General features: G+C 71.1%; 50 protein-coding genes, 3 rRNA genes and 2 pseudogenes (2 of these 55 running past the window's edge). 18 read left to right on the top strand and 37 right to left on the bottom strand.

From position 1 onward, the window contains the following. On the bottom strand, window positions 1–242 hold the 5' end (the start) of the coding sequence (gene hemB, locus M6G08_RS10590) for a porphobilinogen synthase (RefSeq protein WP_272586911.1). It extends 751 nt beyond the left edge of the window; the window shows 242 of its 993 coding nt (coding positions 1–242); the start codon lies at window positions 240–242; its stop codon lies off the left edge, out of view. A 112-nt stretch (window positions 243–354) separates the two neighbouring features. On the opposite strand from hemB, the gene M6G08_RS10585 reads away from it, so the two are divergent. Next, entirely contained in the window at window positions 355–813 is a 459-nt protein-coding gene (locus M6G08_RS10585; protein WP_272586910.1) for a MarR family winged helix-turn-helix transcriptional regulator, read from the top strand. A gap of 196 nt (window positions 814–1,009) precedes the next feature. Further along, a complete protein-coding gene (locus M6G08_RS10580) occupies window positions 1,010–1,426 on the top strand; it encodes a hypothetical protein (RefSeq protein ID WP_272586909.1) in 417 nt (138 codons plus the stop codon). Here M6G08_RS10580 and M6G08_RS10575 read toward each other — a convergent pair. From M6G08_RS10575 to M6G08_RS10560, 4 genes and pseudogenes are all read right to left on the bottom strand, one after another. Next, complete coding sequence (locus tag M6G08_RS10575) at window positions 1,345–2,253, bottom strand: nitroreductase/quinone reductase family protein (RefSeq protein ID WP_272586908.1); 909 nt, start codon at window positions 2,251–2,253, stop codon at window positions 1,345–1,347. The two genes, M6G08_RS10580 and M6G08_RS10575, sit on opposite strands and share 82 nt — an antisense overlap. Before the next feature lie 370 nt (window positions 2,254–2,623). Beyond that, a complete protein-coding gene (locus tag M6G08_RS10570) occupies window positions 2,624–2,857 on the bottom strand; it encodes an SPOR domain-containing protein (protein ID WP_073725572.1) in 234 nt (77 codons plus the stop codon). Between the two features lie 75 nt (window positions 2,858–2,932). Continuing rightward, window positions 2,933–3,094: a hypothetical protein gene (locus M6G08_RS10565; protein WP_272591525.1), complete on the bottom strand. Its 162-nt coding sequence runs from the start codon at window positions 3,092–3,094 to the stop codon at window positions 2,933–2,935. Further along, a pseudogene (locus M6G08_RS10560) lies at window positions 3,068–3,221 on the bottom strand (ATP-binding protein); the annotation flags it as partial. The gene M6G08_RS10565 and the pseudogene M6G08_RS10560, both read right to left, overlap by 27 nt. A gap of 144 nt (window positions 3,222–3,365) precedes the next feature. On the opposite strand from M6G08_RS10560, the pseudogene M6G08_RS10555 reads away from it, so the two are divergent. Both M6G08_RS10555 and M6G08_RS10550 read left to right on the top strand, forming a co-directional pair. Then, a pseudogene (locus M6G08_RS10555) lies at window positions 3,366–3,843 on the top strand (helix-turn-helix domain-containing protein); the annotation flags it as partial. 12 nt (window positions 3,844–3,855) lie between these two features. Then, window positions 3,856–4,035 (top strand): DUF397 domain-containing protein, encoded by a 180-nt coding sequence (locus M6G08_RS10550; protein ID WP_272591305.1) that lies wholly within the window; start codon window positions 3,856–3,858, stop codon window positions 4,033–4,035. 213 nt (window positions 4,036–4,248) lie between these two features. Here the strand turns inward: M6G08_RS10550 and M6G08_RS10545 are convergent, their stop codons facing one another. The 5 genes from M6G08_RS10545 to M6G08_RS10525 all read right to left on the bottom strand — a co-directional run bounded on the left by M6G08_RS10545 (window position 4,249) and on the right by M6G08_RS10525 (window position 10,033). Beyond that, entirely contained in the window at window positions 4,249–5,946 is a 1,698-nt protein-coding gene (locus tag M6G08_RS10545; RefSeq protein ID WP_272586907.1) for a bifunctional uroporphyrinogen-III C-methyltransferase/uroporphyrinogen-III synthase, read from the bottom strand. Beyond that, on the bottom strand, window positions 5,943–6,902 hold the full coding sequence (hemC, locus tag M6G08_RS10540) for a hydroxymethylbilane synthase (protein WP_272586906.1): 960 nt from the start codon (window positions 6,900–6,902) through the stop codon (window positions 5,943–5,945). Before hemC ends, M6G08_RS10545 begins: the two co-directional genes overlap by 4 nt. After that, window positions 6,899–8,632, bottom strand: a complete 1,734-nt coding sequence (locus tag M6G08_RS10535) for a glutamyl-tRNA reductase (RefSeq protein WP_272586905.1) — start codon at window positions 8,630–8,632, stop codon at window positions 6,899–6,901. The genes hemC and M6G08_RS10535 overlap by 4 nt, the downstream gene beginning before the upstream one ends. Beyond that, window positions 8,629–9,399, bottom strand: a complete 771-nt coding sequence (locus M6G08_RS10530) for a redox-sensing transcriptional repressor Rex (protein ID WP_272586904.1) — start codon at window positions 9,397–9,399, stop codon at window positions 8,629–8,631. The genes M6G08_RS10535 and M6G08_RS10530 overlap by 4 nt, the downstream gene beginning before the upstream one ends. A 274-nt stretch (window positions 9,400–9,673) precedes the next feature. Then, complete coding sequence (locus M6G08_RS10525) at window positions 9,674–10,033, bottom strand: glutaredoxin family protein (RefSeq protein WP_272586903.1); 360 nt, start codon at window positions 10,031–10,033, stop codon at window positions 9,674–9,676. A gap of 105 nt (window positions 10,034–10,138) precedes the next feature. Here M6G08_RS10525 and M6G08_RS10520 point away from each other — a divergent pair, with 105 nt between their 5' ends. From M6G08_RS10520 to M6G08_RS10510, 3 genes are all read left to right on the top strand, one after another. After that, the gene (locus M6G08_RS10520; protein WP_272586902.1) at window positions 10,139–11,068 is read left to right on the top strand and encodes an HAD family hydrolase; all 930 of its coding nucleotides are present in this window, start codon (window positions 10,139–10,141) and stop codon (window positions 11,066–11,068) included. 359 nt (window positions 11,069–11,427) lie between these two features. After that, window positions 11,428–12,219: an ECF subfamily RNA polymerase sigma factor, BldN family gene (locus tag M6G08_RS10515; RefSeq protein WP_073725606.1), complete on the top strand. Its 792-nt coding sequence runs from the start codon at window positions 11,428–11,430 to the stop codon at window positions 12,217–12,219. A gap of 244 nt (window positions 12,220–12,463) precedes the next feature. Then, on the top strand, window positions 12,464–13,702 hold the full coding sequence (locus M6G08_RS10510; RefSeq protein ID WP_272586901.1) for a DUF5667 domain-containing protein: 1,239 nt from the start codon (window positions 12,464–12,466) through the stop codon (window positions 13,700–13,702). Between the two features lie 197 nt (window positions 13,703–13,899). Here M6G08_RS10510 and M6G08_RS10505 read toward each other — a convergent pair whose 3' ends face one another. From M6G08_RS10505 to M6G08_RS10455, 11 genes are all read right to left on the bottom strand, one after another. Then, window positions 13,900–14,988 carry a lysophospholipid acyltransferase family protein gene (locus M6G08_RS10505; protein WP_272586900.1) on the bottom strand — a complete coding sequence of 363 codons (1,089 nt, stop codon included), beginning with the start codon at window positions 14,986–14,988 and terminating at the stop codon, window positions 13,900–13,902. A gap of 14 nt (window positions 14,989–15,002) precedes the next feature. Next, window positions 15,003–16,064, bottom strand: coding sequence for an NAD-dependent epimerase/dehydratase family protein (locus M6G08_RS10500; protein WP_272586899.1), 1,062 nt, complete (start codon window positions 16,062–16,064; stop codon window positions 15,003–15,005). A 198-nt stretch (window positions 16,065–16,262) separates the two neighbouring features. Further along, window positions 16,263–16,361: a 30S ribosomal protein bS22 gene (locus tag M6G08_RS10495; RefSeq protein ID WP_003948845.1), complete on the bottom strand. Its 99-nt coding sequence runs from the start codon at window positions 16,359–16,361 to the stop codon at window positions 16,263–16,265. A gap of 108 nt (window positions 16,362–16,469) precedes the next feature. Continuing rightward, window positions 16,470–16,682: a helix-turn-helix domain-containing protein gene (locus tag M6G08_RS10490; RefSeq protein WP_004984898.1), complete on the bottom strand. Its 213-nt coding sequence runs from the start codon at window positions 16,680–16,682 to the stop codon at window positions 16,470–16,472. Between the two features lie 129 nt (window positions 16,683–16,811). Then, the gene (locus tag M6G08_RS10485; RefSeq protein WP_272586898.1) at window positions 16,812–17,627 is read right to left on the bottom strand and encodes a phosphatase; all 816 of its coding nucleotides are present in this window, start codon (window positions 17,625–17,627) and stop codon (window positions 16,812–16,814) included. A gap of 163 nt (window positions 17,628–17,790) precedes the next feature. Continuing rightward, window positions 17,791–18,963 carry an acetoin utilization protein AcuC gene (locus M6G08_RS10480; RefSeq protein ID WP_272586897.1) on the bottom strand — a complete coding sequence of 391 codons (1,173 nt, stop codon included), beginning with the start codon at window positions 18,961–18,963 and terminating at the stop codon, window positions 17,791–17,793. Continuing rightward, the gene (locus tag M6G08_RS10475) at window positions 18,914–20,146 is read right to left on the bottom strand and encodes an MFS transporter (RefSeq protein ID WP_272586896.1); all 1,233 of its coding nucleotides are present in this window, start codon (window positions 20,144–20,146) and stop codon (window positions 18,914–18,916) included. Before M6G08_RS10475 ends, M6G08_RS10480 begins: the two co-directional genes overlap by 50 nt. A gap of 73 nt (window positions 20,147–20,219) precedes the next feature. Continuing rightward, the gene (locus M6G08_RS10470) at window positions 20,220–20,867 is read right to left on the bottom strand and encodes an HAD family hydrolase (protein ID WP_272586895.1); all 648 of its coding nucleotides are present in this window, start codon (window positions 20,865–20,867) and stop codon (window positions 20,220–20,222) included. A gap of 75 nt (window positions 20,868–20,942) precedes the next feature. After that, window positions 20,943–21,059 (bottom strand): 5S ribosomal RNA (gene rrf, locus M6G08_RS10465). An 88-nt stretch (window positions 21,060–21,147) separates the two neighbouring features. After that, window positions 21,148–24,267, bottom strand: a 23S ribosomal RNA gene (locus tag M6G08_RS10460). Window positions 24,268–24,573: 306 nt separating this feature from the next. Continuing rightward, window positions 24,574–26,104 (bottom strand): 16S ribosomal RNA (locus M6G08_RS10455). The 16S, 23S and 5S rRNA genes sit together here, the layout of an rRNA operon. Window positions 26,105–26,936: 832 nt before the next feature. Between M6G08_RS10455 and trpS the strand changes: the two genes are divergently transcribed. Beyond that, window positions 26,937–27,947 (top strand): tryptophan--tRNA ligase, encoded by a 1,011-nt coding sequence (gene trpS / locus M6G08_RS10450; RefSeq protein ID WP_272586894.1) that lies wholly within the window; start codon window positions 26,937–26,939, stop codon window positions 27,945–27,947. Here trpS and M6G08_RS10445 read toward each other — a convergent pair. After that, window positions 27,902–28,885 (bottom strand): GlxA family transcriptional regulator, encoded by a 984-nt coding sequence (locus M6G08_RS10445; protein WP_272586893.1) that lies wholly within the window; start codon window positions 28,883–28,885, stop codon window positions 27,902–27,904. The two genes, trpS and M6G08_RS10445, sit on opposite strands and share 46 nt — an antisense overlap. Before the next feature lie 74 nt (window positions 28,886–28,959). On the opposite strand from M6G08_RS10445, the gene M6G08_RS10440 reads away from it, so the two are divergent. After that, window positions 28,960–29,544: a cysteine hydrolase family protein gene (locus M6G08_RS10440; RefSeq protein ID WP_272586892.1), complete on the top strand. Its 585-nt coding sequence runs from the start codon at window positions 28,960–28,962 to the stop codon at window positions 29,542–29,544. A gap of 258 nt (window positions 29,545–29,802) precedes the next feature. Here the strand turns inward: M6G08_RS10440 and proC are convergent, their stop codons facing one another. The 7 genes from proC to M6G08_RS10405 form a co-directional block, all read right to left on the bottom strand. Continuing rightward, entirely contained in the window at window positions 29,803–30,615 is an 813-nt protein-coding gene (gene proC / locus M6G08_RS10435; RefSeq protein WP_272586891.1) for a pyrroline-5-carboxylate reductase, read from the bottom strand. A 185-nt stretch (window positions 30,616–30,800) separates the two neighbouring features. Next, window positions 30,801–31,592: an ABC transporter permease gene (locus tag M6G08_RS10430; protein ID WP_272586890.1), complete on the bottom strand. Its 792-nt coding sequence runs from the start codon at window positions 31,590–31,592 to the stop codon at window positions 30,801–30,803. Beyond that, window positions 31,589–32,407: an ABC transporter ATP-binding protein gene (locus tag M6G08_RS10425; RefSeq protein ID WP_272586889.1), complete on the bottom strand. Its 819-nt coding sequence runs from the start codon at window positions 32,405–32,407 to the stop codon at window positions 31,589–31,591. The genes M6G08_RS10430 and M6G08_RS10425 overlap by 4 nt, the downstream gene beginning before the upstream one ends. Window positions 32,408–32,439: 32 nt before the next feature. Further along, window positions 32,440–33,246 (bottom strand): class I SAM-dependent methyltransferase, encoded by an 807-nt coding sequence (locus M6G08_RS10420; protein WP_272586888.1) that lies wholly within the window; start codon window positions 33,244–33,246, stop codon window positions 32,440–32,442. Window positions 33,247–34,142: 896 nt separating this feature from the next. Beyond that, on the bottom strand, window positions 34,143–34,646 hold the full coding sequence (locus M6G08_RS10415) for an EamA/RhaT family transporter (protein WP_272586887.1): 504 nt from the start codon (window positions 34,644–34,646) through the stop codon (window positions 34,143–34,145). A 42-nt stretch (window positions 34,647–34,688) separates the two neighbouring features. Beyond that, window positions 34,689–35,354 carry a DUF4232 domain-containing protein gene (locus M6G08_RS10410; RefSeq protein ID WP_272586886.1) on the bottom strand — a complete coding sequence of 222 codons (666 nt, stop codon included), beginning with the start codon at window positions 35,352–35,354 and terminating at the stop codon, window positions 34,689–34,691. A 164-nt stretch (window positions 35,355–35,518) separates the two neighbouring features. Further along, window positions 35,519–35,845, bottom strand: coding sequence for an SH3 domain-containing protein (locus tag M6G08_RS10405; RefSeq protein WP_272586885.1), 327 nt, complete (start codon window positions 35,843–35,845; stop codon window positions 35,519–35,521). 180 nt (window positions 35,846–36,025) lie between these two features. Between M6G08_RS10405 and M6G08_RS10400 the strand changes: the two genes are divergently transcribed. Then, window positions 36,026–38,215 carry a serine/threonine-protein kinase gene (locus M6G08_RS10400; RefSeq protein ID WP_272586884.1) on the top strand — a complete coding sequence of 730 codons (2,190 nt, stop codon included), beginning with the start codon at window positions 36,026–36,028 and terminating at the stop codon, window positions 38,213–38,215. A gap of 17 nt (window positions 38,216–38,232) precedes the next feature. Here the strand turns inward: M6G08_RS10400 and ilvD are convergent, their stop codons facing one another. The 4 genes from ilvD to M6G08_RS10380 all read right to left on the bottom strand — a co-directional run bounded on the left by ilvD (window position 38,233) and on the right by M6G08_RS10380 (window position 42,649). Then, on the bottom strand, window positions 38,233–40,086 hold the full coding sequence (gene ilvD, locus M6G08_RS10395) for a dihydroxy-acid dehydratase (protein ID WP_272586883.1): 1,854 nt from the start codon (window positions 40,084–40,086) through the stop codon (window positions 38,233–38,235). Window positions 40,087–40,207: 121 nt separating this feature from the next. Beyond that, window positions 40,208–40,819 (bottom strand): TetR/AcrR family transcriptional regulator, encoded by a 612-nt coding sequence (locus M6G08_RS10390; protein WP_272586882.1) that lies wholly within the window; start codon window positions 40,817–40,819, stop codon window positions 40,208–40,210. Then, window positions 40,816–41,646 (bottom strand): sugar phosphate isomerase/epimerase family protein, encoded by an 831-nt coding sequence (locus M6G08_RS10385; protein WP_272586881.1) that lies wholly within the window; start codon window positions 41,644–41,646, stop codon window positions 40,816–40,818. Before M6G08_RS10385 ends, M6G08_RS10390 begins: the two co-directional genes overlap by 4 nt. Window positions 41,647–41,716: 70 nt before the next feature. Continuing rightward, a complete protein-coding gene (locus M6G08_RS10380) occupies window positions 41,717–42,649 on the bottom strand; it encodes a Ppx/GppA family phosphatase (RefSeq protein ID WP_272586880.1) in 933 nt (310 codons plus the stop codon). A gap of 71 nt (window positions 42,650–42,720) precedes the next feature. On the opposite strand from M6G08_RS10380, the gene M6G08_RS10375 reads away from it, so the two are divergent. Next, window positions 42,721–43,578 carry a DUF3109 family protein gene (locus tag M6G08_RS10375; RefSeq protein ID WP_383145439.1) on the top strand — a complete coding sequence of 286 codons (858 nt, stop codon included), beginning with the start codon at window positions 42,721–42,723 and terminating at the stop codon, window positions 43,576–43,578. 28 nt (window positions 43,579–43,606) lie between these two features. Here M6G08_RS10375 and M6G08_RS10370 read toward each other — a convergent pair whose 3' ends face one another. Next, window positions 43,607–45,457 carry a BACON domain-containing protein gene (locus M6G08_RS10370; RefSeq protein WP_272586879.1) on the bottom strand — a complete coding sequence of 617 codons (1,851 nt, stop codon included), beginning with the start codon at window positions 45,455–45,457 and terminating at the stop codon, window positions 43,607–43,609. 1,027 nt (window positions 45,458–46,484) lie between these two features. Here M6G08_RS10370 and radA point away from each other — a divergent pair. Further along, a complete protein-coding gene (gene radA / locus M6G08_RS10365) occupies window positions 46,485–47,894 on the top strand; it encodes a DNA repair protein RadA (RefSeq protein WP_272586878.1) in 1,410 nt (469 codons plus the stop codon). A gap of 81 nt (window positions 47,895–47,975) precedes the next feature. Continuing rightward, window positions 47,976–49,100 carry a DNA integrity scanning diadenylate cyclase DisA gene (gene disA / locus M6G08_RS10360; RefSeq protein WP_217248019.1) on the top strand — a complete coding sequence of 375 codons (1,125 nt, stop codon included), beginning with the start codon at window positions 47,976–47,978 and terminating at the stop codon, window positions 49,098–49,100. 31 nt (window positions 49,101–49,131) lie between these two features. Here the strand turns inward: disA and M6G08_RS10355 are convergent, their stop codons facing one another. Further along, window positions 49,132–49,977 carry a hypothetical protein gene (locus tag M6G08_RS10355; protein WP_272586877.1) on the bottom strand — a complete coding sequence of 282 codons (846 nt, stop codon included), beginning with the start codon at window positions 49,975–49,977 and terminating at the stop codon, window positions 49,132–49,134. 174 nt (window positions 49,978–50,151) lie between these two features. Between M6G08_RS10355 and M6G08_RS10350 the strand changes: the two genes are divergently transcribed. Further along, window positions 50,152–50,793 carry a phosphatase PAP2 family protein gene (locus M6G08_RS10350; RefSeq protein ID WP_272586876.1) on the top strand — a complete coding sequence of 214 codons (642 nt, stop codon included), beginning with the start codon at window positions 50,152–50,154 and terminating at the stop codon, window positions 50,791–50,793. 6 nt (window positions 50,794–50,799) lie between these two features. Here the strand turns inward: M6G08_RS10350 and M6G08_RS10345 are convergent, their stop codons facing one another. Together M6G08_RS10345 and M6G08_RS10340 are read right to left on the bottom strand one after the other, a co-directional pair. Continuing rightward, window positions 50,800–51,465, bottom strand: a complete 666-nt coding sequence (locus tag M6G08_RS10345) for a response regulator transcription factor (protein ID WP_272586875.1) — start codon at window positions 51,463–51,465, stop codon at window positions 50,800–50,802. Beyond that, entirely contained in the window at window positions 51,462–53,255 is a 1,794-nt protein-coding gene (locus M6G08_RS10340; RefSeq protein ID WP_272586874.1) for a sensor histidine kinase, read from the bottom strand. The genes M6G08_RS10345 and M6G08_RS10340 overlap by 4 nt, the downstream gene beginning before the upstream one ends. Window positions 53,256–53,682: 427 nt before the next feature. Here M6G08_RS10340 and M6G08_RS10335 point away from each other — a divergent pair, with 427 nt between their 5' ends. The 4 genes from M6G08_RS10335 to cseB all read left to right on the top strand — a co-directional run. Further along, window positions 53,683–54,630, top strand: coding sequence for an iron-sulfur binding domain-containing protein (locus M6G08_RS10335; RefSeq protein WP_272586873.1), 948 nt, complete (start codon window positions 53,683–53,685; stop codon window positions 54,628–54,630). 201 nt (window positions 54,631–54,831) lie between these two features. Further along, window positions 54,832–55,365 (top strand): SigE family RNA polymerase sigma factor, encoded by a 534-nt coding sequence (locus M6G08_RS10330; protein ID WP_043371941.1) that lies wholly within the window; start codon window positions 54,832–54,834, stop codon window positions 55,363–55,365. Further along, complete coding sequence (locus tag M6G08_RS10325) at window positions 55,353–56,018, top strand: hypothetical protein (protein ID WP_272586872.1); 666 nt, start codon at window positions 55,353–55,355, stop codon at window positions 56,016–56,018. Before M6G08_RS10330 ends, M6G08_RS10325 begins: the two co-directional genes overlap by 13 nt. A 120-nt stretch (window positions 56,019–56,138) precedes the next feature. Beyond that, window positions 56,139–56,378, top strand: partial view of a two-component system response regulator CseB gene (gene cseB / locus M6G08_RS10320; RefSeq protein ID WP_272586871.1) — the start only. 465 nt of this gene lie beyond the right edge of the window; 240 of the gene's 705 nt are visible here — the first part of the coding sequence; its start codon is at window positions 56,139–56,141; the stop codon falls past the right edge of the window.

Here is a 56,378-nt window from a genome sequence, read left to right as displayed (position 1 = left end):
ATGATCCCGGAGACCCCGGCCTCGACCGCCTCCGCGGCGGCCTTCTTCAGCGTGTCCCGGGTGTGCTGCACGACCCCGGGCATCGCCGCGATCGGCACCGGCTCGCTCACGCCCTCGCGCACGAAGGCCGGGAGGATGAGGTCGGCGGGGTGCAGCCGGGTCTCGGCGACCATCCGACGCATGACAGGAGTGCTCCGCAGCCGCCTGGGCCGCGTACCGGGAAAGGATCCGTACGTCGACATACCACCTACGCTACGCCCGCCCCACCCGTGCCTTTGCCGACGACGAGTCGGCCCGGGGCGAGGACCCCCGCCCCTTGACCTCAACCAAGCTTCAGTTTCTACGGTCGTCGCCATGGACTACTCGCACAGCGACGCCGAACTGATCCAGCAGCCCGCCGGCTACTGGACCTGGGCCGCCTACAAGGCCGTCGTCACCCGCATCCGTACCGCCCTCGCCGAACTCGGCACGACCCAGCCCCAGTGGTGGGTGCTGGCCCAGGTGGCCCGCGCCCGCTCCCCCAAGACCCGTGCCGAGATCTCCGCCCTGCTGCGCGACTACCTCGACACGGGCCCGGAGTCGATGGAGTCGGAGATCGACGCGACCATCGCCAACGGCTGGACCACGCAGACCCCCGACGGCCACCTGACCCTCACCCCCGCGGGCAGGACGTTCTTCGACAAGGCCGCCGCCCTCCAGGACGACCTGTGGGCGGAACGCCACGCCGGCATCTCCGACGACGAGTACCTGACCACCATGAAGGTGCTCCAGCGCCTCATCCACAACACGGGCGGCAGGGCCTGGCACCACTGAACGGCCGCAGCGGCTCTGTCGGTGGCCTCCTCTACCTTGCACGTATGACGCACTGGATACACCGCGCCCTTCCGCATCACGAGGAGACCAACGTCGTCTTCTTCCGGGGACGTCCCTGGACGCGCTGACCCGTGGTCTCCTCCGTCGGCACCGCAGGCCGCTCGCCTACGGAAAGGGCGCCGACTGGAGCCTGCTGATGCACGACATGCTCAGCTGGGAGGAGTACGACTACGGCCTCGTCGGCTACGGCCCGCTGAGCGCCGGCGGAGCCGAGCTCGCGGTGTTCGTGACCGAACCCTGCATCGCCAAGGGGCACTGCCCGTCCTTCGAGTACTACCGCGACGGGCGTCTGATCACCGCCTTCAGTTTCGACGACCTCTTCGCCCACCCGTGGGGAGAGGAACCCGACCTGCTGTTGCCCGCGCTCACGGCCGCGCGCCTGGTCGGACCGGCGGCGGACCTCGACGGAAGCGACGTCGAGGTCCGGACGACGCGCGCCGTCACGGAATTCTTCGGGCTGCCCGACCTGGCCTACGACGAGATGGCCGCACCCGGGGGGACGGGCGGCCACGGCACGTCGGCCAGCAGCGGGAGCAGCGCCTTCTCCTCGTAGTCGAGGTGGGCGTTCAACTCGGCCGACATCGCCGCCAGTTCCGTACGGAAATGCTCCGGGTCGGTGATGTGGACCTCGGCCAGCAGCGCCGCCAGGTCACCCTGGACGCGTGCGACGGTCCGGTGTTCGTCCGCGAGCCGGTCGAAGACGTCGGTCAGGTGGGGGTGGTGCCGGGCGATCCCCGGGAACAGGTGCCCGTCCTCGCTCACGTGGTGGAACTCCAGCGCCTGGCAGAACGCCAGGCACCGCTGCCTGATCTGCAGTCCGAGCCCCGGCGGCGCGCCGGCCGGTCCCGGCGCCGCGAAGTACGCCTCGGTCTCCGCCCGCACCTGCCGCAACTGCGCCCGCAGCCAGGTGTGCACCTCCAGCAGCTTGCCGGCCAGGGTCCGCACCTCCCCCGGCCCCTGCCACCCCTCGGGCTCGGCCCGCTCCAGCACCACCACCGGCAGCCGCCGCGAGGTTCCCCGCTGATAGTCGCCGTAACCGGGCACGGCCCGCACGACGTGTGCGAACAGCTCGTCGCGCCGCGCTCCCTCGGCGGGTACGGCGAGCGCCTCGAAGTTCGACGTGCCCACCTCCACCCGTACGACGGGGTGGGCGAGCAGGTTGTGGTACCAGCCGGGGTGGCGCGGCCCGCCGAGGTTGGACCCGACCACGAGGAGCGACTCCCCGTGCCGGACGTAGCCGAGCGGCGTGGTCCGTGAGGCTCCCGACCGGGCACCCGTGGTGGTCAGCAGCAGCAGGTCCCCGCCTTCGAAGGGACCACCGACCTTGCCGCCGTTGGCGCGGAACTCGTCGATGACGGACTGGTGGAAAGACGTGGGCATACGATTCCGTGTCTCCATGACGGCGGGCCGCGGCGAGCGGCGCGGTGCCGGAAGGGCGAAGTGAAGAAAAGGGGAGGAGAGAAGAGAGGACGACGACGTGCGGAAGCGCTACGTCGTGTCAGGGCGCGGAGTGGTGACTCAACACGTACCCCTTGAATGCCAGGGCGCTCGCCCGATCGCCGGCCGGCCCACTGCTCTTTGACCGGCGCCACGCGGCACCAGCCTCATTACACGCACCCCGCCGCCGGCTGTCAACGCGGCGCAGTCCGAAAACACGGAATCCGCCCGGCCGCGGACGGGCTGCGGCATGGGGCGGATTCGGCTACGGGCACGGGTACGGGTATGGGTACGGCTGTGCCTACACCTGTGACTACGGCTGGGAGCGACCCTCGATCTTCGCCTGCTCGACCAGCTCGGCGTACGCGTCGGGCTCGTCCAGGTGGTCCTCGCTCAGCAGGAGCATCGACCAGGGCACCGGGCACGGCGGCGCGTGGTCGGGGTCCGGGCACAGGAGGGCGGCGACGCGTGCCTTGATCTTCTCGGCCTCCTCCTGGCTCGCGTACAGGCCCAGCCGCAGCTCGTAGACGCCTCGCTCTTCGGACACGGGCACTCGCTCCTGTTCGGGGAGGGACGGACGGGAGGAAGGGAGAGACGCGTCGCCCCCTCCCTCCGCTCCGTTCTACCAGACGCGCTTCGCGTCGCAGTGGCGCTTGTAGTGCCCCGACGGGACGGGCACGTTGCGCTTGGCGTCCTTGATGGCCTCTTCCTTGGACTTGCCGGAGCCGTCCGCCCTGTCGTACCCGACGACGTTGTTGTCGAATGGCAGCTCCCAGGCGAGCAACTTCTCAGTCGCGAGCAGCCGGGCCAGTCGCGCGCCACGGCGCGTGCGCCGACAGCGGCACCGAGAACTGGCGCAGCGGAAGGTGACGGGTGGAGACTCCCTGATTCGCGTCACCCAGCGTGTTCATACGTGCAAACGCTGTGAAGACGGCTGGCCCGTGCGGTCGATGGCTGTCCGTGGTGCGTCCGGTTCTGTCCGGGCTGCCCGGGGTGACCGGTCGCGAAGGTCGGAGGTTGGTCCGAGGAAGGGCGCGCGGCGGGAGGGCGGCGGCATGAGCGAGTGGGAAGCGGGGCTGGACGACGAAGAGGCCGGGGCGGTGATGCGCACGGTCGTACGGCAACTGAAGCTGTGGCGCGAGTCGGCCGGCCTCACCCAGGCCGAGTTCGGCGCGGCCATCGGATACGGGGAGGAACTGGTCTCCTCGGTGGAGCGGGGGCGGCGGATTCCTCGGCCGGAGTATCTGGACGCGGCGGACGAAGCATTGGACGCGGGCGGGAAGATCCCGGCGCTCAAACAGGACCTGATGGAGGTCCGGTACCCGAAGAAGGTGCGGGACTTGAAGAAGCTGGAGGCGGGTGCTGTCGAGCTGTGCGCGTACCGGCACGACTGTCGGTCACGTCGCGGTGGCGCACATCAGCCGCGTGATCGCGGAGCCGAAAGAGGTGCAGCTCATGGACATCCAGTATGGAATTATCCGGGCACAGGCTCTCTGCCCACGGGAGTCGAAAGCCCTCATCGAGAAAGTGCTTGCTTGGAGAGACATGAAGCCGGAGTGGATAAAGAGCAGTTACAGCACGTCCAGCGGTCCCGACTGCGTCGAGGTAGCCACCCCGGACGAGAGCCACGTCCTCGTCCGCGACTCCAAGAACCCCGCAGGACCCCGCCTCGACCTCACCTCAGACGCCTGGGCGACCTTCCTGCCGTACGCCTCCGGACACTGACGGAACGAACACTGTCGGCCCCCACCCGAGTACATGGGGTGCGGGCCTTACACGATTTCAGTCGACACGCGTGGAGCGGTCCAGGGTGGTTGTCCCAGGCCGCCCTACGGCCGCTACCAGGCCATTCCTATGCCCGGCGGGGAGCATACGCTCCGGACCCCAGAAACGAGCGGGGCGCCCCACAAGGAGCGCCCCGCCTCACCTCACGTCACCTCACGTCGAAGACCGCCGCCGACGCGCCCCCGGCCGCCGCTCGCTCGGCCGGGTCACCGGGTCGCCGGCCTCCACGGCCGCCGCGCGGCGGCGGGCGCCGAAGTCCGCCAGGGCCTCCGCCAGCTTGGTGACGGACGGCTCGGGGGACATGACGTCGACCCGCAGCCCGTGCTCCTCGGCCGTCTTGGCGGTCGCCGGGCCGATGCAGGCGATGACCGTCACGTTGTGCGGCTTGCCCGCGATGCCCACCAGGTTGCGGACCGTGGACGACGAGGTGAAGAGCACCGCGTCGAAGCCGCCGCCCTTGATGGCCTCCCGGGTGGTGGCCGGGGGCGGCGAGGCGCGCACCGTGCGGTAGGCGGTGACGTCGTCGACCTCCCAGCCCAGCTCGATCAGACCGGCGACCAGGGTCTCCGTGGCGATGTCGGCGCGGGGCAGGAAGACGCGGTCGATCGGGTCGAAGACCGGGTCGTACGGCGGCCAGTCCTCCAACAACCCCGCCGCCGACTGCTCGCCGCTCGGCACCAGGTCGGGCTTCACGCCGAAGGCGATGAGCGCCTTCGCGGTCTGCTCGCCGACCGCCGCGACCTTGATGCCCGCGAAGGCACGGGCGTCCAGGCCGTACTCCTCGAACTTCTCCCGGACCGCCTTCACCGCGTTGACCGACGTGAACGCGATCCACTCGTAGCGGCCCGTCACCAGGCCCTTGACCGCCCGCTCCATCTGCTGCGGGGTGCGCGGCGGTTCGACGGCGATGGTCGGGACCTCGCTGGGCACGGCCCCGTAGGACCGCAGCTGGTCGGAGAGCGACGCCGCCTGCTCCTTCGTACGCGGCACGAGCACCTTCCAGCCGAACAGCGGCTTGGACTCGAACCACGACAGCTGGTCGCGCCGGGCGGACGCGGAACGCTCACCGACCACGGCTATCACCGGACGGCCACCGTCCGGCGACGGCAGCACCTTGGCCTGCTTCAGGGTCTGGGCGACCGTGCCGAGCGTGGCGGACCAGGTCCGCTGGCGGGTGGTCGTACCGGCGATCGTCACCGTCAGCGGGGTGTCCGGCTTGCGGCCCGCCGACACCAGCTCACCGGCGGCCGCGGCCACCGAGTCGAGCGTCGTCGAGACCACGACCGTCCCGTCGGAGGCACCCACCTCCGTCCAGCACCGCGCCGTCGCCGTACGGGCGTCCACGAACCGCACGTCGGCGCCCTCGGCGTCGCGCAGCGGCACACCGGCGTACGCGGGCACACCGACGGCGTTCGCGATGCCGGGGACGACCTCGAAGGGCACCCCGGCCGCGGCACACGCCAGCATCTCCTCGGCGGCGTACGCGTCCAGCCCGGGGTCCCCGGTCACCGCACGCACGACCCGCCTGCCGCCCCGCACGGCCTCCATGACAAGATGTGCGGCATCCCGCACAGCGGGGACACCCGAGGTCGTTGACGTGCCGTCAACTACCTTCAACTGGGGCGCGCCTGTGCCCGGATCCGCCGGATCGGCGTCCGTGTGCAGTTCCGACACGCCCTGCCTCGCATGCGTGCGTACGACGTCGAGCACCTCGTGCTCGGCGACGAGGACGTCCGCGTGCGCCAGCGCCTCCACGGCGCGCAGAGTCAGCAGTCCCGGATCTCCGGGTCCGGCACCGAGGAAGGTGACGTGCCCTTGTTCCGGACCGGCGGGAAAGGTGGTGGGGCTCAATGTGCTCGCTCCCCCATCAGACCGGCCGCGCCCTGGGCGAGCATCTCGGTGGCGAGTTCGCGACCGAGTGCCATAGCCGCCTCGTGCGTTTCAGGCACGGGACCGGTGGTGGACAGCTGCACCAGCGTCGAGCCGTCGGTCGTGCCGACGACGCCACGCAGGCGCATTTCCTTGACAGTCTGCCCGTCGGCCAGAAGGTCGGCCAGCGCCCCGACGGGTGCGCTGCAGCCGGCCTCCAGGGCGGCGAGCAGTGACCGCTCGGCCGTTACGGCGGCCCGCGTGAACGGGTCGTCGAGCTCGGCGAGCGCGGCGATCAGGTCCGCGTTGTCCGCGGGGCACTCGATCGCCAGGGCCCCCTGGCCGGGGGCGGGCAAAACCGTGTCGACCGACAGGAAGTCGGTCACCTCGTCGATGCGGCCCACCCGGTTCATCCCGGCGGCGGCCAGCACGACCGCGTCCAGTTCACCGCTGCGGACGTATCCGATGCGGGTGTCGACGTTGCCCCGGATCGGGACCGTCTCGATCTCCATGCCGTGGGTGCGGGCGTACGCGTTCAGCTGCGCCATGCGACGCGGCGCGCCCGTTCCTATGCGGGCGCCGCGCGGCAGGTCGGTCAGCTTGCGCGCGTCCCGGGCGACGACCACGTCCCGCGGGTCCTCGCGCTCGGGGATCGCGGCCACCACCAGGCCCTCGTGCTGCGCCGTGGGGAGGTCCTTCAGCGAGTGAACCGCGAAGTCCACCTCGCCCCGCAGCAGCGCCTCGCGCAGCGCGGCCACGAACACGCCCGCGCCGCCGATCTGCGCCAGGTGCTCGCGCGACACGTCGCCGTACGTGGTGATCTCGACCAGCTCAACGGGCCGACCGGTCACCTGGCTCACGGCGTCCGCCACCTGCCCGGACTGGGCCATGGCGAGCTTGCTCCGCCTGGTCCCCAGCCTCAGTGCCTTCTCAGTCATGCCGGCCCTCGGTTCTTCTCAGTGCTGTTCTCGGCGCGGGAGACGGAGGCCACCGTCTCCTGGTCGAGGTCGAACAGGGTGCGCAGCGCGTCCGCGTACCCGGCGCCGCCGGGCTCGGCGGCGAGCTGCTTGACCCGCACCGTCGGCGCGTGCAGCAGCTTGTCGACCACACGCTTGACGGTCTGGGTGATCTCGGCGCGGTGCTTGTCGTCGAGCCCCGGCAGCCGCCCCTCCAGGCGGGCGATCTCGCCGGACACGACGTCGGCGGCCATGCTGCGCAGCGCGACGACGGTCGGCGTGATGTGCGCGGCCCGCTGGGCGGCGCCGAACGCGGCGACCTCGTCGGCGACGATCCGGCGGACCATGTCGACGTCGGCGGCCATCGGCGCGTCCGCGGAGGCGTCGGCGAGCGACTCGATGTCCACCAGGCGCACCCCGGCCAGGCGGTGCACGGCGGCGTCGATGTCGCGCGGCATCGCGAGGTCGAGGAGGAAGAGCACGGGCTGCGGGCGCGGCACCTCGGCGACCGGCTCGGGGCGGCGGCGCTCGGGGATGCGGCCGACGCGCGTCGCCGTCGCGGCGAGCGCGGTGATCAGCTCGGCGTCCGCCTCGGCGCCCGGCCGCCCGGTCTCGCGCTGCCGGTCCACCGTCGTACCGCTCGCGGCCCAGGCCCCGTGCTGCTCCAGCGTCGCCGCGTCCATGCCGGCCACGGCGGCCTCGCCCATGACGGAGAAACCGGACGGGACGGCGGACAGGTCCAGCGGGCAGTTCTCGTCGCCACCGGCGGTCTGCAGAGGCGTTTCGGCTGCCTCGCGCACGGCTGCTTCGCGTACGGCGGTCTCCCGTACGGCGGTGTCCACGTCCGGCGCTTCCGCGGCGGGCCCGCCGGTGCGGCCCTCGACCGCCGCGGCCACGGCGTCCGCCGTGAGGACCAGCCCGGTCGCGCCGGTGCAGGAGACGGTCACGTCGGCACGTGTCAGCTCGGCCGGCACCGCGTCCATCGGTACCGCGCGGGCCAGCACGTCCGTGTCGTCGCCCTCGGAAAGGATCTGGGCGAGCCGCTCGGCCCGCTCGAAGGTGCGGTTGGCGACCACTATCTCGGCGACCCCGGACCGCGCCAGCGTCGCGGCGGCCAGCGAGGACATCGAACCGGCGCCGATCACCAGGGCCTTCTTGCCCCGCGCCCACTGCCGCACGTCGGCACCCGCGGCGAGCTGCTCCAGGCCGAAGGTGACCAGGGACTGCCCGGCGCGGTCGATGCCGGTCTCCGAGTGGGCCCGCTTGCCGACCCGGAGCGCCTGCTGGAACAGGTCGTTCAGCAGCCGCCCGGCGGTGTGCTGGTCCTGGGCGCGGGCCAGGGAGTCCTTTATCTGGCCGAGGATCTGGCCCTCGCCGACCACCATCGAGTCGAGCCCGCAGGCCACCGAGAAGAGGTGGTGGACGGCCCGGTCCTCGTAGTGCACGTAAAGGTAAGGAGTGAGCTCCTCCAGGCCGACCCCGCTGTGCTGGGCGAGCAGCGTGGACAGCTCGGCGACACCGGCGTGGAACTTGTCCACGTCGGCGTAGAGCTCGATGCGGTTGCAGGTGGCCAGCACCGCGGCCTCGGCGGCCGGTTCGGCGGCGACCGTGTCCTGGACCAGCTTGAGCTGCGCGTCCGCGTTCAGGGACGCCCGCTCCAGCACGCTGACCGGCGCGCTGCGGTGGCTGAGTCCGACGACGAGGAGGCTCATGCCGGCATCACGGCGGGCACGTCCCCGTCGGGTCCCTGGTCGGTGGCGGACTGCTGCTTGCGGGCGACGGCGGGCGGCACGGCGCCTGCGTCGGCCACGGCCTCCTCGCCCGCCTTGCGCTGCTCGTGGAAGGCGAGGATCTGCAGCTCGATGGAGAGGTCGACCTTGCGCACGTCGACGCCCTCGGGGACGTTCAGCACGGTCGGCGCGAAGTTCAGGATGGAGGTGACACCGGCGGCCACGAGCCGGTCGCAGACCTGCTGGGCGGCGCCGGCGGGGGTCGCGATCACACCGATGGAGACACCGTCGTCCTGGATGATCTTCTCCAGCTCGTCGGTGTGCTGCACCGGGATGCCCGCGACGGGCTTTCCGGCCATTCCCGGATCGGCGTCGATCAGCGCGGCGACCCGGAATCCGCGGGAGGCGAACCCGCCGTAGTTGGCGAGCGCGGCGCCGAGGTTACCGATACCGACGATCACAACCGGCCAGTCCTGGGTGAGCCCCAGTTCGCGCGAGATCTGGTACACGAGATACTCGACGTCGTAGCCGACACCCCTGGTCCCGTAGGAGCCGAGGTAGGAGAAGTCCTTGCGCAGCTTCGCGGAGTTGACTCCCGCCGCCGCCGCCAGCTCCTCGGAGGAGACCGTGGGCACCGAGCGCTCGGAGAGCGCGGTCAGCGCGCGGAGGTACAGCGGAAGCCTGGCGACGGTGGCCTCGGGAATCCCTCGGCTGCGGGTCGCCGGTCGGTGTGTTCGGCCAGTTGCCACGGTGCTCCTGCGGGTAGAGCGGGGCTGTAGGCGGTCATACGTCCCTACATGACCGCCCCGTCGAATGCAGGCTATGTCTTTGTGAACGCGTGCACAAAGATGGTGTCCGATTTGCCCGGCCAACGTGACCGGGCTCACGCGCGCCCGGCGCACGAACCGGGAACCGGCGCGTACACGCACGCGTTCCTCTTCCATCGAGGGCAAAGCCGCACACGCTCCTCACGATCAACGCCCCCGAGACCAAGTCACCATCGATCCTAAGCGACCATCCGGACTACTTGTACTGATCGGTCAGTGCCTTGCGCAGGCGTTCCTCGTTCACACGCCAGAAGGTGTGCTGCCTGCCGTCGACCAGGACGACCGGGATCTGTTCCCAGTACTCGTCGTGAAGTTGGCGGTCCTCGGTGATGTCCTTCCCCTCCCAGGGGACACCGAGGTCGGCACAGACCTTCTCGACGACCAGCTGTGCGTCATCACACAGATGACAGCCGGGTTTGCGGATGAGGGTGACGAGATGGTTCTCGGAGTGCTCGGGGGACTGAGCGGGCTGCGGGGTCCCGTGCGGCTGCGGGTCTCGCGGGGCCTGCGGACCGGTCGCGGGCTTTCGGCGGAAGAGGGGACTCATGCCGGCCATTCTCCCGCGCGCGGCCGCCCTCGTAACGGTGCGGTCGTCCAGAGTTCACAGCCTCCGAACCTCTCGACTCCGAAGCCCCCGAACAAACTGGCTATGCTCACGGACATGGCCGCTCTTCGATGGCTCACCCCCCGCAGGCGCTCCGCCACGGCGCGGAGCGTGTTGGCAGGCGAGGCCTCGGCGGAGGCAGCCCGCAAGTCCGCGCAGGCCGCTGAGGCGACCGCCCCCGACACCGGCGCGGAGCCCGAGTTCCCGGTCCACGGCGACGAGCGGGCGGCCGCCTTCTTCGACCTCGACAACACCGTGATGCAGGGCGCCGCGATCTTCCACTTCGGCCGGGGCCTGTACAAGCGGAAGTTCTTCGAGACCCGCGACCTCGCCCGGTTCGCCTGGCAGCAGGCGTGGTTCCGGCTCGCCGGGTTCGAGGACCCCGAGCACATGCAGGACGCCCGCGACTCCGCGCTCTCGATCGTCAAGGGCCACCGCGTCTCCGAGCTGAGGTCGATCGGCGAGGAGATCTACGACGAGTACATGGCCGAACGGATCTGGCCGGGCACCCGCGCCCTCGCCCAGGCCCACCTGGACGCCGGGCAGAAGGTCTGGCTGGTCACCGCGGCCCCGGTGGAGATCGCCCAGGTGATCGCCCGCCGCCTCGGCCTGACCGGAGCGCTGGGCACGGTGGCCGAGTCGATCGGCGGCGTCTACACGGGCAAGCTCGTCGGCGAACCCCTGCACGGCCCCGCGAAGGCGGAGGCGGTACGGGCGCTGGCGACGGCGGAGGGCCTGGACCTGTCCCGCTGCGCCGCCTACAGCGACTCCCACAACGACATCCCGATGCTGTCCCTGGTCGGCCACCCGTACGCGATCAACCCGGATTCCAAGCTGCGCAAGCATGCCCGGGAGCTGGAGTGGCGGCTGCGGGACTACCGCACCGGCCGCAAGGCGGCCAAGGTCGGCATCCCGGCGGCCGCGGGCGTCGGCGCCGTGGCCGGCGGCACCGCGGCGGCCATCGCGCTGCACCGCCGCCGCCGCTGACCGCGCTCCGTCGTCGGGCCAATGCCGTCGGGCCACTGCGGTGGGCCACGGCGTTGGGCCAATCGATGTGACGTACCCCCGAGGCAGCCTCTCCAGTCCCCTTTCCTCACATCGACCACAACACGCTCTGTAGTCACACGAAATCCGAACCGATCCGGTCATCAACCGATCACTCTATGGCAGCTGATCGAGCGTCAATCGGGCACGGAAGCGACGTAATCGATGATTTGAGCAACTGGGCGTAGCAGTGCCTGCACGAAGCGTTATTCTCCTCAGACGCATTCCGGCACCCCACCTTCGCTACGACGGGTGAATGGTTCCGTACTGCACGTGATGGAAGCTCTGCCTCTGGGAGTCCCGTGTACCCACACGTCGGGGTTGACGCCTCGGGCCTGGCTACGCTGCGCGCAACGGTCAAAACAGCCCAAGACCTGTTGCGCGGCTTCGTCCCCACCGCGTACGCCGTCCCCGCCCTCGCCACGGCCACCGTCCCCGCCGGCCCTTGCTACGCACTGGCCGACTCGGGCGCCGCCGTCGGCAGACGGGCGCGGTCGTCCTCGTCCGGGGCCGCCGCCACCCACCGGCGCCCCGCCGCCGACAGCGACAGCGCCCGCATGATGGATCTGGTCGAACGGGCCCAGGCCGGCGAGGCCGAGGCCTTCGGCCGGCTCTACGACCAGTACAGCGACACCGTGTACCGCTACATCTACTACCGGGTGGGCGGCAAGGCGACCGCCGAGGACCTCACCAGCGAGACCTTCCTGCGGGCCCTGCGGCGCATCGGCACCTTCACCTGGCAGGGCCGCGACTTCGGCGCCTGGCTGGTGACCATCGCCCGCAACCTCGTCGCCGACCACTTCAAGTCCAGCCGCTTCCGGCTGGAGGTCACCACCGGCGAGATGCTCGACGCCAACGAGGTCGAGCGGTCCCCCGAGGACTCCGTCCTCGAGTCCCTCTCCAACGCCGCCCTGCTGGACGCCGTACGACGGCTCAACCCGCAGCAGCAGGAGTGCGTGACCCTGCGCTTCCTCCAGGGCCTCTCGGTCGCCGAGACGGCCCGGGTCATGGGCAAGAACGAGGGTGCCATCAAGACGCTCCAGTACCGGGCCGTACGCACCCTCGCCCGGCTCCTCCCGGACGACGCGCGCTGAGAGCACTTCCGGCGCTCACCCTTCGCGTTCCCCAAGTCACCCCTGGTGAAAGTCCGTTGAGACAGCGGTCCGATCATCCACCGTCCGTAACCCAAGTGCCGCGCCACTCGTTGTGCGGGATGCAGGCTCCCTGTGGTCACCCCCTGACCGACTCCGATCACACGATCGGGTGGTTCCGGTCGGGGTGTGCAACCCTCAGGACCCCCTGGGGAGTCGACCGTCATGACGAGAGGAGGTGCCGCCAGTGATCGCGAACGTATCGGCACACCGGCGGGCGAACGCCTTCGCCCAGGCTCTGGAGGAGCAGTCCGATCCCGGGGCGGCGGCCGAGCAGTCCGGAGGCCCGGCAGCCGCCGGGGAACAGACCGAGCAGGGTCGTCTGCTGACCCTCGCCACCGGCCTGGAGACACTGCCGCGGCCCGAGCTTGATCCCGAGGTCAAGGTCGTCCAGCGGGCCCAGCTGGTGGCCGCGTTCGAATCCATGCTCCAGGAGGGCACCGCGGGCGGGGCGGCGGACCCTTCGGTTCCCGAACAGCGCCGGGCGCGCGGCACCCACCGGGCGGCCCCGCTGAAGAGGTTCCGGCCGCGCTCGCGGCTGGCGAAGGGCCTCACCGCGGGCGGGCTGAGCGTGAGCGTGGCCGCCGGAGCCTTCGGCGGAGTCGCCGCAGCCAGTTCGGACGCCCTGCCCGGCGACTCGCTCTACGGCCTCAAGCGCGGCATAGAGGACTTCCGCCTCGGCCTCGCCGACGGGGACGACGAGCGCGGCCGGGCCTACCTGGACCTGGCGTCCACCCGGTTGAACGAGGCACGCAGGCTGATGGAGCGCGGCCGCAGCGGCTCCCTCGACCACGAGTCCCTCGGCGAGATCCGCCGAGCCCTGTCCGGCATGCGGCACGACGCCTCCGAGGGCCACCGGCTGCTCAGCGCGGTGTACGCCCGCGACCCCGGCTCCCTGGCCCCCATGCAGGCCCTCTCCACCTTCTCCCGCTCCCACCGGGAGACCTGGGGAGCCCTGCGCGACCGGCTGCCCGTGCAGCTCGGGGACGTCAGCGAGCAGGTGTCGTCGGTGTTCGACGCCATAGAGGACGACGTGGCGCCGCTGCAGTCCATGCTGCCGCAGCCGCCCGACCGGGAAACCGGCGGCGCGGACGACGGCCGCCCGGGCAGTTCCGGATCGGCGACCAGCGACGCCCCCGGCTCCGGCGGCGGTCACTCGTCGGCGCCCAGCACCGGCGACGGCGGCACCTCCGAGCGCGGGCGCACGGACAGCGGCCGGCCCAGCGAGTCCACCGGCTCCGGCCAGGAGAACGACGGCCTGCTCGGCGGCGGCACGGGCGGCCTGCTCGACCCGCCCGAGGACAGCAGCCCCGCCTCCCCGTCCACGGGCGGCAACACCCCGCCCGCCCAGCCGGACGTCACCCTCCCACCCCTCCTCCCGGGCCTCCTGCCCGGCCTGGGCATCGAGGCGGACGACGCGGAGTGAGCATGATGGGGGTGCCCCTCGCACGAGGGGCACCCCCGTCGTCGTCTCAGAAGAACCCGGACCTCCGCTGCACCAACAACAGCTTGGCCCCTCCTGTCTGCTCTGCTGCCCTCGCACCGCTCCGCGGGCTTCGACCAGCTGCGCCGGACTCCGTCCGTCGGCTCACCGCACCCACCGCGCCGTCCACGCACCCCGTCTCAGAAGAACACCGACCTCCGCTGCACCAGCAACTTGTAGAGCGTGTGCTGGATCTGCTCCCGCACCTGGTCGGTCAGGTTGAACATCAGCATCGGGTCCTCGGCCGCCTCCGCCGGATAGCCGTCCGTCGGGATCGGCTCGCCGAACTGAATCGTCCACTTCGTCGGCAACGGCACCGCGCCCAGCGGCCCCAGCCACGGGAAGGTCGGCGTCAGCGGGAAGTACGGGAAGCCCAGCAGCCGCGCCAGCGTCTTCGCGTTGCCGATCATCGGGTAGATCTCCTCCGCGCCGACGATCGAGCACGGGATGATCGGCACCCCCTGCCGCAGCGCCGTCGACACGAAGCCGCCCCGCCCGAAACGCTGGAGCTTGTAGCGCTCGCTGAACGGCTTCCCGATCCCCTTGAAGCCCTCCGGCATCACCCCGACCAGCTCACCCTGGGCGAGCAGCCGCTCGGCGTCCTCCGCGCAGGCCAGCGTGTGCCCCAGTTTGCGGGCCAGTTCGTTGACCACCGGCAGCACGAACACCAGGTCCGCCGCCAGCAGCCGCAGATGCCGGTCGGCCGGATGGTGGTCGTGCACGGCGACCTGCATCATCAGACCGTCCAGCGGCAGCGTCCCCGAGTGGTTCGCCACGATCAGCGCCCCGCCCTCGGCCGGGATGTTCTCCACGCCCTTCACCTCGACCCGGAAGTACTTCTCGTACACCGGACGGAGCATGGACATCAGCACCTGGTCGGTCAGCTCGGCGTCGTAACCGAAGTCGTCGACCTCGTAGTCACCGGTGAGACGACGGCGCAGGAAGGCCAGGCCGCCCGCGATACGCCGCTCCAGCCCTCCGTCCGCGCCCACGCCCACGTCCGCGCCCTCGGGCGACCCCGGCTCGGGCGTCACGGCGTCGCCGTCCCCGCCGGCCGTCCCCCGCACCGGCAGCGGCTGCACCTCCCGGACCGGCGCGGACTCCGCCGAGCCCTTGCGCCGGCTCCCCGTACCCCGGCGCCGGGCCGGGCGCTGGGCCGCGTTCCCCCCGCTGCCGCCGCTCCCCCGCGACCGGTCGTCGTCGAACGGAATGACCTTGGCGTCCGCCATCGTTGATGCGCTCCTCAGTTGGCGCTCTGCGTCGGGAGGTGACCGCTGCCCCGCAGGGACAGCTCCGCGATCCGGTCGACGGCCCCCGCGAGGGCCTCGGGCGGCAGCAGACCCGCGCCACGGCCGCGCGCGAAGTCCGCGAACGCCCCGGCCGTCGAGTACTTCGGCCGGAAACCCAGGGTCTCGCGCATCTGCGTGGTGTCCACCACCCGCCCGTGGGTGAGCAGCCGGATCTGCTCGGGGGAGAAGTCCGTCATCCCCAGCGTACGCACGAGCGAGCCCGCCCAGGTGACCGCGGGCAGCAGCAGCGGCACCGTGGGGCGGCCCAGCCGACGCGAGCACTGCGAGAGGGTCAGGACACCGTCTCCCGCGATGTTGAAGGTGCCGCTGTTCAGCGTGGACCGCCGCGGCTCGTGCGAGGAGATCCGCAGCACCTCGATCACGTCGTCCTCGTGCACGAACTGCAGCCGCGGATCGTAGCCGAACACCGTCGGCAGCACCGGCAGCCCGAAGTACGAGGCGAGCGGCGTGTCCGCGGCCGGCCCCAGGATGTTGGCGAACCGCAGCACGGCCACCGCGACATCCGGACGGCGCCGGGCGAAGCCCCGCACGTACCCCTCGACCTCGACGGCGTCCTTGGCGAAGCCGCCGCTGGGCAGCGACTTGGGCGCGGTGGTCTCCGTGCAGACGGCCGGATCGCGCGGCGCGGACCCGTAGACGTTCGTACTGGACTTCACCACCAGCCGCTGCACGGCCGGCGACTTCTGGCAGGCACCGAGCAGCTGCATCGTGCCGATGACGTTGGTCTCCTTGACCGAGGTACGGCTGCCACCGCCCAGCGGGGTGCCCGTGACGTCCAGGTGGACCACCGTGTCCGCCCCGGTCTCCGCGAGGATGCGCCCGATCGCAGACTGGCGGATGTCGGCCTGGACGAACTCCGCGCCGCCCAGATGGTGCTCCGGCGCGACGGCGTCCACGCCGACCACCCGGTCCACGTCGGGGTCACGCTGGATGCGCCGGACGAACCGGCCGCCCAGCTGACGGGCCACTCCGGTCACGAGCACGACCTTGCCCAAGATCAGCGCCTTCCTTCCGCCCTGCTGCGTACCCTGCCGCGTTCCCCGCCTGCGGGCCAACTTAGCCGGTCGGTGTTGCGCTGTGATGACCGACGGACGCGGCAAGTGACGAGAATTCGCACCCGGGGCCCGGTACGACTGTGGCCCCCCACCGGATGCGGTGGGGGGCCACAGACCACGCTGACGGCGCAGCGTCGCTTACTTCTTGTTGCGACGCTGAACGCGCGTGCGCTTCAGCAGCTTGCGGTGCTTCTTCTTGGCCATCCGCTTGCGCCGCTTCTTGATAACAGAGCCCACGACTACCCTCGCTCACTTCTCATCACTCGGTTGGTGAGCGCCATGGGCCCACACGACCTACGAGGGGCCAGCCTACCCGCCCGAGCGCTGAGGTCGTAATCGAGGTCGTCAGGCCGTTTCCACCCCCACGTAACTCTCCCGGAGGTACTCGTGAACCGCTTGCTCCGGGACACGGAACGACCGTCCCACCCGGATCGCGGGCAGATGACCGCTGTGCACCAACCGGTACACGGTCATCTTGGACACGCGCATCACCGAGGCGACCTCCGCCACGGTAAGGAACTGAACCTCGTTCAGAGGCCTTTCGCCAGCTGCAGCCATGACACACCTGAACCTTCCGCACTCGACGGCCACCGGCTTCCCCTTCCGGTGACTCTTCGTCGCTGCGTGCTCACTCCCCAATGTAGGGGCGGGTGATGCGAGTGGGGAAGAGGTGCACCCATCACATCCCTACCGTGACAGACACGCCCGATTGAGTACGTAGCGGGTAAGCGGCCGGTAGTACTCAGACCGCACACCGTCATCAAGTGGAACGACCACGGACACGGACCCCTCGGCCTCACCGACGAAGAGCGCGGGATCGTCCGTATCGGCCGGCCCGATCGCCTCGAACCCCAGCTGACCTGCACCGCAAACCCACCCGTGGTCCCCGATCACCAACTCGGGCAGCGGCCCGCCGGCGTCGGCCGCGGCGGCCAGCGCGGTACGAACCGGGAGCGGCGAATGCGTGTGCGCGCCGGGCTCACCACCGGCGCGCCCGGCGCCGGGTTCCCGCACCAACGCGACTCCCCGGACGTAGTCGAGGTTGTACGTGCGTAGACCGAACCGGGTCGTTATGTCGATACGGCGACCCTGCGCCGGGGTGAGGACGGCACATCCCGCCGCCGACAACGCCTCGGCCAAGGCGACGTAGAAACCGAGCAGCCGGTGCGGGTGCCCGGTGCCGAGGAGCACCGGACCGCGACGCTCAGCCACGGCGGCGAGCCTTCCGGCGAACGCGTCCAGTGCCGCCAGCGTCCGGTCCGGATCGATCACGTCCGGGCCCTCGGTCCGACACGGATCGGCCGAGACCCCGCACCTGTCCGCCATCAGCCCGAGCAGCTCCCGGTGCCCCCAGTCCCGCGCCGGGTCGATCCCGATCAGCACCCGCGGATCCCGCGCCGCGAACAACCGGTAGCTCCGCAGACTCACCTCCCGGGATGTCGCCACCACCCCGGCAAGACGAACGTCGAGAAGATGAGCCCGAAGAGCTCGACGGGTCAGCACGAACCAGATGCTGCCGGGTCCAGCCGTCTCCCGGGTGAGGAACGCGGCAATCTACCCACGGTCGGCGTAACGTTCCCGCTCCCTCCAGCGGCACCCCGCAACGCCGGGCTGCGACACCCGCCCCGGCCGGCACCCACACCGGGCAACCAACGACCCACCCCCGCTACGCCAACAACCCCCGCAACGGAAACACCGCCCGCCGAGCCGCCACCACCGCCTGATCCAACCGATCCGCGGGGTCGTACCCCGCCTCCCACGACGCCCACCCCACCGGCCATCGCCCATCGGTCATCCGCATCGGCCCCAGCTGCCGCGTCCGCGCGAACACCTCCTGCCGCCACCCCTCCGGGATCACCGTCTCCGGCTCCACCGGCCGCCCCGCCGCGATCCCCACCAGATGCGTCCACGACCGCGGCACCACGTCCACCACGGCGTAGCCACCGCCCCCGAGCGCCACCCACCGCCCCCCGGCGTACTCGTGCGCCAGGTCGTGGCACGCCACCTGCACCGCCCGCTGCGCGTCCAGCGACACCGCCAGGTGCGCCAGCGGATCCTCGAAGTGCGTGTCCGCCCCGTGCTGCGTCACCAGCACCTGCGGCCGGAAGTCCGCCAGCACCTCCGGCACCACCGCGTGGAACGCCCGCAACCACCCCGCGTCCCCGGTCCCGGCCGGCAGCGCGACGTTCACCGCCGACCCCTGCGCGCACTCCGCCCCCGTCTCCTCCGGCCACCCGGTCTGCGGGAACAGCGTCCGCGGATGCTCGTGCAGCGACACCGTCAGCACCCGCGGGTCCTCCCAGAACGCCGCCTGCACCCCGTCCCCGTGGTGCACGTCCACATCCACGTACGCGACCCGCTCGGCCCCCAGCTCCAGCAGCCGCGCGATCGCCAGCGCCGCGTCGTTGTAAACGCAGAACCCGGACGCCGCGCCCGGCATCGCGTGGTGCAGCCCGCCCGCGAAGTTCACCGCGTGCGGCGCCTCCCCGCGCCACACCGCCTCCGCCGCCCCCACCGACTGCCCGGCGATCAGCGCGGACACCTCGTGCATCCCCGCGAAGGCCGGATCGTCCACCGTCCCGAGTCCGTACGACACGTCCGCCGCGTCCGGCTCCACCGACGCCGCCTTCACCGCGTCGATGTAGTCCTCCCGGTGCACGAGCCGCAGCGTCGACTCCCCCGCCGCACGCGCCGCGACCACGTCCACCTCCCGGTCGAGCCCGAGGGCGCCGACCAGACTCCGTGTCAGGGCGAGCCGGACCGGATCCATCGGATGCTCCGGCCCGAAGTCATAGCCCGTTACTGCCTCGTCCCACATCAGCTGTGCGCGGCCGCTCATGCCCGTCACCGTATCGGTCCCGTTGAGACTCGAACGACCTGGCGTACACGACCGTCACCAGCACCAACACCATCGGTACGAGCATCGCCCCGCGATAGCTCCAGGCGTCCCCGAGCGCCCCCACCAACGGCGAACCGATCAGGAAACCGACGTAGTTGAACACATTGAGCCGCGCCACCGCCGCGTCGGACGCCCCCGGACCGCCGCCCCTCTCCTCGGCCAGCCGCCCCGCCGCCGCGAACGTCTGCGGCACCAGCACGCACAACCCCAGCCCCAGCAGCGTGAACCCGAGCATCCCCGCCCAGGCCCCCGGCGCTCCCGCCACCACGGCGAACCCACCCGCCGCTACCACGGCCCCACCCCGCACCACCGCCACGGCCCCGAACCGCCGCACCCCGAAGTCCCCCAGGGCCCGCCCCACCAGCGTGGTCACCATGTACACGTTGTACGGCACGGTGGCGAGCTGCTCGGAACTCCCCAGCACGTCCTGGAGGTACTTGGCGCTCCAGTTGGAAACGGTCGAGTCCCCGATGTACGCGAACGTCATCACCAGGCACAACGGCAACAGCACCTTGAACCCGACGCCCGCACCCTCCGCCGCTCGCGACCCGCCCTTCCCGACGCCCTCCTCGTCGACGTACCACCGGCTCCCCACCAGCGCCAGCGGCAAGAGCACCACCACGACCGGCAGGTACGACACCCACAACGCGAGGTCCCAGTGCGCCCCCGCCCAGGCCAGCGAGGCCCCCAGGATCCCGCCCAGGCTGTACGCCGCGTGGAACCCCAGCATGATGCTGCGCCCGTACGCCCGCTGGAGACTCACGCCGAGCATGTTCATCGAGGCGTCCAGCGCCCCCACGGCGAGCCCGAAGAGCCCGAGCGCCACGGCCAGCGCCGCCACCCCGTCCCCAGCCCCGACGCCGAGCAGCGTCAGCAGCACCACCGGCTGGGACCACCGCAGCAGCCGGCTCGGCCGCGCCCGCCGCACCAAGCGCCCGGTCACGACGCTCCCGACCCCCGCCAGCACGGGCACGGCGGCCAGGAAGACGGGCAGCAGCGCGTCGGAGACCCCGTACCGGTCCTGGACGGCCGGGATCCGCGTCACCAGCAGGGCGAAGGCGACGCCCTGGGCGAAGAAGCCGAACGCCAACGAGACCCTGCCGCGCCGCAGCACATCCGTCATGGCGGCGAGCGTAGAGCTCCCGCTTACCCGTGGGTAGATCCAGCCAGAGATGAATCCTGCTCAGCTTTTCCGGTCAGGTCGTCAGCAACCCCGCCAGCTCCCCCATGTCCTGGAAGAGCCCGGTGGCCCCGGCCAGCTTCCCGGCCGGCGTCATCGCCGTGAACCCGTACACGTCCATCCCGGCGGCGACGGCCGCCCGCACACCCAGCGGACTGTCCTCCACGACGACACACCGCTCCGGCGCGACGCCCATCCGCTCCGCCGCGTACAGGAACAGGTCCGGAGCGGGCTTCCCCCGCCCCACGTCCTGGGAGCTGAAGATCCGCTCGTCCTCGAACCACCGGTCCAGCCCCGTCTTCCGGTGCCCCACCCGGATCCGCTCGTGGCTCCCCGAGGACGCCACGCAGTACGGCACTCCGTCCACCGCCAGCTTCTCCAGCAGCCCGACGACCCCGGGCACGGCCTCCAGGTCCTCCTCGAACGCGGCGAAGACCCGCCGGTGAAACACGTCGTCGAAGTCCTCGGGCAGCTTCCGCCCCGTCCGCTCCAGTACGAGGTCGTGCACCCGGTGCATCGCGGCGCCCATGTAGTCCCGCAGGGAGTCCTCGTACGACGTCGGGTGCCCGAGCTCGCTCAGATAGCCGGCCAGCAGCCGGTTCGAGATCGGCTCACTGTCGACGAGGACGCCGTCGTTGTCGAAGATAACCAGGTCGTAGCGCATACGGAGACACTAAACGACCCCTGAAATGCAGAAAGCCCCGCACCGTTCCCGGTGCGGGGCTTTCTCGCAATAACTGTTCGGCGGCGTCCTACTCTCCCACAGGGTCCCCCCTGCAGTACCATCGGCGCTGTAAGGCTTAGCTTCCGGGTTCGGAATGTAACCGGGCGTTTCCCCTACGCTATGACCACCGAAACACTATGAAACTCTCAACCGCACCACGCCTGTGACGAGCGTGGGGTTGTTCGTGGTTTCAGAACCAACACAGTGGACGCGAGCAACTGAGGACAAGCCCTCGGCCTATTAGTACCAGTCAACTCCACACCTTACGGCGCTTCCATATCTGGCCTATCAACCCAGTCGTCTACTGGGAGCCTTACCCCATCAAGTGGGTGGGAGTCCTCATCTCGAAGCAGGCTTCCCGCTTAGATGCTTTCAGCGGTTATCCCTCCCGAACGTAGCCAACCAGCCATGCCCTTGGCAGAACAACTGGCACACCAGAGGTTCGTCCGTCCCGGTCCTCTCGTACTAGGGACAGCCCTTCTCAAGACTCCTACGCGCACAGCGGATAGGGACCGAACTGTCTCACGACGTTCTAAACCCAGCTCGCGTACCGCTTTAATGGGCGAACAGCCCAACCCTTGGGACCGACTCCAGCCCCAGGATGCGACGAGCCGACATCGAGGTGCCAAACCATCCCGTCGATATGGACTCTTGGGGAAGATCAGCCTGTTATCCCCGGGGTACCTTTTATCCGTTGAGCGACGGCGCTTCCACAAGCCACCGCCGGATCACTAGTCCCGACTTTCGTCCCTGCTCGACCCGTCGGTCTCACAGTCAAGCTCCCTTGTGCACTTACACTCAACACCTGATTGCCAACCAGGCTGAGGGAACCTTTGGGCGCCTCCGTTACTCTTTAGGAGGCAACCGCCCCAGTTAAACTACCCATCAGACACTGTCCCTGATCCGGATCACGGACCCAGGTTAGACATCCAGCACGACCAGACTGGTATTTCAACGACGACTCCACCCACACTGGCGTGCGAGCTTCAAAGTCTCCCAGCTATCCTACACAAGCCGAACCGAACACCAATATCAAACTGTAGTAAAGGTCCCGGGGTCTTTCCGTCCTGCTGCGCGAAACGAGCATCTTTACTCGTAGTGCAATTTCACCGGGCCTATGGTTGAGACAGTCGAGAAGTCGTTACGCCATTCGTGCAGGTCGGAACTTACCCGACAAGGAATTTCGCTACCTTAGGATGGTTATAGTTACCACCGCCGTTTACTGGCGCTTAAGTTCTCAGCTTCGCCTGGACGAATCCAAGCTAACCGGTCCCCTTAACGTTCCAGCACCGGGCAGGCGTCAGTCCGTATACATCGCCTTACGGCTTCGCACGGACCTGTGTTTTTAGTAAACAGTCGCTTCTCGCTGGTCTCTGCGGCCACCCCCAGCTCACGGAGTAAATCCGATCACCAGGCGTGGCCCCCCTTCTCCCGAAGTTACGGGGGCATTTTGCCGAGTTCCTTAACCATAGTTCACCCGAACGCCTCGGTATTCTCTACCTGACCACCTGAGTCGGTTTAGGGTACGGGCCGCCATGAAACTCGCTAGAGGCTTTTCTCGACAGCATAGGATCATCCACTTCACCACAATCGGCTCGGCATCAGGTCTCAGCCTTGTGTGCGACGGATTTACCTACCGCACGGCCTACACCCTTACCCCGGGACAACCACCGCCCGGGATGGACTACCTTCCTGCGTCACCCCATCACTCACCTACTAACCGCTTGGTTCAGCGGCTCCACCACTCCCCTTCACCCGAAGGATCCAGGGCGGCTTCACGGCCTTAGCATCACGATGCTCGATGTTTGACGCTTCACAGCGGGTACCGGAATATCAACCGGTTATCCATCGACTACGCCTGTCGGCCTCGCCTTAGGTCCCGACTTACCCTGGGCAGATCAGCTTGACCCAGGAACCCTTAGTCAATCGGCGCAAACGTTTCTCACGTTTGTATCGCTACTCATGCCTGCATTCTCACTCGTGAACCGTCCACAACTCGCTTACGCGGCTGCTTCACCCGGCACACGACGCTCCCCTACCCATCACAGCCGGCGTTAGCCGTCATGCTGCAATGACACGACTTCGGCGGTACGCTTGAGCCCCGCTACATTGTCGGCGCGGAATCACTAGACCAGTGAGCTATTACGCACTCTTTCAAGGGTGGCTGCTTCTAAGCCAACCTCCTGGTTGTCTGTGCGACTCCACATCCTTTCCCACTTAGCGTACGCTTAGGGGCCTTAGTCGATGCTCTGGGCTGTTTCCCTCTCGACCATGGAGCTTATCCCCCACAGTCTCACTGCCGCGCTCTCACTTACCGGCATTCGGAGTTTGGCTAAGGTCAGTAACCCGGTAGGGCCCATCGCCTATCCAGTGCTCTACCTCCGGCAAGAAACACACGACGCTGCACCTAAATGCATTTCGGGGAGAACCAGCTATCACGGAGTTTGATTGGCCTTTCACCCCTAACCACAGGTCATCCCCCAGGTTTTCAACCCTGGTGGGTTCGGTCCTCCACGAAGTCTTACCTCCGCTTCAACCTGCCCATGGCTAGATCACTCCGCTTCGGGTCTTGAGCGTGCTACTCAACCGCCCTGTTCGGACTCGCTTTCGCTACGGCTACCCCACTCGGGTTAACCTCGCAACACACCGCAAACTCGCAGGCTCATTCTTCAAAAGGCACGCAGTCACGACGCAAGGACAAGTCCTTGCGCGACGCTCCCACGGCTTGTAGGCACACGGTTTCAGGTACTATTTCACTCCGCTCCCGCGGTACTTTTCACCATTCCCTCACGGTACTATCCGCTATCGGTCACCAGGGAATATTTAGGCTTAGCGGGTGGTCCCGCCAGATTCACACGGGATTTCTCGGGCCCCGTGCTACTTGGGTGTCTCTCAAGCAAGCCGCTGACGTTTCGACTACGGGGGTCTTACCCTCTACGCCGGACCTTTCGCATGTCCTTCGCCTACATCAACGGTTTCTGACTCGCCCTACGGCCGGCAGACCGTAGAAGAGAGATCCCACAACCCCGCACACGCAACCCCTGCCGGGTCTCACACGTATACGGTTTGGCCTCATCCAGTTTCGCTCGCCACTACTCCCGGAATCACGGTTGTTTTCTCTTCCTGCGGGTACTGAGATGTTTCACTTCCCCGCGTTCCCTCCACACTGCCTATGTGTTCAGCAGCGGGTGACAGCCCATGACGACTGCCGGGTTTCCCCATTCGGACACCCCCGGATCAAAGCCTGGTTGACGACTCCCCGGGGCCTATCGTGGCCTCCCACGTCCTTCATCGGTTCCTGGTGCCAAGGCATCCACCGTGCGCCCTTAAAAACTTGGCCACAGATGCTCGCGTCCACTGTGCAGTTCTCAAACAACGACCAACCACCCATCACCCCGGGACCACATCCCGAGTGCACTGGGGCCGGCACTGAAGGAAGATCATTCCCTCAGACACCCAACAGCGTGCCCGGCCCAGTCCCGCCCGGTGATCATGCGTTCCACGCTCCGAAGAGCAGTACTAGCAGCCACCGACCCGTGGTCTGAACCGAGTAGTCAACGTTCCACCCATGAGCAACCAGTGCGAGACGTTCGCTCGCATGCTGGCCTCTGAACCAAGCAAAGCCTGGATAAGAAGTGCTCCTTAGAAAGGAGGTGATCCAGCCGCACCTTCCGGTACGGCTACCTTGTTACGACTTCGTCCCAATCGCCAGTCCCACCTTCGACAGCTCCCTCCCACAAGGGGTTGGGCCACCGGCTTCGGGTGTTACCGACTTTCGTGACGTGACGGGCGGTGTGTACAAGGCCCGGGAACGTATTCACCGCAGCAATGCTGATCTGCGATTACTAGCGACTCCGACTTCATGGGGTCGAGTTGCAGACCCCAATCCGAACTGAGACCGGCTTTTTGAGATTCGCTCCACCTCGCGGTATCGCAGCTCATTGTACCGGCCATTGTAGCACGTGTGCAGCCCAAGACATAAGGGGCATGATGACTTGACGTCGTCCCCACCTTCCTCCGAGTTGACCCCGGCGGTCTCCCGTGAGTCCCCAACACCCCCGAAGGGGCTTGCTGGCAACACGGGACAAGGGTTGCGCTCGTTGCGGGACTTAACCCAACATCTCACGACACGAGCTGACGACAGCCATGCACCACCTGTACACCGACCACAAGGGGGACCCTGTCTCCAGGGTTTTCCGGTGTATGTCAAGCCTTGGTAAGGTTCTTCGCGTTGCGTCGAATTAAGCCACATGCTCCGCCGCTTGTGCGGGCCCCCGTCAATTCCTTTGAGTTTTAGCCTTGCGGCCGTACTCCCCAGGCGGGGCACTTAATGCGTTAGCTGCGGCACGGACAACGTGGAATGTTGCCCACACCTAGTGCCCACCGTTTACGGCGTGGACTACCAGGGTATCTAATCCTGTTCGCTCCCCACGCTTTCGCTCCTCAGCGTCAGTATCGGCCCAGAGATCCGCCTTCGCCACCGGTGTTCCTCCTGATATCTGCGCATTTCACCGCTACACCAGGAATTCCGATCTCCCCTACCGAACTCTAGCCTGCCCGTATCGACTGCAGACCCGGGGTTAAGCCCCGGGCTTTCACAACCGACGTGACAAGCCGCCTACGAGCTCTTTACGCCCAATAATTCCGGACAACGCTTGCGCCCTACGTATTACCGCGGCTGCTGGCACGTAGTTAGCCGGCGCTTCTTCTGCAGGTACCGTCACTTTCGCTTCTTCCCTGCTGAAAGAGGTTTACAACCCGAAGGCCGTCATCCCTCACGCGGCGTCGCTGCATCAGGCTTTCGCCCATTGTGCAATATTCCCCACTGCTGCCTCCCGTAGGAGTCTGGGCCGTGTCTCAGTCCCAGTGTGGCCGGTCGCCCTCTCAGGCCGGCTACCCGTCGTCGCCTTGGTGAGCCATTACCTCACCAACAAGCTGATAGGCCGCGGGCTCATCCTGCACCGCCGGAGCTTTCGAACCTCACGGATGCCCGCGAGGATCAGTATCCGGTATTAGACCCCGTTTCCAGGGCTTGTCCCAGAGTGCAGGGCAGATTGCCCACGTGTTACTCACCCGTTCGCCACTAATCCCCACCCGAAGGTGGTTCATCGTTCGACTTGCATGTGTTAAGCACGCCGCCAGCGTTCGTCCTGAGCCAGGATCAAACTCTCCGTGAATGTTTACCCGTAATCGGGTGACACCACGAGAGCGGAACAGTCGGAGGAATAGTCCGACCGTTCACAGCGTCCTCGCTGTGTTATTTCAAAGGAACCTCAACCCGATCGAACCGATCAGGTCGGGGTATCAACATATCTGGCGTTGACTTTTGGCACGCTGTTGAGTTCTCAAGGAACGGTCGCTTCCTTTGTACTCACCCTCTCGGGCTTTCCTCCGGGCGCTTCCCTTCGGTCTTGCGTTTCCGACTCTATCAGATCTTTCCGACCCGATTTCCTCGGTGCTTTCCAGGTTCCCGCTTTCGCGTTTCCCTTTCCGGCGGTTCCGACTCTATCAGATCCTTTCGGGCTCTGATTCCCCGTCAGAGGGGGTTGCCTTCGCGGCTGTTGGGCCGTTCCGACGGAGTGAGACTTTAGCGGATTCCCGGCCTCCGAGCTAATCGGGGACCGCGTCCTGTCGGACGTGGATTCCTCATTCCGTAATTGCACGCACCGACAACACGACGACGACGTCGACAATGCGACAGCCCGTCGAGGTGTGTTGGTACTTACGGAATCGCTGTCCGGGGACCGACCGGAGTCGGCGCTCACGTCGGACAACTCGGAGAACACTACGAGTGGGCCCCCAAGGTGTCAAATCCCGAGCCTGGCGCTCCGCCGGGGCGTAGTGTGGAGGGCGTGATGACGCGTACGTGTACTCAGCTCTGGTGGGCCGCCTGACGGCGGCCGTACACACGTATGCACTCGACGGCCGCCGCTTCGGCGGCCGTTCTCGTATCTCCCTCCGGGAGGGGCGGCCGGCGGATGGCGGCGGTCCTGACCAGGAGGTGGAGAGATGACACGGGTCTTCAGTGGGGTAAAGCCGACCGGGCACCTGACGCTGGGCAACTATCTGGGCGCCATGCGGAAGTGGGTCACGGTCGACCAGCATCGGTCGGACGCGGTGTTCTGCGTCGTCGACCTGCACGCACTGACCGTCGACCACGATCCGGCGCGGGTGCGCAGACTGAGCCGGCAGGCGGCGTCGCTGTTGCTGGCGGCGGGGCTGGAGCCGGAGCGGTGCACGGTGTTCGTGCAGAGCCACGTGGACGAGCACGCGCGGTTGTCGTACGTGCTGGAGTGCGTCGCCACCGACGGGGAGATGCGGCGGATGATCCAGTACAAGGAGAAGGCCGCGCGTGAGCGGGTGCGGGGCGGGAGTGTGCGGCTGTCGCTGCTGACGTATCCGGTGCTGATGGCGGCGGACATCCTGGCGTACGGGACGGACGAGGTGCCGGTGGGGGACGACCAGGCGCAGCACGTGGAACTGGCGCGGGATCTCGCGGTGCGGTTCAACCAGCGGTACGGGCACACGTTCGTGGTGCCCCGGGCGACCCTGCCGGGTGTGGCGGCCCGGGTCATGAACCTGCAGGACCCGACGTCGAAGATGGGGAAGAGCGACGATGTCGGGCCGGGGATCGTCTACCTGCTGGACGAGCCGGACGTGGTGCGGAAGAAGGTCGCGCGGGCCGTGACCGACAGCGGGCGGGAGGTCGTGTACGACCGTGAGGCGCGGCCGGGGCTCGCCAATCTGCTGGAGATCCTCGCCTCCTGCACGGGTGGGGAGCCGGCGGAGCTGGCGGGTGCGTACGACTCGTACGGGGCGCTGAAGAAGGACGCCGCCGAGGCCGTCGTCGAGGTGCTTCGTCCCGTGCGGGAGCGGCACAAGGAGCTGTGCGCGGATCCCGGGTACGTGGAGGGCGTGCTGAGGGAGGGGGCGGACAAGGCTCGGGCGATGGCCCGGCCGACCGTGGATGCGGCCTACCGGGCGATCGGGTTGCTGCCGCCGGTGAACGCGGCTCGGTAGGCGCGGGGGCTGGTGGCGAGGCGCGATGCGAAGTGCTGGCGCATCGTGACCTCGCTGCCGAAGCCGGACCGGCGGGCCACCTCGGGCATGGCCAGGTCGGTGCGCTCCAGGAGTTTCTGGGCGGCGGCGACACGCTGGTCGAGGAGCCAGCGGAGCGGGGTGGTACCGGTCGCCGCCGTGAAGTGGCGGGCGAAGGTGCGGGGGGACATGCCCGCGCGGGCTGCCAGGTCGGCGACGGTGAGAGGTTCGTGCAGGTGGCGCAGGGCGTGCTCGCGGACGTCGGCGAGGGCGTCGGCGTCCCGGTCGGCGCGGGGTGTGGGGTGCTCGATGAACTGGGCCTGTGTGCCTGTGCGGAAGGGGGCGGTGACCATCGAGCGGGCGATGGTGGCGGCGGCCTCGGCGCCGTGGGCCAGACGGACCAGGTGGAGGCAGAGGTCGATGCCCGCCGCCGTGCCCGCGGCGGTCCAGATGTTGTCGTCCTCGATGAAGAGGGCGTCCGGGACGACCTTGATCCGAGGGTGCCGGGTCCGGAGGAGGTCGACCAGGCGCCAGTGGGTGATGGCACGGCGGTCGTCGAGGAGGCCTGCCTGGGCGAGGGTGAAGGCGCCTCCGCAGAGGGCGGCGACAGGCGTGCCGCGGGCATGGGCGCGGCGGAGGGCGTCGAGGACCGGGGCGGGTGCCGGGGTGACGTGGTCGTCGAGGCCGGGCACCACGACCAGGTCGGCCCGGTCCAGCCAGTCGAGCGGGCGGTCGGGGTGGAGGGCGAGGCCGCCGCGCATCGGGACGACGGTGGTGCCGTCGACGGCGGCGCGGCGCAGCTCGAAGGCGGGGGCGCCCCGGTCGGTGCGGTCGGCGCCCCACACCTCGGTGATGACGGAGACGTCGAAGGCCCGGATACCCGGGAAGGCGACCATGGCGATGCGGTAGGGGGCTGCCATGAGTGGCAGTAAACCATCGGTCGCTGACTTCTGTACCTCTGTGATCTGGTCCCGCGGGGCGTGACCATCGGGGCATGGAGATCCTGGAGAACGCGGCACTGGTGGTCGTGGACGTGCAGAAGGGCTTCGAGGAAGCCGACTTCTGGGGTACGCGCAACAATCCGGCGGCGGACGACAACATCGCCGCACTCATCGACGCATGGCAGTCGGCCGGGCGGCCGGTCGTCTTCGTGCGGCACGACTCCGCCGAGCCTGGATCGCCGTTGCGGGCCGGGTACCGGGGCAACGGGTTCAAGGAGTACGTGGAGCAGCGGCGCGGGAAGGGCGGCGGGGCCGAGTTGCTGGTCACGAAGTCCGTGAACTCGGCGTTCCTGGGGTCGCCGGACCTGGGCGCCTGGCTGCGCGGGGCGGGAATCTCGCAGATCGTGCTGGCCGGGATCCAGACCAACATGTGCGTCGAGACGACGGCACGGATGGGCGGGAACCTCGGATACGAGGTCGTCGTCGCCCTCGACGCCACGTACACCTTCGGGCTGGCGGGACCCTTCGGCTGGCGGCAGAGCGCCGACGAGCTGGCCCGGGCATCGGCGGTTTCGCTGCACGGGGGCGGCTTCGCGCGGGTGGTGACGACCGAGGACGTGCTGAGCGCGGCGAAGTGAGCCCCGCCCCTGGTGCGCGGACCGGGGCGGGGCGCACGGGGCGGCGGTCTCGGTCGGTCGCCGGTCGGCTCGTGGAGTCGCTGGGCCGGGCCCACAGCGCCGGCCCAGACACGGATGTCCTTGACGCGAGCGGGCAGGTGCCGCGTCAGAGACGATGTCGGTGTCGGCCTCGTTCGGCGAGAATTCGGCGAGAACGTGAACTTCGCCGGTCCGTCCCCGCCCCAAGGACACGAAGTCTGGCGTGTCCTACGGGTCCGGTCAGTCCTTGGTGCCGGAGGCCAGTTCGCGGCTGCGGTCGCGGGCGGCCTCCAGGGCGGCGATGAGGGCGGCGCGGACGCCGTGGTTCTCGAGCTCGCGGATGGCGTTGATCGTGGTTCCGGCGGGGGACGTGACGTTCTCGCGGAGCCTGACCGGGTGTTCGCCGCTGTCGCGGAGCATCTTCGCGGCGCCGATCGCGGACTGGACGATGAGGTCGTGCGCCTTGTCGCGGGGCAGGCCCAGGAGGATGCCTGCGTCGGTCATGGCCTCGACCAGGTAGAAGAAGTACGCCGGGCCGGAGCCGGAGAGGGCGGTGCAGGCGTCCTGCTGGGACTCGGGGACGCGCAGGGTCTTGCCGACGGCGCCGAAGATCTCCTCGGTGTGGGCGAGGTGATCGGCGGTGGCGTGGGTGCCGGCGGAGATGACGGACATGGCCTCGTCGACGAGGGCCGGGGTGTTCGTCATGACGCGGACCACCGGGGTGCCGGGGGCGAGACGCTCCTCGAAGAAGGCGGTCGGGATGCCCGCGGCGCCGCTGATGACCAGGCGGTCGGCGGGGACGTGCGGGGCGAGTTCGTCGAGGAGGGTGCCCATGTCCTGCGGCTTGACCGTGAGGATCAGGGTGTCGGCGGTCTTGGCGGCCTCGGCGTTGGTGACGGGGGTGACTCCGTGGCGGGCGCGGAGTTCGTCGGCCCGTTCCTGGCGGCGGGCGGTGACCAGGAGGTCGGCGGGGGCCCAGCCGGCTCCGATCATTCCGCTGAGCAGGGCTTCGCCGATCTTGCCGGTGCCGAGGACTGCGACTTTCTGGGTCATGGGTTCGGGTGCCCTCCGGTGACCTGTCTGGGGTGCGTCGTCCGTTGTCGTCATCCTCGCATTCGTGGTGGCGGGGTGGGGTGTCGTGTCCAGTCCGCGGGACGCGGCGGCCGTCGGGGGCCGGCGGGGACCGTCGGGCCCGCTTTCGGCCTGGACGGTCTCGTCCGCAAACGCCGGACGGGCTGTCACGCCGTTCGGCGTTTCAAGGTCGCCGCGCCCAGGGTCAGGACCAGCACGGCGCTGCCCGCGACGATCAGGGCGTCACGGATGAAGGCGGTGGTCATGTCGGTGTGGCGGAGGACCTCGTTCATGCCGTCCACCGCGTACGACATCGGCAGGACGTCGGAGATCGCCTCCAGGGCCGGGTGCATCTTGTCGCGCGGGGTGAACAGGCCGCAGAGGAGCAGCTGGGGGAAGATCACGGCCGGCATGAACTGCACCGCCTGGAACTCGGAGGCCGCGAAGGCCGAGACGAAGAGGCCGAGTGCCGTGCCGAGGAGGGCGTCGAGCAGCGCGACCAGGAGCAGGAGCCAGGGGCTGCCGGTCACGTCGAGGCCGAGGAGCCAGACGGCCAGGCCGGTGGCGAGGGCCGACTGGACGATGGCGAGGGTGCCGAAGGCCAGGGCGTAGCCGGCGATCAGGTCGCCCTTGCCCAGGGGCATGGCGAGGAGGCGTTCGAGGGTGCCGGAGGTGCGCTCGCGCAGGGTCGCGATGGACGTGACCAGGAACATCGTGATCAGCGGGAAGATCCCGAGGAGCGAGGCGCCGATGTTGTCGAAGGTGCGCGGGCTGCCGTCGAAGACGTAACGCAGCAGGAAGAGCATCACGCAGGGGATCAGCATCAGCAGGGCGATGGTGCGCGGGTCGTGGCTCAGCTGGCGCAGGACCCGGGCGGCCGTGGCGGTGGTGCGGGAGAGGCTGAGGGCGCGTGTGGGGGCCGGGGGCAGAGCGGGCGCGGGGGCCGTGGGTGTGGTCATCGGGTGGTCTCCTTCGTGCGGGTCGCCGCCTTCGCCTTCGCCTCGTCGACCAGGTGGAGGAAGGCTCCCTCGACCGTTTCGGAGCCGGTGCGGGCGCGCAGGGCGTCGGGGGTGTCCTCGGCGAGGATCTCGCCCTCGCGCATGAGGAGGAGGCGGTGGCAGCGCTCGGCCTCGTCCATGACGTGGGAGGAGACGAGGAGAGTGGCGCCGCGGTCGGCGGCGAGGGAGTGGAAGAGGGTCCACAGGTCTCGGCGGAGTACGGGGTCCAGGCCGACGGTCGGTTCGTCGAGGATCAGGAGCTCCGGGTCGCCGAGGAGGGCGACGGCGAGGGAGACGCGGCTGCGCTGGCCGCCGGAGAGGTTGCCGGCGAGGGCGTCGGCGTGGGAGGTGAGGTCGACGTCGGTGATCGCCCGGGTGACGTCGTCCCGACGGCGGTCGGAGGCGGCTCTGCCGGGGGCGAGTATCGCGGCGAAGTAGTCGAGGTTCTGGCGGACGGTCAGGTCGTCGAAGACGGACGGGGCCTGGGTGACGTAGCCGATGCGGGTACGGAGGGCGGGGTGGCCGGCGGGGCGGCCGAGGACGTCCAGGGTGCCGGTGACCTCGGCCTGGGTGCCGGCGATCGCGCGCATGAGGGTCGACTTGCCACAGCCTGAGGGGCCGAGGAGGCCGGTGATCCGGCCTCGGGGGACGGTGAAGCCGAGGCCGCGCAGGACGGTGCGGGGGCCTCGGACGACGGTGAGGTCCTCGGCGTGGACGGCGGGTGGGGCGGGGGCACCGCCGGCTTCTCCGGGTGGGGCGGAAGAGTAATTCATCATGCGATGAATACTCCTCCGCGGCCCATCCGTCGTCAAGCGGTCGCAGGGGCCCCGGCGAGCAGGAGGACGACGACGTACGTCTCCTCGACGACTCCGTCCGGGAAGGCGGTCAGGAGGTGCCGGCGCTCCTCGGCCAGGAAGGCCGCGCGGCGTTCGGCGGTGTCGGTCAGGAAGACGGAGTGGCTGGTGAGGTTGGCCAGGTGGGTGTCGACGGGGACGCGGCGGCTCCAGCGGATCTCACGGCGGGTGAGGCCGAGGCGGCCCGCGGGGTCGGCGACGCCCGGGCCGACCTCCCGTCTCTCGGCGGACAGCTCGTGGTCGAAGTGCCGGTCGACGCGGCGGGCCGCCGCGGCGATCCAGGGCACGTCCAAGGCCTCGGTGTTCCACCACAGTGCGAGCGTGCCGCCCGGTCGCAGCACGCGGAGCGCCTCCGGGACCGAGAGCGCGGGGTCGGTCCAGTGCCACGCCTGGGCGTAGGTGAGGAGGTCGGCGCTGTGGTCGGCGAGGGGGAGGGCGTTGCCGTTGCCCTGGACGACCGGCACGTCGGGGAGGGTGTGGCGGAACTCGGCGGCCATGCCGTCGCCGGGTTCGACGGCGATCACGTCGGCGCCGCGCGCGTGCAGGCGGGCGGTGGCGATGCCCGTACCGGCGCCGACGTCCACGACACGGGAGCCGGCCAGAGGGTGGCCGGCGAACTCCTCCAGCACGTCGAAGAGGGCGGGCGGGTAGGAGGGGCGGTTGGCGGCGTACTGGGCCGCGGCCGAGTTGAAGGAGTGGGCGCGGGCGGCGTGGGCGGCGGGCTGGGCCGGGGGTGGGGTGGCTCCGGGCGTCGGCGTCATGGGGACATGGTGGCCGGGTGGTGCTGGGGGGGCGCAGGGGATTGCGGGAGGGGCCGGGAGGGGCGGGGACTCGGCATCGCCGGGCCGGGTCGGCGTTGAGGGAGGCCCGGCGGTCGGGCCGGGCAGGCACCGAGGCAGGGCAGGCAGGGACCAGGCAGATCCAGCGCCGCGCCGGGCAGGCGGCGGGCGGCCGCGCGGGGGCCGGCAAGGCGTCAGCGGCGGCCGCGCCGACGATGGCGGGCAGTGCGGTGAGCGACGGCCGACCCAGGCAACGGGCAGCGTAGGCGACGGAATGGTGATCACGACGGGCGGTGTGTGGCGGGCGGCATCAACGACCGCCCGGATTAGGCGACTGGCCGGCGTAGGCGGCGCCATCGGCGACCGCGCCGGCGTTGGCGAGCGACGCTGTAAGCGATGGCCGACCCAGGCAACGGGCGGCGAAGGCGACGGAACCGCGATGACGACGGGCGGCGTGTGGCGGGAGAGGTGGGGCGGGCTGCATGGACGACGGACCGGCGCGGGCGCATCAGCGACGGCCCGGCGTGAGCAGCGTCAGCGACGAGCCAGCGTAGGCGGGTCAGCGACCGCCCGACGTAAGCGGGTCAGCGGCGGGGCGGCGTAGGTGGTGTCAGCGGCGGGCCAACGTAAGCGGGTCAGCGACCGCCCGACGTGAGCGCATCAGCGACGACCCGACGTGAGCAGCGTCAGCGACGGGCCAGCGTAGGCGGGGCAGCGTAGGCGGGCCAGCGACGGCCCGACGTGAGCGCATCAGCGACGGCCCGGCGTGAGCAGCGTCAGCGACGGGCCAGGGTAGGCGGGTCAGCGACCGCCCGACGTAAGCGGGTCAGCGGCGGGGCGGCGTAGGTGGTGTCAGCGGCGGGGCGGCGTAGGTGGTGTCAGCGGCGGCGGCGCTTCTTGGAAGGGTTTCCCGAGCGGCGGGTGGTGCGCTTCTCGTACTCCGCGCGGGCCTTCTCGTACTCCGCGCGGTGCAGTTTCTCGCCCGGGGCCTCGGTGAAGGTGCGGAAGAAGTAGGCGAGGAGGGAGCCGACGAATCCGATGGCCAGCAGTCCGCGGAGGGAGGACTGGCGGTCGGGGTCGGGGCGGGTGCCGAAGGCGGACCAGGTGTGGCGGAAGGCGAGCGCGCTGCAGACCGCGAACATCACGATCATCAGCAGCGAGACGAAGCTGCCGATGTCCGCGATCTGGAGACCCTGGTAGGCGACGCGGAGCACGAAGCAGGCGGCGGCCGCCGCGGCGAGGGAGCCGACGGCGAGGCCCACCCGACGGGCGGTGTAGCCGTTGTCGTGGTGGACCCAGGTCGTGCCGTAGAACCGGAGGGGTTCGGGGCGGGGGCCCGCGGGGGTGTCCGGGGTGCCGTTGGTGCCGTTCTCTGCGCTCACGGGTCGATTATGGCGCGCGCCTCTCGGGAGGCTGCGCCGCGGTCAGCCGCCCTGGCCGGCGCTGCCGAGCGGGCCGACCTGCACCGGGGTGCCGGAGCCGTCCGTGACGGGCAGCGTGGCGCCGCCCGGCCAGTCGAGGGTGACCGACTTCGTCTCGTCCGGCGGGGTCACCACCAGCCCCGTGATGCGGACGCCGGAGCCGCCCGAGTCGTTGATCGGGTAGGTGATGCCGAAGGTGATCCGCTCCCCGTCCTTCAGGACCACCGAGGGGGCCGGCTCGCCCGTGCGCTCGGCGGACAGGGTGCCGGAATTCGTCTTCAGGTCGACGCCCGCGTGGCCCGCGAGCGAGCAGTCCCGGCCGCCGCCGTTCTTCAGGTCCACCGCGACGGTGCCCCTGTCGTCGCCGCCGATCGTGGCGTCGGTCGCCGTGATCTCCAGCTCGTCCGTGCGGCACTTGGCCGCCGCCTTGCCGTCCTCGTCGGTGCCTCCGGCGCCTCCGGTGCCTCCCGTGGCGCCGGGGGTCCCCTCGGAGTCCGTTCCGCCCTGCTGGTCCGGGCCCGTCGAAGCGGAGCCGCCGGTCGAGGAGGACCCGGTGGAGGCGGCCGGCGGGGCGGCGCTCCCGTCGGTGGCGTCGTCGTTCTGGCAGGCCGTGAGCGAAAGGCCGGCGGCGAGGGCCATGGCGGCGATGGTCAGCTTGCGAACGCGCATCGTTGTCTACCTCGGAGTCGGTTGGCGTGCCGGTCCGCCGCCCGTACCCATCGGTGCGAGCGGCGCTTCCGGTCAGCAAGAGCCGCTCGGACCGGCACGCCGTTCCCCTCGGCGACCTCCTAAGACGTCCTCAGGACAGCCCTGTTACAAGGTCAGTTACAAGGTCAGCAGCGGGGGGCCACGTAACCGTCGCTGCCGGTGCGGACGTACGCGTCGGAGACGTACTGGCCGCTGCCGATGTTGTCCCAGATGTTCGAGGTGCCGTACGGGCCCGAGACCCTGGTGCCCGACGTCTGGCAGTAGATCTGCACCCGCGACCCCTCGGGCAGGACCCGGACGACGGAGTAGCCGGTGCCGGGACCGCTGCGGACGTTCAGCCGGTAGCCCGGCGCCACCGGGTAGGAGCCGGCGGCAGCGGCCGTCGTGGTGACGGCCTCGGCGGTCGTGCTCTCGTCCTCGCCCGCGGCGTCCGTGAGCTGGTCGGCAGACATGAAAACCTCCCCCGTTCACCCCGCGAGTGCCGCGGGGTCACATTGATTCCCCTGAGACGAGCCGTGGAACAGCAGTTCGTGACTCGCACGCGGAGGCTAGCAAGCCGCCTCGGCCCCGTCGGAACCATCGACTAGGCTCCGAGCGTCGCGCGCGCGAACGAACAGCACGGGGGTGGTTCCATGGCGCCGCAGCCGAACGCCGGAGCGGGCGCGGAAGCGGAACTTCCGGAGTACGCCGGTCACTACCGTCTGGAGTCCTGTCTGGGTTCGGGCGGGATGGGCGTCGTGCACCTGGCCCGGAGCACTTCGGGAATGCGGGTCGCGGTGAAGGTCGTACACGCCTCGTATGCCAGGGACCCCGAGTTCAGGGGACGGTTCCGGCAGGAGGTGGCCGCGGCGCGGCGGGTGAGCGGGGCGTTCACGGCACCGGTCGTGGACGCCGATCCGGACAGCGGGCGGCCCTGGATGGCCACGCTGTACATCCCCGGTCCGACGCTCTCCGAGCAGGTGAAGCGGAACGGGCCGATGGATCCGGACCAGTTGCGCCGGCTGATGGCCGGGCTCGCGGAGGCGCTGCGCGACATCCACCGGGTCGGGGTCGTGCACCGGGACCTGAAGCCGAGCAACGTGCTGCTCGCCGAGGACGGGCCGAAGGTCATCGACTTCGGCATCTCCCGGCCGAAGGACAGCGAGCTGCGGACCGAGACCGGGAAGCTGATCGGCACGCCGCCGTTCATGGCGCCCGAGCAGTTCCGGCGGCCCCGGGAGGTCGGGCCCGCCGCGGACGTGTTCGCGCTCGGGTCGCTCATGGTGCACGCGGCGACCGGACGCGGGCCGTTCGACTCCGACAGTCCCTACGTCGTCGCCTACCAGGTCGTGCACGACGAGCCCGACCTGGTAGGCGTACCGGAGACGCTCGCGCCGCTGGTGCTGCGCTGTCTCGCCAAGGAGCCCGGCGACCGGCCCACGCCGGACGAGCTGATGCGGGAGCTGCGGTCGGTGGCGGCGGCGTACGACACGCAGGTGTTCATACCGGCGCAGCGGGTGCAGGCGGCGGAAGGGGAAGCGGGGGCGGTGGCGCCGCGGGCGCCGGACGTACGGGAGGTCCCCGCCGCACGCGAGGCTGCCGCCGTAGGCGAGGCTCCTGCGGAAAGTGCTCCGGGGCGCGGAGCCGACGTACCCGCGCGGTGGTCCGTGCGGCGGCTGGGGCGGCGGACGGGGCTGGTGGCCGGGGCGGTGAGCCTCGCCGTGCTGGGCGGGCTCGCCTCGGTCCAGGTGTTCGGCGGCGCGGAACCGGCGCGGAAGGCGCCCGCCGGCCGGAGCGCGCCCGGCGGTTTCGGCGTGTGGGAGGCGGCTCCCGCGTCGAAGGGCGCGGGGATGCCGCAGTGCTCGTACGCGGCGCGGGTGCTGCTGTGCGCGCGGCCCGGGGTGGTCTTCGCCCTCGATCCGGCCGACGGCGGCACGCTGTGGCGGCACGAGGCCGAGGAGGCGGTGCGCAGTGAACCGCCGGTCGTGTCGGGCGGCCTGGTGCAGCCCTCCCTCGACCGGACCGGCACGCTGGAGGCGCTCGATCCGGCCACGGGCCGGCAGGTGTGGCAGGAGGACGTGCCCGAGTACGACGGAGTGCGGGTGGCCGGTGACACCCTGCTGCTCACCCGCTCCGACGGGACGGTCACCGGTGTGGACAGCGCCTCGGGCGACGTCGAGTGGTCGCACCGGATTCCGGGGCAGGCCGTGCCGTACTTCTCGACCTTCGCCGGGGACCCGTCGGCGTACGCGGTGAGTGCGGCCGGGGACGGGGAGCGGACCCGGGTCACCGCGGTGGACCCGGCCACCGGTGACGTGCGGTGGGACGCGGAGCTGGCCGGGTCGCTGACGCCCGTGGGGGCGGCGGACGGGTCGGTGTACCTCGTCGCGGGCGGTGCCGTGTACGGGGACGCGAAGGCCGTGGTGCGGTACACGCCCGGTACGGGTGACGTCCGGCGGGTGAAGCTGCCGGTGCCGGTCGCGCAGGCCGAGGCCGGGGTGCGCGGGGACACCGTGTACCTGATGGGCGCGGGCGGTTCGCTGGTGGCCGTGGACATGGCGGCGGGGAAGCAGCGGTGGCGGCTGGAGACGGGGGTGAGCCGGGGCTCGGCGCCCGCGTCCGACGGGCGGCACGTGTACGTCAGCGCGCCGGACGGGCGGCTCCTCGGTGTCGACGCCCGTACGGGACGGCTGCTGGGGCAGACGCGGCCGCGGCTCGGTGCCGAGTCGGACCGCGTGCCCGCCGCGCTCCCCCGGCCCGTGCTCGCGGGCGGCCACGTCTACGCGGGTGCGCCCGACGGGACGGTGTTCGGGGTGGCGGGGCGGGACCCCGCCGGCTGGTAGGCGGGGTCCGAGGGGCCTCAGCCCAGCTTGCTCACGTCGCGCACGGCGCCCTTGTCGGCGCTGGTCGCCATCGCGGCGTACGCCTTCAGGGCCGCGGAGACCTTGCGGTCGCGGTTCTTCGGGGCGTACCGGCCGTTCAGGGCCTGCTCACGACGGGTCAGCTCGGCGTCGTCGACCAGCAGCTCGATGGAGCGGTTGGGGATGTCGATGCGGATGCGGTCGCCGTCCTCGACGAGGGCGATGGTGCCGCCGGCCGCCGCCTCGGGCGAGGCGTGGCCGATGGACAGGCCCGAGGTGCCGCCGGAGAAGCGGCCGTCGGTGACCAGGGCGCAGGCCTTCCCGAGGCCGCGGCCCTTCAGGTACGAGGTCGGGTAGAGCATCTCCTGCATGCCGGGGCCGCCCTTGGGGCCCTCGTAGCGGATGACGACGACGTCGCCCTCCTTGACCTGCTGGGTGAGGATCTTCTGGACGGCCTCCTCCTGCGACTCGCAGACGACGGCCGGGCCCTCGAAGGTCCAGATCGACTCGTCCACGCCGGCGGTCTTGACGACGCAGCCGTCCACGGCGAGGTTGCCGCGCAGGACCGCGAGGCCGCCGTCCTTGGAGTAGGCGTGCTCGACGGAGCGGATGCAGCCGCCCTCGGCGTCCTCGTCCAGGGAGTCCCAGCGCTCGGACTGGGAGAAGGCCTCGGCGGAGCGGACGCAGCCGGGGGCCGCGTGCCACAGCTCGACGGCCTCCTGGGAGGGCGAGCCGCCGCGGATGTCCCAGGTCTTCAGCCAGTCGGCCAGGGACGGGCTGTGGACGGAGTGGACGTCCTCGTTGAGCAGGCCGCCGCGGTGCAGTTCGCCGAGGAGGGCGGGGATGCCGCCCGCGCGGTGCACGTCCTCCATGTAGTACGTGCGGTCCTTGGCGACGTTCGGCGCGACCTTGGCCAGGCACGGGACGCGGCGCGAGAGGGCGTCCATCTCGGTGAGGCCGTAGGCGACCTCCGCCTCCTGGGCGGCGGCCAGCAGGTGCAGGATCGTGTTGGTGGAGCCGCCCATCGCGATGTCGAGCGCCATGGCGTTCTCGAAGGCCGCGGGGGTGGCGATGTTGCGGGGCAGGACCGAGTCGTCGTCCTGCTCGTAGTAGCGGCGGGTCAGGTCCAGGACCGTGCGGGCGGCGTTCTCGTAGAGCGCCTTGCGGGCGGTGTGGGTGGCGAGGACCGAGCCGTTGCCGGGGAGGGAGAGGCCGATGGCCTCGGTGAGGCAGTTCATCGAGTTGGCGGTGAACATGCCGGAGCAGGAGCCGCAGGTCGGGCAGGCGTTCTCCTCGATGCGGAGGATGTCCTCGTCGGAGATCTTGTCGTTGACCGCCTCCGACATCGCGTCGACCAGGTCCAGCGTGCGGACCGTGCCGTCGACCAGGGTGGCGCGGCCGGACTCCATGGGGCCGCCGGAGACGAAGACCGTCGGGATGTTCAGGCGGAGCGCCGCGTTGAGCATGCCCGGGGTGATCTTGTCGCAGTTGGAGATGCAGATCAGGGCGTCGGCGCAGTGGGCCTCGACCATGTACTCCACGCTGTCCGCGATCAGGTCGCGGGAGGGGAGGGAGTAGAGCATGCCGCCGTGGCCCATGGCGATGCCGTCGTCGACGGCGATCGTGTTGAACTCGCGCGGGATGCCGCCGGCCGCGACGACCGCCTCGCTGACGATCCGGCCGACCGGCGCGAGGTGGGTGTGGCCCGGCACGAACTCCGTGAAGCTGTTGGCGACGGCGATGACCGGCTTCCGCCCGATGTCCGCGCCGGGTACACCGGAGGCACGCATAAGGGCGCGGGCGCCCGCCATGTTGCGGCCGTGGGTGACTGTGCGGGACCTCAGTTCGGGCATCGTCGCTCGCTCCTTCGGAGAGTTATGACTGTCGTCGAGCGTACGCCGGTCATCCATGGGTCGGGACAGGGCGTCCGGAATACGGGACGTCCGTCTCGCCGCAGGCTGCGGGCGGGTGCCCTCAGGGGCCGGTGAGGTGGCCCTGTACCACCGGTGCCAGGCGGGCGACGAGGTCCTCCGGGTCGGCCGAGGCCAGCGGCTCCACCTTGATCACGTACCGGAGCATCGCGCATCCCACCAGCTGCGCCGCCGCCAGTTCGACGCGCAGCTCCGCGTCCGGCCGCTCCAGCCGGGCCGCGAGGCGCCGCATCACCTGGGCGGCGATCAGGCGGCGGAAGACGGCGGCGGCGGTCTCGTTGTTCACGGCGGAGCGGACGATGGCCAGCACCGGCTTGCGGGTGGCCGGGTTCTCCCACACGCCGATGATGAACCTGGTCAGCCGCTCGCCGACGTCGTCGAGGGGGCCGTCGCCGATCGCGTCCGGGGCCTGGAGCGCGGGCGCGAAGGCGACCTCGATGGCCGCCTCGAAGACCTGCTCCTTGGTGCCGAAGTAGTGGTGCACCAGCGCCGCGTCGACGCCCGCCGCCTTGCCGATGCCGCGTACGGAGGTCTTCTCGTAGCCGCGCTCGGAGAACTCCTCGCGGGCCGCGGTGAGGATGCGGGCGCGGGTGTCGGCGGACTCCGTGCGCGGGGGGCGGCCGCGGCGGCGGGTCCCCTCCGGGGTACCGGTCACCGCCCCCGCGCCTTCGCCGCCGACGCCAGGTGCAGGCGCGTGAAGGCCAGTGCCTCGGCGAGATCGGCCTCACGTTCGGCGCTGGACATCGCGCGACGGGTGTTGACCTCGATGACGACATGGCCGTCGAAGCCGGTGTGCGCGAGGCTCTCCAGCACCTCGGCGCAGGGCATGCTGCCGCGGCCGGGGACCAGGTGCTCGTCCTTGGCGGAGCCCTTGCCGTCGGCGAGATGGACGTGGCCGAGGCGGTCGCCCATGCGGTCGACCATGGCGAGGGCGTCGGTGCGGGAGGTGGCCGCGTGGCTCAGGTCGATCGTGAAGTGGCGGTAGTCGTCCTTGGTCACGTCCCAGTCGGGGGCGTACGCCTGCATCTCGCGGTCGCGGTAGCGCCAGGGGTACATGTTCTCGACGGCGAACCGCACGTCCGTCTCGTCCGCCATCCGCCAGATGCCGTCGACGAAGTCCCGGGCGTACTGGCGCTGCCACCGGAACGGCGGGTGGACGACGACGGCGGACGCGCCGAGCCGCTCGGCGGCGGACCGGGCGCGCTGGAGCTTGGTCCAGGGGTCGGTGGACCAGACGCGCTGCGTGATGAGCAGGCACGGGGCGTGCACGGCCAGGATCGGCATGTGGTGGTAGTCGCTGAGTCTGCGCAGGGCGTCGATGTCCTGGCTGACGGGGTCCGTCCAGACCATGACCTCGACGCCGTCGTAGCCGAGGCGCGCGGCGATCTCGAAGGCCGTCGCCGTCGACTCCGGGTAGACGGAGGCGGTCGACAGGGCGACCTTCGCATCCGGGATGCGGACTACGTCCCTTGGTTCTGCCACGGGGGCCAGGTTACGGGGTGGGGTCGGGTGGGTGCGGGGCGCCTGTTCGCCATGCTCCTCCGGGCGCCCCTCATCCCTGGCCCATGTGGTCCAGGCGGCGCAGGATCACGCCCTCCCTGAGGGCCCACGGGCAGATCTCCAGGCTCTCCACGTGGAAGAGGTCCATCGCGGCCTCCGCGACCAGGGCACCGGCCAGCAGCTGGTTCGCGCGGCCCTCGGAGACGCCGGGGAGCTCGGCGCGCTCGGCGGCGGTCATGGCGGCGAGGCGGGGCACCCACGCCTCCAGTGAGGCGTGCTTCAGCTCACGCTGGACGTACAGGCCCTCGGCGGAACGGGCGGCGCCCGCGATGCGGGCCAGCTGCCGGAAGGTCTTGGAGGTGGCGACCACGTGGTCCGGGGCGCCGAAGCGGCTGAACTCGCCGACCGTCCGCGCGATCTCCGTACGGACGTGGCGGCGCAGCGCCCTGACGTCGTCCGGGTGGGGCGGGTCGCCGGGCAGGCGGGCGGCGGTCAGCCGGCCCGCGCCGAGCGGCAGCGACACGGCGGTGTCGGGCTCCTCGTCGATGCCGTAGGCGATCTCCAGGGAGCCGCCGCCGATGTCGAGGACCAGCAGCTTGCCCGCGGACCAGCCGAACCAGCGGCGGACGGCGAGGAAGGTGAGCCGGGCCTCCTCCTCGCCGCTGAGGACCGCCAGCTCGACGCCGGTCTCGGTGCGCACGCGCGCGAGGACGTCGTCGGCGTTGGTCGCCTCGCGCACGGCGGAGGTGGCGAAGGGCAGCAGGTCCTCGACGCCCTTGTCCTCGGCGGCGCGGAGGGCGTCGTGGACGACGGCGATCAGGCGTTCGACGCCGTCGGGGCCGATGGCGCCGTCCTCGTCGAGGAGCTGGGCCAGGCGCAGGTCGGCCTTGTGGGAGTGCGCGGGCAGCGGGCGGGCACCGGGGTGGGCGTCCACCACCAGCAGATGCACCGTGTTCGAACCCACGTCGAGGACACCGAGTCTCATGTACGGAACGCTACTGCCGGCGGGGCCGGCGGCGGCACCGTGTTCGCGCTCGGGCGACTTACCCTGGAGCCGTGCCAAAGACGAAGAAGGCAAAGGACGACAAGCCGGCCAAGTCGGCCGAGTCGACCAAGTCGGCCAAGCAGGGTAAACGGGAAAAGACGCGTGAAATGGGCGATGAGAAGGGGCTCGACTTCGCACGCGCGTGGGTGGAGTTTCCGGATCCGGCGGACGACGAGCAGGTCTTCCGCTGCGATCTGACATGGCTGACCTCTCGCTGGAACTGCATCTTCGGCAGCGGCTGCCAAGGCATCCAGGCGGGCCGCGCGGACGACGGGTGCTGCTCGCTGGGCGCCCATTTCTCCGACGAGGACGACGAGAAGCGGGTCGCCGAGCACGTGGCGAGGCTCACGCCGGACATCTGGCAGCACCACGCCGAGGGCACGCGGGACGGGTGGGTCTCCGAGGACGACGAGGGCTCCCGGCAGACCCGGCCCTTCCAGGGCTCGTGCATCTTCCAGAACCGGCCCGGGTTCGCCGGCGGCGCGGGGTGCTCGCTGCACATCCTGGCGCTCAAGGAGGGCCGCGAGCCGCTGGAGACCAAGCCGGACGTGTGCTGGCAACTGCCGGTGCGGCGGACGTACGAGTGGATCGACCGGCCCGACGACACGCGTGTGCTGCAGGTGTCGATCGGTGAGTACGACCGCCGGGGGTGGGGGCCGGGCGGGCACGACCTGCACTGGTGGTGCACCTCGGCGACGTCGGCGCACGGGGCGGGGGAGCCGGTGTACGTGTCCTACCGGCCGGAGCTGATCGAGCTGATGGGCAAGGCCGGGTACGACCGGCTGGTCGAGCTGTGCGAGGAGCGGCTGGCGTCGCAGTTGCCGCTGCTGGCGCCTCATCCGGCGGATCCGGGGGCGGACGGCCGCTGAAGCCGGGGCGGGCTCGTGGGATGAGTGCCTAAGAGGTGGTCGGGCTCGGGCCGCCGGTGTCGCTCGGGGGTGGGGAGGAGCCGTCCCGGTCGCCGTCCGGGGCGCCGGGGTCTCCCGTGCCGTCGGTGGGCGACGGGTCGTCGGTCGGGGCCGTCGGGTCCGGGTCCGGTGAGGTGGGCGGGGGGTCGTCCGTGGGTGTCGGGTCGGGGGGCTGCGAGGTGGAGGGGTCCGGGTCGGGACCGGGGTCGGAGGGGGGCGGGGAGTCGCCGGGGGTGCTGGGGCGCGGGCCCGGGTGGGAGGGGCTGGGGGCCGTCCCGTAGCCCTGGATGGAGACGACCGCGCCGGTGGGCGAGACGGCCACGCGGGCGCGCCAGTGGCCGGACGGCTCGCGCAGGTGGTCCACGTACACCTTGATCGTCAGTGACTCGCCGGGGTGCAGGGTGCCCGAGGACTGGCTGAGGTAGAGCCACGGCGCCCCGGTGGTCGCGGACCAGCTCACCGGTGCGTCTCCGGTCGCGGTGAGGGTGACCAGGGTGGTGTCGCCGTCGTGGCCGGCCGCCACCTCGAGGTGGCCGGCGGCCTTCTCGCCGGCGCCGGTGACGCTGACGACCTCGACGGAGACGTCGGCCTTGCCGTTCTCGCCGAAACGGGGGCCGGGGGTGGTGTGGGTGTTGCCGGTGTTCTCGAAGCCGTAGCCGTCGCCCGCGGACTCGCCGTCCATGGCGCTGGGGTCCTGGGCCTCGGTGGCGCTGGCCGAGCGGCCCTCCTCGCCCTCGACGACCGGGGTGCCGCGGTAGGCGGCCCACAGCGCGAGCACGGGGGCCGCCACGACGGTGGCGACGACGGTCGTGGTGACGGCGCGCGCCCGCATACGGTCCCGGCGGGCCGCGCGGTCCTTGGGGTCCATCGGGAAGCCGCGCCGGTCGAAGCGGGGGGCCGCGCTCCGCGCGCGCGGTACGTGGGCCATGGCCATGTGCAGCGCCGCGCGCGGGGCCTCCAGGACGGGCAGCTCCGCGGGGGTCACGCTGGTGCCGGGCCAACGGCCGGGGATCGCGCGTTCGGCGGTGCGGCGGCAGCGGGGGCAGTCGTCGACGTGCCGGACCAGTTCGCGGCGGAGGGCTGTGCTCAGTACGTACTGGTTGTCGCCGGTGAGGCGGGCGACGCCCGGGCAGGTGCCGGTCTCGACCACGGCGAGGGCGGCGCGGGTGCGTTCCACCTCGCAGGCGGCGGAGGCCAGCAGTTCACGGGTGGCGGCCAGGTCCGTGCCGAGGACGGCGGCGACCTCGTGGGCGGCGAGGTGGTGACGCACGGCGAGTTCGAGGGCCTCGCGCTGCTCCGGGGTGGTGCCGGCGGCCTCCGGCCAGGCGAGGAGGGCGAGTTCGCGGCGGTGGCGCTGGTGCTCCTCGTCGCTGTGCGGGGTGTCGGGGCCGGGCGGGGCGGCGTCTTGGGCGTGGGTGCCTGGGCGGGGCGGGGCGGCGTCTTGGGCGTGGGTGCCGGGGCGGCCGGCCGCGTGGCTGCTCGGACGTTTCTGCTTGGCCTTGGCCTCTGCCTTCGCCTCGGCGAGCCTGCGCAGGCAGGCCCAGCGGGCCAGGGCGTACAGCCAGGCCCTGCGGTCCGCGGCCGAGGCGGGACCGCGGTGGCCGCGGTGGCTTCGCTGGGTGCGGCGCTCGGCGAGTGCGAGTGCGTCACCCAGGGCGGCGGTCGCGGCGTCGTGGTCGCAGAGGACGGACAGGCAGTACGTGAACAGGCCGTCCAGGTGGGCGTCGTAGCGCGCGGGCGGCCGCTCCGCCAGCGTCCGCGCCGCGGTGCGGTCACGCGCTTCCCGGTGCGCCCGGTGTGCGCCGGTCGTGCGGGTCGTGGTCTCCGTACTGCTGCTCATCACTCGGCGACCGTAGGGGGCTATGGGTGGCGCGAACTGGCGCGTTGGGCACTTTTAATCCGTACGGGTGAAACGATCCCTCATAAGGGGACAGGAAGCTGTTGTTCCGTGGATGGGGCGGGGTGGCGGGTGGTCCGTTCGGGGTGGTGGGTGGGGTGGTTGCGGGTGCCTCCGGCGGTGGGGCGGGTGGGGTGCCTGCGGCGGCCTGTGCGGGTTCGGTGGGTGGGGGTGGGGTGTCTGCGGCGGCCTGTGTGGGTTCGATGGGTGGGGGTGGGGGTGCCTGCGGTGCCGCTGCGGGTTCGGTGGGTGGGGGTGGGGGTGCCTGCGGTGCCGCTGCGGGTTCGGTGGGTGGGGGTGGGGGTGCCTGCGGTGCCGCTGCGGGTTCGGTGGGGGTGCGGGTAGCGCGGTGGGTTTGGTGGTGGGTCGGGGCCCGCGTCGGGGGTGTCCGTCCTCGGGACGGCGCGGAATCGGTCGGCTACGGGGGTGGGCGGCGCGGACGCGCCAACCGCTGGGGGCGGACACCCCCCCGGCACGTCCCCTTCCCGCCGTACGCGGCCGACCGCCCGCGCGGGGCGGCCAGCCGCCGGGCGGGCGCCGCGCCATCGTGCGCGGCTGCGGGCGGTGGGGCCACGCCGCCGGGCTGCGGGCCGCCGTCCCGCCCAGCTGCCGCAGCTGCCCCAGCTGCGGGCCGCCGTCCCGCCCAGCTGCGGGCAGTTGTGCCTCCCCCCAGTGCCTGAACGGCCTGGGAGGTACCCCCAGGGCGATAGGGGTCCCCCCGCTCGAACGAAGCCGAGAGTGGGGGGAGGGTGGGCAGTGGGGGCACCTCCCGCTCATGGGGCACCTCCCGCTCATGGGGCCCCTCCCGCTCATGGGGCCCCTCCCGCGCGAACGAAGCCGAACGTGGGGGAGGCACCCCGTCGCGCCGGGCCGCGACACCCACCCCCGGCGCCCACACCCGCGCCGGGTGAGGCACCCACTCCAGACGGGCCGTACCCGCGTTGTCAGTGGGGGCGGTTACGGTTCGTGCATGGCTGCCCGTGCGAAGACCAGCAAGGAACGGCCGTCCTACCGCTGCACCGAGTGCGGCTGGCAGACGGCCAAGTGGCTCGGCCGCTGTCCCGAATGCCAGGCATGGGGCACGGTCGAGGAGTACGGCGCGCCCGCCGTACGGACGACCACGCCGGGGCGGGTGACCACGTCCGCGCTGCCGATCGGGCAGGTCGACGGGCGGCAGGCCACCGCCCGGCCCACCGGCGTGCCCGAGCTGGACCGGGTGCTCGGCGGCGGGCTCGTGCCCGGTGCCGTGGTGCTGGTCGCGGGTGAGCCCGGCGTCGGGAAGTCCACGCTGCTGCTGGACGTCGCGGCCAAGTCGGCCAGTGACGAGCACCGGACGCTGTACGTCACGGGTGAGGAATCGGCGAGCCAGGTGCGGCTGCGGGCCGACCGGATCAAGGCGATCGACGATCACCTGTATCTCGCGGCCGAGACCGATCTCGCGGCGGTGCTGGGGCATCTGGACGCCGTGAAGCCGTCGCTGCTGATCCTCGACTCCGTGCAGACGGTCGCCTCTCCCGAGATCGACGGGGCGCCGGGGGGCATGGCGCAGGTGCGGGAGGTCGCGGGGGCGCTGATCCGGGCGTCCAAGGAACGCGGGATGTCCACGCTGCTGGTGGGGCACGTCACCAAGGACGGGGCCATCGCCGGTCCCCGGCTGCTGGAGCACCTGGTGGACGTGGTGCTGCACTTCGAGGGCGACCGGCACGCGCGGCTGAGGCTGGTGCGAGGGGTCAAGAACCGGTACGGCACGACGGACGAGGTCGGCTGCTTCGAGCTGCACGACGAGGGGATCACGGGGCTGGCCGACCCCAGCGGGCTGTTCCTGACGCGGCGTGCCGAGCCGGTCCCCGGCACGTGTCTGACCGTCACCCTGGAGGGGCGCCGGCCGCTGGTGGCCGAGGTGCAGGCGCTGACCGTCGACTCGCAGATCCCGTCCCCGCGGCGTACGACGTCCGGGCTGGAGACCTCCCGGGTGTCGATGATGCTGGCCGTGCTGGAGCAGCGGGGGCGGATCAGTGCCCTGGGGAAGCGGGACATCTACTCGGCGACGGTCGGGGGTGTGAAGCTGTCCGAGCCCGCCGCCGATCTCGCGGTGGCGCTGGCGCTGGCGAGCGCCGCGAGTGACACCCCGCTGCCCAAGAACCTCGTGGCGATCGGCGAGGTCGGTCTCGCCGGTGAGGTGAGACGGGTCACGGGCGTGCAGCGCAGGCTCTCCGAGGCGCACCGCCTGGGGTTCACGCACGCCCTGGTACCGGCCGATCCGGGGCGGGTCCCCGACGGCATGAAGGTCCTGGAAGTCGCGGACATGGGTGACGCCCTGCGGGTGCTTCCGCGCTCGCGTCGGCGAGAGGCCCCACGGGAAGAGGAGGACCGCCGGTAGACTTTGCCCTGGTCTCGTCCGTCCGTACGACCGAGTGTGCGACACGGGAGCGCCAGAAGAACCTGCGACCGGAGGAGTGCAGTGGCAGCCAACGACCGGGCAGCAGCTCCCGGAAAGTCCGGTGGGAGTGCCGGTGCCGATGGCCTGATGCGCGCCTCGCTGAGCGCGGTGGCGCCCGGCACGCTGCTGCGGGACGGCCTGGAGCGGGTCCTGCGCGGCAACACCGGCGGCCTGATGGTGCTGGGCTCGGACAAGACCGTCGAGTCCATGTGCACCGGCGGTTTCGTCCTGGATGTGGAGTTCACTCCGACGCGGCTGCGGGAGCTGTGCAAGCTCGACGGCGGCATCGTGCTGTCGTCGGACCTGTCGAAGATCCTGCGGGCGGGGGTGCAGCTGCTTCCGGACCCGACCATTCCGACGGAGGAGACCGGTACCCGGCACCGTACGGCGGACCGGGTGAGCAAGCAGGTCGGGTTCCCCGTCGTCTCGGTCTCGCAGTCGATGCGGCTGATCGCGCTGTACGTGGACGGGCAGCGGCGGGTGCTCGAGGATTCCGCCGCCATCCTGTCGCGGGCCAATCAGGCGCTGGCGACCCTGGAGCGGTACAAGCTGCGGCTGGACGAGGTCGCGGGCACCCTGTCGGCGCTGGAGATCGAGGACCTGGTGACCGTCCGGGACGTCTCGGCGGTCGCGCAGCGGCTGGAGATGGTGCGCCGGATCGCGACCGAGATCGCCGAGTACGTGGTCGAGCTGGGGACGGACGGGCGCCTCCTGGCGCTTCAGCTGGACGAGTTGATCGCCGGTGTCGAGCCGGAGCGGGAGCTGGTCGTGCGGGACTACGTGCCCGAGCCGACCGCGAAGCGGTCCCGCACGGTCGACGAGGCGCTCGCCGAGCTGGACAAGCTCAGCCATGCGGAGCTGCTCGAACTATCGACGGTGGCGCGGGCGTTGGGGTACACGGGCTCGCCCGAGACGCTGGACTCCGCGGTGTCGCCGCGCGGGTTCCGGCTGCTGGCGAAGGTGCCGCGGCTGCCGGGCGCGATCATCGACCGGCTGGTGGAGCACTTCGGCGGTCTGCAGAAGCTGCTCGCCGCGAGCGTGGACGACCTGCAGACGGTGGACGGCGTCGGTGAGGCGCGGGCGCGCAGCGTGCGGGAAGGGCTGTCGCGGCTGGCGGAGTCGTCGATCCTCGAGCGGTACGTCTAGCCGGCTCCCGCTCCCCCGTCGCGGGCCGGGCTCAGTCGTTCTTCAGGACGAAGGACGTCCGCACCTTCTCGAAGCCCTTGGCCTTCGCCTCCACCAGGTACGTGCCCGCGTTCGCCGATCCCGCCGGAGGGGTCCCGCACTCGGGGGCGCTCGGCTTGCGGTCCCACTTCACGGTGTAGCTGATGCCGCTGCCCGCCGCCACCCGGTACCGCAGGCTTCCCGAGCCCTTCACGCAGTCGTCGGAGGCCCAGTACGCGTCGTCGCCCTCGGCCGGCGTGATCGTCAACACCGCGTGCTCCGGGCCGAGATCGATCTGGCAGTCGGCGCCGGAGGTGTTGCGCGCGGTCAGTTCGAAGGTGGGTGTCTGGCCCGGCGTGTAACTGTTGCGGACGCTGCGCAGGCTCAACTGCACGGCACCCGGAGTGCAGTTGGGCAGGCCCGAGCCGCCCGGCAGCGCGTCGCCCGCGCCGACTCCGGTCACCGCGCCGCCGGTGCCCGCGCCGCTTCCGGTGCCGTTGCCGCCGCCCGCGTCGCCGGAGGAGCCTGAGCCTGAGCCACTGCCGGTGCCACTGCCGGTGCCGCCCGCTCCCCCGCTGCCCGAGCCCGCTCCGCCGGAGTCCTCGCCGCCCGACTCGTCGCGTCCGCCCGGCGCCTCACTGATCGCCGGGCCGGAACCCGACGGTCCGGGGGTGATCGAGGGAGCCGGGTTCTTGCCGTCGGCGCTGTCCTCGCGGCCCTTGCCGCCGTCACCGCCACCGGAGACCACGATCCACGTGATCAGCAGTGCCAACAGGGCGAGCAGGGACAGCAGTACGGCCCTCCGTCGCCAGTAGATGGAGGAGGGAAGCGGCCCGATCGGATTGCGCAGAGATCCCACGGCGCAAACTGTACGAGAGATCGGCGCGTTCCCTTGTCCCACCCGCCGTTCAGGGCCGATCTTTTCCCGATCATCATTCCGGAGACGGTCCCCGACCCCCTGCCGATCGTCAGGGGCGGCGGGTGTCGATCGCGGGGTGTGACGACTCCGGGCAGTTGCCTACCGTCCGTGAGCATGAACTTCGAGGACGACGAGCTCTACCGCGACATCACCGGCTTCGCCCAGGACACCCCAACGTGGGTACAGCACACGGCGGAAGTGTGGACGGAGGCGGGAATCCTGTTGTTCGGGGCGCTGTTCGTCGTCGCCTGGTGGCGGTCGAGGAGCGACGGCACCCGGGCGTTCGCGATCGCGGCCCTTGCACCCGTGGCCACAGCTGTGGCGTACGTCTGCAGTGAGCTGGTCAAGTCCGGCTTCACGCAGGAGCGTCCGTGCCGGGCGGTCGCCGGGGCGGTGCCGTCCCTGGCCGAGTGCCCGCCGACCGGCGACTGGTCCTTCCCGAGCAACCACGCGACGATAGCGGGCGCTTCGGCGGTGACGCTGGTCCTGGTCCGGCGGGCGGCCGTGTGGCTGACGGTGCCGCTGGCCCTGCTGATGGCCTTCTCCCGCGTCTTCGTCGGCGTGCACTACCCGCACGACGTCGTCGCCGGGCTGCTGTTCGGCGCCCTGGTCGCCGCCGCGGCCGTACGTCTGGGCACGCGCCCGGCGACGCGGCTGGCCGGGGCGATGCGGGCGTCGTCGGCGCCTGCGGTGCGGTGGCTGACCGGGACGGGGCCCCGCGGCACCGCGTACGCCGCCTCGCACCGGCGTCGTTGAGAGGACTCAGGCTTCCGGCGCGACCAGTCCCGCCTCGTACGCGACGATCGCCGCCCGGACCCGGTTGCGTACCTCCAGCCGGTCCAGGACCGCGCTCACGTACGCCTTCACCGTGCCCTCGACGAGGTGCAGCCGGGCGGCGATCTCCGGGTTGGACAGGCCGGCGCCGACGAGGCCGAGGACCTCGCGCTCGCGCGGGCTGAGGCGGGCGACGCTCGCGCGAGCCCGTTCCTCGCGGGCGAGGCGGCCGCCGTCCCGGCCGAGGTCCTCGACGACGTAACGGGCGACCTTCGGGGACAGGAAGGCCGCGCCCTCCGCCACGGCCCGCACGCCGGCCATCAGTTCGTAGGGGTCGCCGGACTTGAGCAGGAAGCCGGTGGCTCCGGCGGCCAGGGCGCGGGCCACGTAGGACTGTTCGGAGAACGTGGTCAGCATCGCGACGGCCGTGCCGGGGACGGTCCGGGCGATCTCCTCGGCCGCCGCGAGGCCGTCCAGGCGGGGCATGCGGATGTCCAGCAGGGCCACGTCGGGGCGGTGGGCGCGGGCGAGTTCGACCGCCTCGCGGCCGTCGCCCGCCTCGGCGACGACCTCGCTCTCGCCGCCGCTCGCCAGGATGGCGCGCACGCCGGCCCGCACCATCGCCTCGTCGTCGGCCAGCAGTACCCGGATCACCGTACGGGCCCCCCGTTCTCCGCGCTCTCCGCGCTCTCCGCGTCCTCGACGCGGTCCTGGTCCGGTCGGCCGACGCCGGGGACCACGTCCTTGGCGATCAGTTTCCCCTGCCGTCCCGGTGCGTCGAAGCAGAGCCGGAAGTGGTCGATGGAGACGAGCAGTTCGCCGCTCGCCCGGTAGTAGCGGCAGTGGGCGCCCGGTGGCGGTGCGGGGGCGCGGTCGGTGGGCGGGTCGTGCGCCTCGCGGTCCGGCAGCACGGGGGCGACCTCGTCGTACGGCGTTCCCGGGCGCAGTTGCGCGTACGCGGCCGGGGTGAGCACCGAGTGCGTCTCCGTGTACGCGTACCAGCCGAAGGCCGCGCCGACCAGGACGACGCCCGTGCCGGCGGCGGCGCCCAGGCCGAGGGCGACGCGGCGGCGGGCGCGGGGGAAGGGACTGGTGGGGGCCGGGGGCGGCAGGACGGGGGTGGTGGGCGTGGGCTGCTGTGCGGGGACGTACGCCCGGACGCGGAACCCCTCCCCGTGCGGGCCGGCCGAGAAGTCGCCGCCGACCGAGGCGACGGCGGCGCGCAGCCCGAGCAGGCCCGAGCCGCCCCGGGTCGGGGCCGCCTCCTCGGTGGCCGGTCCGTTGGTGACGGTGACGGTCGTGCCGTGGGTCTGGCTTCCCACCGCCACGACGACGGGGGCGCCCGGCGCGTGGCGGGCCGCGTTGGTGAGTGCCTCGCGCACGGCGCGGTGCAGGAGGCGTCCGGCGACGCCGCCGGGTTCCGGGGCTGCGGCGGTGCCCCTGGGCCGCTCCACGCGTACGGGGAGGCCCGACTCGGCGGCCCTGACGACGAGGTCCTCGATGCTCTCCCCGGCGGGGGCGAGCGGGGCCGGCTCGTCGTCCTCGCGCAGTACGCCGATGATGCGGTGCAGGTGGTCGGTGGCGTCCGCGGCGGCGGCGCGCAGGTCGGCCGCGGCGGCCCGGTGGTCGGTGGTGAGGCCGGGCGAGACCTGCAGGGCGGCGGCGCGCAGGGCGAGCAGGCTCAGTTCGTGGCCGAGGGAGTCGTGCATGTCCTGGGCGATCCGGGCCCGCTCGCGCAGCCTGGCCCGTTCCTCGGCGTGCCGCTGCTCGTCCTCCAGCCGGGCCGCCCTGAGCCAGCCGGCCTCGGCCAGCTCCCGGCTCTGGCGCCAGTAGCGTCCGCAGAGCCAGGGGAAGACGCAGCCGAAGAGCAGCGTGCCCGTCAGGACCAGCCACTCGGGCGGCGGGTCGGCCCCGACGAGCGCGATCCGCGCCGTGCCGACGAGGCCGACGGCGACGAAGGCGGCCACCGCGGGGCGGGCCCGCTGGGCGCGCAGGCCCAGCAGGAGGGCGAAGACGCCGAGGGCGGGACCGTAGGAGACGGTGAACAGGGCCGGGGCGGCGGTCAGGCCCAGGGCCGCGGTGAGCGTGAAGGAGACGAGCGGCCGCCGGCGGGAGAGCGCGGCGGCGACGGCGAGCACCCCCAGCCCGGCCAGCTGCTGCCACAGGGGCCGCGGCTCGTTCATCCCGAGCCGGTCGGCGGTGACGGCGGGCAGCGCGAGGACGGCCCAGAGGAGGACACCCCTGCCGAGCGGAACGAGACCGAGGCCGGCAGCGGTGGTTCCGGCAGCGGTGGTGGCGGCGACAGTGGTCCCGGCAGCCTCGCCAGCGGTGGCGGGGCCCTGGGCCCAGCCGGGGGACGCATCACTGGCGCCGGGGCCGGGGCCGGGGGCAGCGCCGGCAGACGTGGCGAGGTCCGCAGCCGGGACGCGGGCCGCATCAGTCATGGGACCGGGAGCAACCCGGGCAGCGACGGCGGGACCCACGGTCCGGACCGGGGACGCATCACCGGCGCCTGGACCAGGAACAGCCCCGGCAAAGGCGGCGGGACCCGCGGCCCCGACGCGCGGCGCATCGGCGGCGCCGGGAACGGGGGCGATGACGGGACCCACGGTCCGGACCGAGGACGCATCACCGGCGCCGGGGGCAGGGGCGGCCCCAGCAGGGGAGGCGGGGTCGGCGGCCCGGGCCGGGGGTGTGTCGGCGGCGGGTGCCGGGGCGTCGGCCGGGCGGGTTCCTTCCATGGGCCCGACGCTACAAGCGGCGGGCAGGGCGGCGCCCCTGCCGATCGTCAGGTGTCGTGCCCATGGACGCACCGCCGCCGGGTGGCGATGCGCCCGTGCGGCGGTCCTTCCGTGGCAGGATCGGAGGGTCATGACTGCGCCCACGAAGCCCTCGCACAACGGCCCCTCCGACCCCGCCGCGCCCCCGGCCCCCGCCGCCGCGTCCGGCGGGCCGCTGCACGCCCCCGTCGTCGACTGGTTCGCCGAGCACGCCCGCGATCTGCCGTGGCGGCGTCCCGAGGCCGGTGCCTGGGGCGTGATGGTCAGTGAGTTCATGCTCCAGCAGACGCCGGTGAACCGCGTCCTGCCCGTCTACGAACAGTGGCTGGCCCGCTGGCCGCGCCCCGCCGACCTCGCCGCCGAGGCACCCGGCGAGGCGGTCCGGGCCTGGGGCCGGCTCGGCTACCCGCGTCGCGCCCTGCGCCTGCACGGCGCCGCCGCGGCCATAACGGAACGGCACGGCGGCGACGTGCCGTCGGACCACGCACAGCTGCTGGCGCTGCCCGGCATCGGCGAGTACACGGCCGCCGCGGTCGCCTCCTTCGCCTACGGTCAGCGGCACGCCGTACTGGACACCAACGTCCGCCGGGTCCTCGCCCGCGCGGTCACCGGGGTGCAGTACCCGCCGAACGCCACCACCGCGGCCGAACGGAAGCTGGCGCGCACGCTGCTGCCGGACGACGAGGGCGTCGCCGCCCGCTGGGCCGCCGCCTCGATGGAGCTGGGCGCCCTGGTGTGCACGGCGAAGAACGAGTCCTGCCACCGCTGCCCGATCTCCGGCCGGTGCGCCTGGCGGCTGGCCGGCAAGCCCGCGCACGACGGGCCGCCGCGACGCGGGCAGACGTACGCGGGCACCGACCGGCAGGTGCGCGGACGGCTGCTCGCGGTGTTGCGCGAGGCGCCGGGACCGGTGCCGCAGGCAGCGCTCGACCAGGTGTGGCACGAGCCGGTGCAGCGCGCCCGCGCCCTGGACGGCCTCGTCTCCGACGGCCTGGTGGAACCGCTGGCCGACGGGCTGTACCGGCTGCCGGTGGGCTGACGCCGCCCGTAACACCGGCACGACTGGGTGACTCACCCGCAAGCGACGCGAAAATTTGTCCGTTTCCTCCTTCCGTTACACAACCGACGGACAGCCGAGGGATTGCCGCAGGGTCCTTCGCACAGCGCCGTGACAACGCTTCCCTAACTTCGTTTCCGGCGGTGACCACCGTCGGAGTACGGGGATCGGAAGGCGGTTGACATGGGCGAGGTGCTCGAGTTCGAGGAGTACGTCCGCACCCGGCAGGACGCGCTGCTGCGCAGCGCCCGGCGCCTGGTCCCGGACCCCGTCGACGCCCAGGACCTGCTGCAGACCGCGCTGGCGCGGACGTACCGCCGCTGGTCGACCATCGAGGACAAGCGGCTCGCGGACGCCTACCTGCGCCGGGTGATGATCAACACGCGGACCGAGTGGTGGCGGGCGCGGAAGCTGGAGGAGGTGCCGACCGAGCAGCTCCCGGAGTCCTGCGTGGACGACTCCACCGAGCAGCACGCGGACCGCGCCCTGCTGATGGACGTCATGAAGGTGCTCGCCCCGAAGCAGCGCAGTGTCGTGGTGCTGCGACACTGGGAGCAGATGTCAACGGAGGAGACCGCCGCCGCCCTCGGCATGTCGGCGGGAACGGTCAAGAGCACGCTGCACCGAGCGCTCGCCCGGCTCCGCGAGGAGCTGGTCGCCCGCGATCTGGACGCGCGGGCGCTGGAGCGTGAGGAGCGGGAGCGTTGCGCGGCCTGACCAACGGTCGATCACCCGGCGGGGCGAGGAACGGCACGCAGGCGGCGAGTGCGGCGGTGGCCGCGTTCGTCGCCCTCGGCGTTTCCCTGTCCGGCTGCGGGGCCGGCGGTACCGGCGCCCGTGACGAGGGACCCGCCCACGCGGAGGCGGTGGAGGGCGCCGCCTCCCCCTCCCCCGTGGCCTCCCCCTCGAAGGTTCCCAAGCGCGTGGACGCGGTGCGGCTCGTGAAGACCGACCCGAAGGTCTCCGCCGAGGTCAAGCGCGAGCTGAAGCCGTGCGCCGGCGACCAGTACCCCGTCGACGTCTCCTACGGGAAGCTGACCGGCGGGTCGGCCGAGGACGTCGTGGTCAACGTGCTGACGTGTGCCGACGGCGTCGGTGTGGGCAGTTACGTGTACCGCGAGGAGGGCGGCGCGTACCAGAATGTGTTCCAGGCCGAGGAGCCCCCGGTCTACGCGGAGATCGACCGCGGTGACCTGGTGGTGTCCAAGCAGGTGTACGAGAAGGGCGACACGGTGTCGAGTCCGTCCAGCCAGATCGTGATCACGTACGCCTGGGCGTCGGACCGGTTCACCGAGGAGTACCGCACCCACAACGACTACAGCAACGCGGTGGGAAGCGTGCCCACTCCGGCTCCGGAACCGGACAACTGAGCCGGCCGAACCGGTCGGGCGGCCCGAACCGATGAAGACGTGAAACACCGGGGGGAATGAACGCGGTGCGCGCTCGCCGCGTCTACCGAGTGACCGCACACGAGGACTGAGAGCACCGGGATGGCAGACCAGACCCACGTCCTGTTCGTCGAGGACGACGACGTCATCCGCGAGGCCACGCAGCTCGCCCTGGAGCGGGACGGCTTCGCGGTCACCGCGATGCCCGACGGGTTGTCGGGACTGGAGGCGTTCCGGAGTGACCGCCCGGACATCGCACTCCTCGACGTCATGCTGCCCGGCCTCGACGGCGTCAGTCTGTGCCGCCGCATCCGGGACGAGTCGACCGTGCCGGTGATCATG

This window comes from Streptomyces sp. M92, assembly GCF_028473745.1.
Lineage (GTDB): Bacteria > Actinomycetota > Actinomycetes > Streptomycetales > Streptomycetaceae > Streptomyces.
Note: the sequence above shows the minus strand (reverse complement) of the source record. Positions and strands in the feature narration are given on the sequence as shown.

What these genes read in the sequence shown, in the direction of transcription:
- M6G08_RS10405 (WP_272586885.1), bottom strand. Translation starts at nt 35,845, where the DNA reads ATGTCTGCCGACCAGCTCACGGACGCCGCGGGCGAGGACGAGAGCACG.
- hemC (WP_272586906.1), bottom strand. Translation starts at nt 6,902, where the DNA reads ATGACTGAGAAGGCACTGAGGCTGGGGACCAGGCGGAGCAAGCTCGCC.
- M6G08_RS10525 (WP_272586903.1), bottom strand. Translation starts at nt 10,033, where the DNA reads ATGGCCGGCATGAGTCCCCTCTTCCGCCGAAAGCCCGCGACCGGTCCG.
- M6G08_RS10400 (WP_272586884.1), top strand. Translation starts at nt 36,026, where the DNA reads ATGGCGCCGCAGCCGAACGCCGGAGCGGGCGCGGAAGCGGAACTTCCG.
- M6G08_RS10425 (WP_272586889.1), bottom strand. Translation starts at nt 32,407, where the DNA reads ATGATGAATTACTCTTCCGCCCCACCCGGAGAAGCCGGCGGTGCCCCC.
- M6G08_RS10350 (WP_272586876.1), top strand. Translation starts at nt 50,152, where the DNA reads ATGAACTTCGAGGACGACGAGCTCTACCGCGACATCACCGGCTTCGCC.
- M6G08_RS10475 (WP_272586896.1), bottom strand. Translation starts at nt 20,146, where the DNA reads ATGACGGATGTGCTGCGGCGCGGCAGGGTCTCGTTGGCGTTCGGCTTC.
- M6G08_RS10410 (WP_272586886.1), bottom strand. Translation starts at nt 35,354, where the DNA reads ATGCGCGTTCGCAAGCTGACCATCGCCGCCATGGCCCTCGCCGCCGGC.
- M6G08_RS10585 (WP_272586910.1), top strand. Translation starts at nt 355, where the DNA reads ATGGACTACTCGCACAGCGACGCCGAACTGATCCAGCAGCCCGCCGGC.
- M6G08_RS10445 (WP_272586893.1), bottom strand. Translation starts at nt 28,885, where the DNA reads ATGGCAGCCCCCTACCGCATCGCCATGGTCGCCTTCCCGGGTATCCGG.
- M6G08_RS10505 (WP_272586900.1), bottom strand. Translation starts at nt 14,988, where the DNA reads ATGGCGGACGCCAAGGTCATTCCGTTCGACGACGACCGGTCGCGGGGG.
- M6G08_RS10580 (WP_272586909.1), top strand. Translation starts at nt 1,010, where the DNA reads ATGCACGACATGCTCAGCTGGGAGGAGTACGACTACGGCCTCGTCGGC.
- M6G08_RS10380 (WP_272586880.1), bottom strand. Translation starts at nt 42,649, where the DNA reads ATGAGACTCGGTGTCCTCGACGTGGGTTCGAACACGGTGCATCTGCTG.
- M6G08_RS10335 (WP_272586873.1), top strand. Translation starts at nt 53,683, where the DNA reads ATGACTGCGCCCACGAAGCCCTCGCACAACGGCCCCTCCGACCCCGCC.
- M6G08_RS10420 (WP_272586888.1), bottom strand. Translation starts at nt 33,246, where the DNA reads ATGACGCCGACGCCCGGAGCCACCCCACCCCCGGCCCAGCCCGCCGCC.
- M6G08_RS10535 (WP_272586905.1), bottom strand. Translation starts at nt 8,632, where the DNA reads ATGAGCCTCCTCGTCGTCGGACTCAGCCACCGCAGCGCGCCGGTCAGC.
- proC (WP_272586891.1), bottom strand. Translation starts at nt 30,615, where the DNA reads ATGACCCAGAAAGTCGCAGTCCTCGGCACCGGCAAGATCGGCGAAGCC.
- M6G08_RS10340 (WP_272586874.1), bottom strand. Translation starts at nt 53,255, where the DNA reads ATGACTGATGCGGCCCGCGTCCCGGCTGCGGACCTCGCCACGTCTGCC.
- radA (WP_272586878.1), top strand. Translation starts at nt 46,485, where the DNA reads ATGGCTGCCCGTGCGAAGACCAGCAAGGAACGGCCGTCCTACCGCTGC.
- trpS (WP_272586894.1), top strand. Translation starts at nt 26,937, where the DNA reads ATGACACGGGTCTTCAGTGGGGTAAAGCCGACCGGGCACCTGACGCTG.
- M6G08_RS10550 (WP_272591305.1), top strand. Translation starts at nt 3,856, where the DNA reads ATGAAGCCGGAGTGGATAAAGAGCAGTTACAGCACGTCCAGCGGTCCC.
- M6G08_RS10430 (WP_272586890.1), bottom strand. Translation starts at nt 31,592, where the DNA reads ATGACCACACCCACGGCCCCCGCGCCCGCTCTGCCCCCGGCCCCCACA.
- M6G08_RS10480 (WP_272586897.1), bottom strand. Translation starts at nt 18,963, where the DNA reads ATGAGCGGCCGCGCACAGCTGATGTGGGACGAGGCAGTAACGGGCTAT.
- ilvD (WP_272586883.1), bottom strand. Translation starts at nt 40,086, where the DNA reads ATGCCCGAACTGAGGTCCCGCACAGTCACCCACGGCCGCAACATGGCG.
- M6G08_RS10575 (WP_272586908.1), bottom strand. Translation starts at nt 2,253, where the DNA reads ATGCCCACGTCTTTCCACCAGTCCGTCATCGACGAGTTCCGCGCCAAC.
- M6G08_RS10520 (WP_272586902.1), top strand. Translation starts at nt 10,139, where the DNA reads ATGGCCGCTCTTCGATGGCTCACCCCCCGCAGGCGCTCCGCCACGGCG.
- M6G08_RS10470 (WP_272586895.1), bottom strand. Translation starts at nt 20,867, where the DNA reads ATGCGCTACGACCTGGTTATCTTCGACAACGACGGCGTCCTCGTCGAC.
- M6G08_RS10440 (WP_272586892.1), top strand. Translation starts at nt 28,960, where the DNA reads ATGGAGATCCTGGAGAACGCGGCACTGGTGGTCGTGGACGTGCAGAAG.
- M6G08_RS10490 (WP_004984898.1), bottom strand. Translation starts at nt 16,682, where the DNA reads ATGGCTGCAGCTGGCGAAAGGCCTCTGAACGAGGTTCAGTTCCTTACC.
- M6G08_RS10370 (WP_272586879.1), bottom strand. Translation starts at nt 45,457, where the DNA reads ATGAGCAGCAGTACGGAGACCACGACCCGCACGACCGGCGCACACCGG.
- M6G08_RS10330 (WP_043371941.1), top strand. Translation starts at nt 54,832, where the DNA reads ATGGGCGAGGTGCTCGAGTTCGAGGAGTACGTCCGCACCCGGCAGGAC.